Source organism: Rheinheimera sp. 4Y26 (assembly GCF_025245835.1).
Lineage (GTDB): Bacteria > Pseudomonadota > Gammaproteobacteria > Enterobacterales > Alteromonadaceae > Pararheinheimera.
The window spans coordinates 1-57,671 of the sequence record NZ_JAOBWS010000003.1 but is presented as its reverse complement, the minus strand read 5'-3'; the positions used below and the strand labels follow the sequence as shown (position 1 = coordinate 57,671).

At 45.1% G+C, this 57,671-nt stretch carries 46 protein-coding genes and 1 tRNA gene (1 of these 47 running past the window's edge); 20 read left to right on the top strand and 27 right to left on the bottom strand.

Annotation, left to right across the window (positions count from 1 at the left end; genetic code table 11):
- The 5 genes in view from N3Z11_RS05580 to N3Z11_RS05560 are tightly spaced (at most 13 nt apart) and all read left to right on the top strand, a layout consistent with a single transcriptional unit that may run on beyond the window.
- Positions 1–1,174, top strand: partial view of a MotA/TolQ/ExbB proton channel family protein gene (locus N3Z11_RS05580; RefSeq protein ID WP_260656170.1) — the 3' portion only. It extends 191 nt beyond the left edge of the window; only the last 1,174 of its 1,365 coding nucleotides appear in the window; its start codon lies beyond the left edge, outside the window; its stop codon occupies positions 1,172–1,174.
- Positions 1,174–1,698, top strand: coding sequence for a MotA/TolQ/ExbB proton channel family protein (locus N3Z11_RS05575; protein WP_260656169.1), 525 nt, complete (start codon positions 1,174–1,176; stop codon positions 1,696–1,698). Before N3Z11_RS05580 ends, N3Z11_RS05575 begins: the two co-directional genes overlap by 1 nt.
- 13 nt (positions 1,699–1,711) lie before the next feature.
- A complete protein-coding gene (locus N3Z11_RS05570) occupies positions 1,712–2,113 on the top strand; it encodes an ExbD/TolR family protein (RefSeq protein ID WP_260656168.1) in 402 nt (133 codons plus the stop codon).
- 1 nt (position 2,114) lies between these two features.
- On the top strand, positions 2,115–2,735 hold the full coding sequence (locus N3Z11_RS05565; RefSeq protein WP_260656167.1) for an energy transducer TonB: 621 nt from the start codon (positions 2,115–2,117) through the stop codon (positions 2,733–2,735).
- Between the two features lie 2 nt (positions 2,736–2,737).
- Entirely contained in the window at positions 2,738–3,994 is a 1,257-nt protein-coding gene (locus N3Z11_RS05560; protein ID WP_260656166.1) for a tetratricopeptide repeat protein, read from the top strand.
- Positions 3,995–4,189: 195 nt separating this feature from the next.
- Here N3Z11_RS05560 and prsR read toward each other — a convergent pair whose 3' ends face one another.
- From prsR to N3Z11_RS05545, 3 genes are read right to left on the bottom strand one after another with little or no spacing between them, the layout of a single operon-like run.
- Positions 4,190–5,584, bottom strand: coding sequence for a PEP-CTERM-box response regulator transcription factor (gene prsR, locus N3Z11_RS05555; protein ID WP_260656165.1), 1,395 nt, complete (start codon positions 5,582–5,584; stop codon positions 4,190–4,192).
- Positions 5,585–5,609: 25 nt separating this feature from the next.
- Complete coding sequence (gene prsK / locus N3Z11_RS05550; RefSeq protein WP_260656164.1) at positions 5,610–7,646, bottom strand: XrtA/PEP-CTERM system histidine kinase PrsK; 2,037 nt, start codon at positions 7,644–7,646, stop codon at positions 5,610–5,612.
- A complete protein-coding gene (locus tag N3Z11_RS05545) occupies positions 7,639–8,307 on the bottom strand; it encodes a serine protease (RefSeq protein ID WP_260656163.1) in 669 nt (222 codons plus the stop codon). Before N3Z11_RS05545 ends, prsK begins: the two co-directional genes overlap by 8 nt.
- Before the next feature lie 222 nt (positions 8,308–8,529).
- Here N3Z11_RS05545 and N3Z11_RS05540 point away from each other — a divergent pair, with 222 nt between their 5' ends.
- The 4 genes from N3Z11_RS05540 (at position 8,530) to N3Z11_RS05525 (ending at position 12,522) form a co-directional block, all read left to right on the top strand.
- A complete protein-coding gene (locus tag N3Z11_RS05540) occupies positions 8,530–9,396 on the top strand; it encodes a patatin-like phospholipase family protein (protein ID WP_409566855.1) in 867 nt (288 codons plus the stop codon).
- 84 nt (positions 9,397–9,480) lie between these two features.
- Positions 9,481–10,341, top strand: coding sequence for a PEP-CTERM/exosortase system-associated acyltransferase (locus tag N3Z11_RS05535; RefSeq protein ID WP_260656161.1), 861 nt, complete (start codon positions 9,481–9,483; stop codon positions 10,339–10,341).
- A 31-nt stretch (positions 10,342–10,372) separates the two neighbouring features.
- Positions 10,373–11,272: a ThiF family adenylyltransferase gene (locus tag N3Z11_RS05530; protein ID WP_260656160.1), complete on the top strand. Its 900-nt coding sequence runs from the start codon at positions 10,373–10,375 to the stop codon at positions 11,270–11,272.
- Positions 11,273–11,628: 356 nt separating this feature from the next.
- Positions 11,629–12,522: a PEP-CTERM sorting domain-containing protein gene (locus N3Z11_RS05525; protein WP_260656159.1), complete on the top strand. Its 894-nt coding sequence runs from the start codon at positions 11,629–11,631 to the stop codon at positions 12,520–12,522.
- Positions 12,523–13,351: 829 nt separating this feature from the next.
- Here the strand turns inward: N3Z11_RS05525 and prsT are convergent.
- A complete protein-coding gene (gene prsT / locus N3Z11_RS05520; protein WP_260656158.1) occupies positions 13,352–16,111 on the bottom strand; it encodes an XrtA/PEP-CTERM system TPR-repeat protein PrsT in 2,760 nt (919 codons plus the stop codon).
- 78 nt (positions 16,112–16,189) lie between these two features.
- Positions 16,190–16,426: a phosphopantetheine-binding protein gene (locus N3Z11_RS05515; protein ID WP_260656157.1), complete on the bottom strand. Its 237-nt coding sequence runs from the start codon at positions 16,424–16,426 to the stop codon at positions 16,190–16,192.
- 162 nt (positions 16,427–16,588) lie between these two features.
- Between N3Z11_RS05515 and N3Z11_RS05510 the strand changes: the two genes are divergently transcribed.
- The 6 genes from N3Z11_RS05510 (at position 16,589) to N3Z11_RS05485 (ending at position 25,821) form a co-directional block, all read left to right on the top strand.
- A complete protein-coding gene (locus tag N3Z11_RS05510) occupies positions 16,589–18,190 on the top strand; it encodes an acyl-CoA ligase (AMP-forming), exosortase A system-associated (RefSeq protein ID WP_260656156.1) in 1,602 nt (533 codons plus the stop codon).
- 29 nt (positions 18,191–18,219) lie between these two features.
- Complete coding sequence (locus N3Z11_RS05505) at positions 18,220–19,425, top strand: pyridoxal-dependent decarboxylase, exosortase A system-associated (protein ID WP_260656398.1); 1,206 nt, start codon at positions 18,220–18,222, stop codon at positions 19,423–19,425.
- Positions 19,426–19,601: 176 nt separating this feature from the next.
- A complete protein-coding gene (locus N3Z11_RS05500) occupies positions 19,602–22,052 on the top strand; it encodes a hypothetical protein (RefSeq protein ID WP_260656155.1) in 2,451 nt (816 codons plus the stop codon).
- A 74-nt stretch (positions 22,053–22,126) separates the two neighbouring features.
- Positions 22,127–22,324: a hypothetical protein gene (locus N3Z11_RS05495; protein WP_260656154.1), complete on the top strand. Its 198-nt coding sequence runs from the start codon at positions 22,127–22,129 to the stop codon at positions 22,322–22,324.
- 158 nt (positions 22,325–22,482) lie between these two features.
- Positions 22,483–23,556, top strand: coding sequence for an acyltransferase family protein (locus N3Z11_RS05490; protein WP_260656153.1), 1,074 nt, complete (start codon positions 22,483–22,485; stop codon positions 23,554–23,556).
- A 279-nt stretch (positions 23,557–23,835) separates the two neighbouring features.
- The gene (locus N3Z11_RS05485; protein ID WP_260656152.1) at positions 23,836–25,821 is read left to right on the top strand and encodes an LTA synthase family protein; all 1,986 of its coding nucleotides are present in this window, start codon (positions 23,836–23,838) and stop codon (positions 25,819–25,821) included.
- An 83-nt stretch (positions 25,822–25,904) separates the two neighbouring features.
- Here N3Z11_RS05485 and N3Z11_RS05480 read toward each other — a convergent pair whose 3' ends face one another.
- From N3Z11_RS05480 to N3Z11_RS05380, 21 genes are all read right to left on the bottom strand, one after another.
- Positions 25,905–26,777 carry a hydrolase 1, exosortase A system-associated gene (locus N3Z11_RS05480; RefSeq protein WP_260656151.1) on the bottom strand — a complete coding sequence of 291 codons (873 nt, stop codon included), beginning with the start codon at positions 26,775–26,777 and terminating at the stop codon, positions 25,905–25,907.
- Positions 26,774–27,184: a hypothetical protein gene (locus N3Z11_RS05475; protein WP_260656150.1), complete on the bottom strand. Its 411-nt coding sequence runs from the start codon at positions 27,182–27,184 to the stop codon at positions 26,774–26,776. Before N3Z11_RS05475 ends, N3Z11_RS05480 begins: the two co-directional genes overlap by 4 nt.
- Positions 27,185–27,581: 397 nt before the next feature.
- Entirely contained in the window at positions 27,582–28,655 is a 1,074-nt protein-coding gene (locus N3Z11_RS05470; protein WP_260656149.1) for a GNAT family N-acetyltransferase, read from the bottom strand.
- Between the two features lies 1 nt (position 28,656).
- Complete coding sequence (locus N3Z11_RS05465) at positions 28,657–29,802, bottom strand: hypothetical protein (protein WP_260656148.1); 1,146 nt, start codon at positions 29,800–29,802, stop codon at positions 28,657–28,659.
- A gap of 8 nt (positions 29,803–29,810) precedes the next feature.
- A complete protein-coding gene (locus tag N3Z11_RS05460; RefSeq protein ID WP_260656147.1) occupies positions 29,811–30,743 on the bottom strand; it encodes a polysaccharide deacetylase family protein in 933 nt (310 codons plus the stop codon).
- Positions 30,743–32,548 carry an asparagine synthetase B family protein gene (locus tag N3Z11_RS05455; protein ID WP_260656146.1) on the bottom strand — a complete coding sequence of 602 codons (1,806 nt, stop codon included), beginning with the start codon at positions 32,546–32,548 and terminating at the stop codon, positions 30,743–30,745. The genes N3Z11_RS05460 and N3Z11_RS05455 overlap by 1 nt, the downstream gene beginning before the upstream one ends.
- A 217-nt stretch (positions 32,549–32,765) precedes the next feature.
- Positions 32,766–33,719, bottom strand: a complete 954-nt coding sequence (locus tag N3Z11_RS05450; protein ID WP_260656145.1) for a glycosyltransferase family 2 protein — start codon at positions 33,717–33,719, stop codon at positions 32,766–32,768.
- Complete coding sequence (locus N3Z11_RS05445) at positions 33,709–34,614, bottom strand: polysaccharide pyruvyl transferase family protein (RefSeq protein WP_260656144.1); 906 nt, start codon at positions 34,612–34,614, stop codon at positions 33,709–33,711. The genes N3Z11_RS05450 and N3Z11_RS05445 overlap by 11 nt, the downstream gene beginning before the upstream one ends.
- 13 nt (positions 34,615–34,627) lie before the next feature.
- The gene (locus N3Z11_RS05440) at positions 34,628–36,061 is read right to left on the bottom strand and encodes a lipopolysaccharide biosynthesis protein (protein ID WP_260656143.1); all 1,434 of its coding nucleotides are present in this window, start codon (positions 36,059–36,061) and stop codon (positions 34,628–34,630) included.
- Between the two features lie 38 nt (positions 36,062–36,099).
- Positions 36,100–36,828, bottom strand: a complete 729-nt coding sequence (locus tag N3Z11_RS05435) for a tetratricopeptide repeat protein (protein ID WP_260656142.1) — start codon at positions 36,826–36,828, stop codon at positions 36,100–36,102.
- Between the two features lie 75 nt (positions 36,829–36,903).
- Positions 36,904–38,214: a putative O-glycosylation ligase, exosortase A system-associated gene (locus N3Z11_RS05430; RefSeq protein WP_260656141.1), complete on the bottom strand. Its 1,311-nt coding sequence runs from the start codon at positions 38,212–38,214 to the stop codon at positions 36,904–36,906.
- Between the two features lie 79 nt (positions 38,215–38,293).
- Positions 38,294–39,655, bottom strand: a complete 1,362-nt coding sequence (locus N3Z11_RS05425) for a phenylacetate--CoA ligase family protein (RefSeq protein ID WP_260656140.1) — start codon at positions 39,653–39,655, stop codon at positions 38,294–38,296.
- On the bottom strand, positions 39,652–40,776 hold the full coding sequence (locus N3Z11_RS05420) for a glycosyltransferase family 4 protein (RefSeq protein ID WP_260656139.1): 1,125 nt from the start codon (positions 40,774–40,776) through the stop codon (positions 39,652–39,654). The genes N3Z11_RS05425 and N3Z11_RS05420 overlap by 4 nt, the downstream gene beginning before the upstream one ends.
- On the bottom strand, positions 40,766–41,974 hold the full coding sequence (locus N3Z11_RS05415) for a TIGR04063 family PEP-CTERM/XrtA system glycosyltransferase (RefSeq protein ID WP_260656138.1): 1,209 nt from the start codon (positions 41,972–41,974) through the stop codon (positions 40,766–40,768). Before N3Z11_RS05415 ends, N3Z11_RS05420 begins: the two co-directional genes overlap by 11 nt.
- Positions 41,975–41,985: 11 nt before the next feature.
- Positions 41,986–43,875 carry an XrtA/PEP-CTERM system amidotransferase gene (locus N3Z11_RS05410; RefSeq protein ID WP_260656137.1) on the bottom strand — a complete coding sequence of 630 codons (1,890 nt, stop codon included), beginning with the start codon at positions 43,873–43,875 and terminating at the stop codon, positions 41,986–41,988.
- Position 43,876: 1 nt separating this feature from the next.
- Complete coding sequence (locus tag N3Z11_RS05405; RefSeq protein WP_260656136.1) at positions 43,877–45,109, bottom strand: TIGR03088 family PEP-CTERM/XrtA system glycosyltransferase; 1,233 nt, start codon at positions 45,107–45,109, stop codon at positions 43,877–43,879.
- On the bottom strand, positions 45,099–46,595 hold the full coding sequence (gene xrtA, locus N3Z11_RS05400; RefSeq protein WP_260656135.1) for an exosortase A: 1,497 nt from the start codon (positions 46,593–46,595) through the stop codon (positions 45,099–45,101). The genes N3Z11_RS05405 and xrtA overlap by 11 nt, the downstream gene beginning before the upstream one ends.
- On the bottom strand, positions 46,592–47,803 hold the full coding sequence (locus N3Z11_RS05395; RefSeq protein ID WP_260656134.1) for a TIGR03087 family PEP-CTERM/XrtA system glycosyltransferase: 1,212 nt from the start codon (positions 47,801–47,803) through the stop codon (positions 46,592–46,594). The genes xrtA and N3Z11_RS05395 overlap by 4 nt, the downstream gene beginning before the upstream one ends.
- A gap of 3 nt (positions 47,804–47,806) precedes the next feature.
- Complete coding sequence (locus N3Z11_RS05390; protein ID WP_260656133.1) at positions 47,807–48,838, bottom strand: FemAB family XrtA/PEP-CTERM system-associated protein; 1,032 nt, start codon at positions 48,836–48,838, stop codon at positions 47,807–47,809.
- A gap of 36 nt (positions 48,839–48,874) precedes the next feature.
- Entirely contained in the window at positions 48,875–49,723 is an 849-nt protein-coding gene (locus N3Z11_RS05385; protein ID WP_260656132.1) for an XrtA system polysaccharide deacetylase, read from the bottom strand.
- 4 nt (positions 49,724–49,727) lie between these two features.
- Positions 49,728–51,134, bottom strand: a complete 1,407-nt coding sequence (locus N3Z11_RS05380; protein WP_260656131.1) for a TIGR03013 family XrtA/PEP-CTERM system glycosyltransferase — start codon at positions 51,132–51,134, stop codon at positions 49,728–49,730.
- A gap of 184 nt (positions 51,135–51,318) precedes the next feature.
- On the opposite strand from N3Z11_RS05380, the gene N3Z11_RS05375 reads away from it, so the two are divergent.
- The 4 genes from N3Z11_RS05375 to N3Z11_RS05360 are packed head-to-tail and all read left to right on the top strand — an operon-like array spanning position 51,319 to position 56,176.
- Positions 51,319–51,948, top strand: coding sequence for an XrtA/PEP-CTERM system exopolysaccharide export protein (locus N3Z11_RS05375; RefSeq protein ID WP_409566853.1), 630 nt, complete (start codon positions 51,319–51,321; stop codon positions 51,946–51,948).
- A gap of 22 nt (positions 51,949–51,970) precedes the next feature.
- On the top strand, positions 51,971–53,563 hold the full coding sequence (locus N3Z11_RS05370; protein WP_260656130.1) for an XrtA system polysaccharide chain length determinant: 1,593 nt from the start codon (positions 51,971–51,973) through the stop codon (positions 53,561–53,563).
- The gene (locus N3Z11_RS05365) at positions 53,560–54,537 is read left to right on the top strand and encodes an XrtA-associated tyrosine autokinase (protein WP_260656129.1); all 978 of its coding nucleotides are present in this window, start codon (positions 53,560–53,562) and stop codon (positions 54,535–54,537) included. The genes N3Z11_RS05370 and N3Z11_RS05365 overlap by 4 nt, the downstream gene beginning before the upstream one ends.
- Positions 54,518–56,176 carry a hypothetical protein gene (locus tag N3Z11_RS05360; RefSeq protein ID WP_260656128.1) on the top strand — a complete coding sequence of 553 codons (1,659 nt, stop codon included), beginning with the start codon at positions 54,518–54,520 and terminating at the stop codon, positions 56,174–56,176. The genes N3Z11_RS05365 and N3Z11_RS05360 overlap by 20 nt, the downstream gene beginning before the upstream one ends.
- A 61-nt stretch (positions 56,177–56,237) precedes the next feature.
- Here N3Z11_RS05360 and N3Z11_RS05355 read toward each other — a convergent pair whose 3' ends face one another.
- Positions 56,238–57,281, bottom strand: a complete 1,044-nt coding sequence (locus tag N3Z11_RS05355) for an XrtA/PEP-CTERM system-associated ATPase (RefSeq protein WP_260656127.1) — start codon at positions 57,279–57,281, stop codon at positions 56,238–56,240.
- Positions 57,282–57,595: 314 nt separating this feature from the next.
- Here N3Z11_RS05355 and N3Z11_RS05350 point away from each other — a divergent pair.
- Positions 57,596–57,671: transfer RNA gene (locus N3Z11_RS05350), tRNA-Ala, on the top strand.

The window sequence follows — 57,671 nt, the reverse complement described above, 5'->3', positions numbered from 1 at the left end:
AGCTCTGTTAAACAAAGCAAAAGCTGCTTTTGCTGCAGAAGAAGCCCGTGGCAAATCTTTAACTCAGCAGTTTGCTGACAATGAAGGCAAACTAGCCGCTAAAGAACAAGAGTTGCAAACAGCTCAGGGTACTTTAGGTGAGATGTTCGGTATCGTTCGTGGTTCAGCCACTGAAACTATCGGTGCTATCGCAACTTCAAACATCAGTGCTCAGTACAAAGGCCGTGAAGAATTACTGCAGAAATTATCTGTAGCAAAAGAGCTGCCAACAATCAATGAGTTAGAAGAGCTGTGGATTGCTCTGCAAACTGAAATGACTGAGTCTGCTAAAGTTTCTAAGTTCTCAGGCGAAGTTGTTTCTTTAGACGGTAACAAAGCAACAGCTAATGTTGTTCGTGTTGGTTCATTTAACCTGATTTCTGACAACGGTTATCTGGTTTATAACGCTGACACTAAAGAAATGCAGCCGCTGGCAAAACAACCAGACTCACACATCCTGTCTGCATCTCAGAACTTCGCTTCGGCGCCAGCTGGCCAGGTTACTCCGGTTTATGTGGACCCAACTGGTGGTGCTTTATTACGTCTGAAGACACAAGAAGCTACATTGTCTGAACAGTTCCACCAAGGTGGCGTGCCAGGTTATGTAATCACTGCATTACTGATTATCGGTCTGTTAATCAGTGCTGTTCGCTACTTAGCTCTGACATCAGCTTCTTCAAAAATCAATGCTCAGCTGAAGAACCTGTCAAATCCAAATACAAACAACCCGCTGGGTCGTATCCTGAAGGTTTACCACGACAACAAGTCTGCTGACGTTGAAAACTTAGAGCTGAAACTTGACGAAGCTATCATGCGTGAAACTCCGTCTATCGAAAAAGGTATCGGCATTATCAAACTGATCGCTGCGGTAGGTCCATTACTGGGTCTGTTAGGTACAGTTATCGGTATGATCGGTGCGTTCCAGGTAATTACTCTGTACGGAACTGGCGACCCGAAAATCATGGCTGGTCAGATTTCAATGGCGTTAGTAACAACTGTACAAGGTCTGTTATGTGCTCTGCCGTTGCTGTTTATCCACTCTATGTTACAAACTAAATCAAACTCAGTCCTGCACATTCTGGATGAGCAAAGCGCTGGTATCATCGCTGCTCATGCGGAGAAGGAGAAAGCGTAATGCATAGCCTGATAGAGCTTTGGGAATCTGTCAGGGATTTTATCGCTACCGGCGGCGATGTTCTTTATGTTGTCGCCTTTGTGCTCTTTGTGATGTGGGTTTTAATCATTGAGCGCTTTTGGTTTATCACTCGTGAATATCCGGTATTGCGTGACAGAATCATCGCAGACTGGAATGCACGAAGTGATACAACCTCATGGTATGCGCATAAAATTCGTGATGCGTGGGTTTCAGAGGCGTCGACCAAACTGAATGAAAGGGTAAATGTAATCAAAACTTTGGTTGCAGTATGTCCGATGGTTGGTTTGTTAGGCACCGTAACCGGTATGATCGCCGTATTCGAAATTATGGCGGTGCAAGGTACCGGTAACCCAAGACTGATGGCGGCAGGTATTTCTATGGCAACAATCCCGACTATGGCCGGTATGGTTGCAGCATTATCTGGCGTATTTGTAACGTCCAAATTGGAAGGTAAAGTCAAGTCAGCAGTTCATGAATTGACTGACAGCTTGCCGCATCATTGATAGAGAGTAATTTATGGCACGTAGAACTAAACGTGAAGCCGAAGAGGCAGCAATTGACTTAACGCCAATGCTGGACGTTGTATTCATCATGCTGATCTTCTTCATTGTAACTACATCGTTCGTGAAAGAAGCTGGTATTGACGTAAACCGTCCGAAAGCAACAAAACAACAATCGAAACCATCTGCAACTATTTTCGTTGCAATCCGTGCGAACGGTGAAATTTGGTTAGATAAACGTGCTGTTGATGTAGAACGTGTTGGCGCTACTATCGAAAAGCTGCTTGCTGAATCACCAACAGACACTGTCATCATCCAGGCTGACAAAGAAGCGAAGCATGGTGTTGTGGTTTCTGTAATGGATCAGATCAAGATAGCTGGTATCGATAAAATCTCGATCGCAGCGGAGAATAAGTAATATGGCAAGGTTATTACTTTCACTTATTATTGGTGCGGTAATAACGTTTTTCCTGTACGTATTGATGGCATTCCTTGTAGGTGGGGATGGTACATTCACCAATGCTAAAAAGGATAATATCGTTATTGAGATAAACTCGCAGCCGCCTGAGTCAAAAGCTCAGACGCGGACGCGGGTGCCGCCACCGCCGCCGCCGCCGCCGCCAGAGCCGCCGAAGCAGCAAATCGTATCTGAATCAAATACGAACGATTCAAGCAGCATTGGCTTTAATGCTCCTACTGTAGATGTTGGTGGTGTCAGCACTGGTTTAGGTGATCCGTCAGCAGCGATGATGCGTGATGGTGATGCAACACCAATAGTACGTATTGAACCCAAATATCCGGTTCAGGCTGCTCGTGATGGCATTAACGGTTGGGTACAGTTACGTTTTTCAATTATGGAAGACGGTAGTGTTGATGAAATCGAAGTTATCGATGCTCAACCTAAACGTGTATTTGACCGTGAAGCTATACGTGCGCTGAAGCGTTGGAAATATTCACCGAAGATTGAAAACGGTAAAGCTTTGAAGCAGACAGGCCAAAAAGTACAACTTGATTTCAATCTTGATCAAGCTGGGGGTTAATCATGAAATTGAATAAACTGACGTCAGCTTTGGTTGTATTTGCAACGATTGGTGCGATTTCATTGCCTATCAACTCAGCTTATGCAGCGCCGGATCCGGCAAAAATAGCTGAACGAAAAGCAAGGAAATCTCAAGCCGTTGGTGAAAAAGTTGGTAAAGCAATAGGTAAAGCTTATGAGCTCTACAGTGCAGACCAAATTTCTGAAGCCATCGCGGTATTGAGTGGTATTGAACCAACAGCTGCCTTCGATAAAGCATATTTATATAAGTTTTTAGGCACGTTGTACGCGGAAAAAGACCCTGCAAAATCGCTGAAAATGCTGACAGACGCCGCAAAACTTGACGTACTAAGCTTTAACGACCAGGCACAGCTTTACCGTACTATTGCCGACCTGAACTTAGGTGCAAAGAAATATCAGGAAGCATTAAACAACTATAACAAATGGATGGATTTCACTGGTGAAACCAACCCAGATGTTTATATGCGTATTGCCAACTGTTATTACGAAATGAAGCAATACAACAAAGTTATTGCTCCGGCAGATGCTGCTATTGCTCTGATGAAGACTCCGAAAAAGGATCCTTACATCATGAAGCTGGGTGCATACTATGAAAACAAGCAGATCAAAAAAGCGATCGAAGTGCTTGAGACCATGGTTGTTGTATTCCCGGATGATAAGCAGTGGTGGGTGCAGTTAGGTAATTTTTATAACCTGGATGAACAATACGGTAAGGCTCTTGCCGCTGTAGATCTGGCTTATAAGCAAGGTTATCTGAAGACTGAGAATGAAATTAAGTTGTTGGCTAACCTGTACAACAACAATAACATTCCACACCGTGCCGCAGCATTGCTTGAAAAGCATATGAAAGCTGGGTTAGTGAAGAAAGATCGTAGCGTACTGAGTAGTATCGCGAGTTCTTACAATTCATCCCGTGACTTTGATAAAGCCGCTTTTTACTACGGTGAAATAGCTAAGATGGAAAACGACGGTGAATTTTACCGTCGCCAAGGTCTGTCTTATCTAATGGCTGGTAAACAACCAGAGGCTATTACAGCACTGCAGAAAGCTCTGGAAGTTGGTGTGAAAGATAAGGGTAAGGTGCATACCGCTCTGATCGAAGCATATTTCTACCAGGCCAAGCTGAAAGAAGCTTACCGTCATGTTGAGTTGGCTCGTGCCAACGGACAAGAGAAAGTTGCCAACAGCTGGGGTCCTTACATCAGAGAAAGGGCCAGTAAAAAGGGCATTACTCTGTAAGATGCTTAATAATAAAAACCCGCTTCGGCGGGTTTTTTTATGTTCGACTTTGTACCAGCTAAGGTGGAGGTGGTGATTAGCATCATGCTGGCTTCAATGTATGTAGAACAAATAAAAGGTTATGTAGTGGCATTCCCATACAACATCTGACAATGCCACGTTCTGGAGTGAATAAAGCGGTAATTTCCGCCGGCCTCAAAGCTCTTCGGTATTTGGTAACGAAGTATCACTATCACCGAGCGAACTACGCAGGTCCAGCATCTTGTACTTATCAATCAGCGCATACAAAGTAGGGCGGGTTACACCAAGCAAATCAGCAGTTTTAGACAAGTTACCGTTGGATAAGTTGTAGGCATGACGTATAGCCTGTGTTTCAGCTTGCTCACGCACTTTTCTTAAAGTTAAAGGGGCGAATTTGCCATCAACATCTGCCTGCAAGCCTAGATCTTCAGCACTGATAAATTTGTTGTCAGCCATAATGACAGCGGATTTTAATTTATTCTGTAATTCACGAATATTGCCGGGCCAGCGATGGCCTAACATGGCGTTAATGGCATCTTCTGTAAAACCTTGAATATTAGTATTAAATTCGTTATTGAACTTCTGCAATAGCGATTTTGCAATAACGATAATGTCCTGTCCTCTGCTACGCAGTGGCGGGATGTTTAAGGTGATTTCACTGACACGGTAGAACAAGTCTTCACGGAAACTTTGCTCCGCAACCATTTCCGCCAGATTACGGTGTGTTGCACAAATGACACGAACATCAACTTCAATTTCGTTGCGCCCGCCTACACGTTCAATAACCCGCTCCTGTAAAAAGCGTAACATTTTGGCTTGAAGTGCAAGTGGCATATCGCCAATTTCATCGAGCATCAAGGTGCCGCCATTGGCGGTTTCGATTTTGCCTAGTGTAGTTTTGTGTGCACCGGTAAAAGCGCCTTTTTCATAACCAAAGAGTTCACTTTCCAGCAGGTTATCCGGGATTGAAGCACAGTTGATGGCAACAAAAGGTTTGCTAGCTCTGGGGCTTTGTTTGTGAATAGAACGGGCAAACACTTCTTTGCCGGTGCCACTTTCACCTAGTAACAAAGTGGTAATTTCGGTAGGTGCAATTTTTTCAACCATCCGGCAGGCTTTTTGAATGGCTTCACTGTTGCCGATAATATCCTGACTTTTGTAGTTTGCCGCTTTCAGTGCCCGGTTTTCTGCTTCCAGTTCAGCAAGGCGAAATGCACGGCCAACAATGATATTTAAAACATCAACATCAATAGGTTTTTGATAATAATCGTAAGCGCCAAGTGCAACAGCCTGTAGCGCATGTTCTGTATCGGTGCTGCCGGTAATTACAATAACTTTTGTATCCGGATTGTGCTGCAGAATTTCAGTCAGGCAGGCCAGACCTTCTGAAGCATTGGTTGGATCCGGTGGCAACCCCAAATCCAGTGTAACCACGGCAGGTTCGTAGCGACGCACTTGTTGCAGTGCAGATACACGGTCATCGGCAAATACAACTTCGTAGTCAGTTAAACTCCATTTTAATTGTTTTTGAATACCCAGGTCGTCATCAATAGCTAACAATGTTTTCATATCACGTTCCGTGTAAAAATTTCGCTTAGTTTAATGGAAGCCGGATGGTAAAGGTAGAGCCAATCGTAAGCTTACTTTGTACCATTAAGCGCCCGCCATTTTGTACAATAAAACTTTGCGCATCGTAGGCACCTATGCCCATACCGGCGTTTCCTTTTGTGGTATCAAAGGGTTTAAAAAGCCGCTCCCGGATAAACTCCTCACTCATGCCACAGCCGGTATCCGAGATTTCCAGTTGCATAAACTGATCATGACAATCAAGCGTCAGGGTAACAGATCCCAGGTCCGGCGTTGCCTGTTGTGCATTATCAACCAAATGGAAGATCACGTTTGAAAAGCGCTCCGAGTCAATCAGCAGTTCGCAATCACGTATGATCTGTAATGTTGGTACCGGTGTGTGGGCCTGGCAACGTTGTGCGAGCAGGGTGCCTAGCATGGCACCTACTTTCACCCGGGCTAAGCGCTCAGTGCCGGCTTGTTTGTTGGTCAGTTGCGACAACATATTGTGCAGACGTTGTTGCATTGCTTCTATGGTGGTAAAAGCGTCGTCAATAAATTCAGGATTATGGCGATGCCGCTCAGCATTTTTCAACAACATATCTATCTGAGCTTTAATGTTTTTTAAATCATGAACTACAAAAGCTGACATGCGGCTAAACGCAACAAATTGAGCATTTTCAGACAGTTCTTTACTGGCTTCACTCATAAATAAATAACTGCTGATTTGCTCTGAAACCGCGCTCATATAATCGCGCAGTTCCCAGTTCAGTTTCAGTTTTTCATTCACTTCAGGTTTTAACAGACAGCAGCCCCAGAGCCGGCTTTTTTGTTGAATAGGAACCAGTAACAAAGAATTGTTCTGAGTTAATCCGGTTTCTGACAGCAGCTTATTTACATGTTCATCTTGTGTGTCGCTAAAATCCAGCAGCCAGTATTTATGGCTAAATTCGCGCTGATAGCGCTGTATTAATAGCAATAGCTGTGAGTCTGGTTGATACGCAAGTGTATGGGCTAACAGTATTGGAGCGTCATCCTGGGTAAATTTAATTAAAGCGCCATGACTGTACCCAATGGCCTGACACCATGCTTGCAGACATACCTGTGGCGCATTCTGATCAACAATTTCAATCTGTTTTAACTGACGACTTAATTCTACCCATTTCAGTCGATAGTCAAAAGTATTGGCAAAAAAATGCTTTTCAATGAAGACTTTGGACTTACGTCTGATGCTGTTTGAAAATAATAAAACTGACAATACCACACAGCCGCTGACAACAAAAACCACCTGCAGCAGTGTGGTCCAGTCACCACCAAAATAACTCAGATAATAACCAACCACGGCCAATATGCACAGGTAAATGCCGGCGCCTAATACCATTGAACTTTGCAGTACAATATCGCGAGACACATAAACATTAATACCCCACGACTTGATACGTTTAACTGCAACCACCAGAAAGGGCAGCATCATCACATGCACGTACCCACGCGCTTGCCAGGTTTGACGGTTTACTTCGCCCAGTAAGGCCGCTTCAGCCAGCAGGTAAAAATCAAATAACACACTGCCGGCCACAGCGATCACCAGCGGCTTAAACTGCCATTTCTGAATACCGGCCTGGCGATATATTGCTTCAACCATAGCCAACAGAACAACAGTCAGAATAAGTGCCGCTAATAACTGCATTTGCGTGCTTACAAAAAGACCTGCGACAAGCCAGATAACAAAAGTCGCCAGCACAAGACGCAGTTTCGGTTGCCATAGCAGTTGGCTGAGTTTTTGCTCAGAGCGGCTTAAAGCGGCAAATAAAAATAGCGCCAAACTATATTTCTGCAGATTTTCCAGGATAAAGGAGGCGTGGTTACTAAATGGCAGTATTTCTGTGTGGCTGTTGATATAAGCCCAGCCGATACACACCAGGGTATAGATGCTCAGTAGTATTTTTTGCGCATTATTGGTTTTTACGGTGAGTAATAATGCCCAGAATAACAAGTAACCTAAACCCGCGAACCAAAAGCCATAACGGCCAAATTCAAGCGTTACTGGGACAAAAACGTCAGTCATCATTCTGCGCCATCAGCTGTTTTAAATGTTTAACCGGGATGGCAAATGTAATGCCACTGGGATCGCTGAGTGCAGCTTCGCGGCTTGCTTTCACCAACACCATATTAATCACGGCGACTACTTTACCATCGGATTGCCGGTACAGAGCACTGCCGCTATTGCCCGGATAAGCAGTGCCATCGAGCTGGTAGACCGGAAAGGGTTGTTGCAACTGGCGTAATGTTCTGGGGTTAAGTGCAGTCGAGTGATCTGCTGGTATGGCAATAGGCGTGACGGCGCTGATAATTGCCCTGTGGGTGGCCGGGTAGAGTCCAAGAACAGCTGTTATCGGGTAGCCGGTAAACGCTACTTCAGTGCCTTCAGCAATAACGTCTTCGTCAGCCAGGTTCAGATAAGGCAAAGTGGCAGCAATTTCAAGTAAAGCCAGATCGTGCTCCCGGTTCGAACGTATATGCTTAATCTGATGCATCTGTGGTTGACTGCCATGCCCCGATAACACGACGTAGCTTTCGTTTTTGCTGATGTCAGGCAATTTTTCAACCACATGAAAGTTCGTCGCTATTCTGTTACCTGGCGCAACCGCAAAACCACTGCCGATAAGCTTAAGCCTGGGGGCTGAGGTTGGGTTATAAAGGGCGATTGCTACAACAGCTGGTTTCACTTTAGGTATCAGATTGCTTAGTTCTGCCGCAGTTATTTCCGAAGTAAGAAACAGAAAAAATAACAGAATGATCCGTATCATGTTTTGTCCTTTCCAGTTCAGCCAAACAGAGGTTGTAACAGTGTAACTGCAGTGTTCAAGGCTGGAAATGAAATTCGCAACTTTAGTAAATTCGATCATACTAATGCAGATTGTCAGACGGCGTTTGCAACAGAGGACTTCATGGTGTCGTTGTCCACAGACCTCACAACAAAAGAGATTGTTCCTATTTTTTCTGGCGGGGGAACCCGTTTACCCTGCTACATTGGTATTCTAAGTGCTTTAGCTGAGCTTAATTTAGACTTTAAACATGTGGTCGGAGTTTCTGGTGGCAGCATAGTTGCAGCACTGCTTGCTTCTGGTAAGACAATGAAAGAAATGAAAATGTTAGCGCTTGAAACAGATTTTAAACAGTTTCGAGGTTTCTCATTGTTAAACCTTTTGCGTACAGGTGGACTTTCCAGTGGTGACATTTTTGAACAATGGATAGATAATCAGTTGGAAGGTCAAACTTTCAGCGACATGAAACTGGATTTACACGTTCTGGCAACAGATATTAACGGTGGCGGTCCTGTAGTGTTTAACAGGAAAAACACACCGGATTTAAAAGTTTCGGTTGCGGTGCGGTACTCCATGTCTATTCCCTTGCTGTTTTCTTTCAAGACGTTTGAAAATCATGTGATGGCAGATGGGGTTATTCTGGCTGAAGATGCATTGCATCAGGATTGGTCTAACCATGGTGTTCCTGTCATTTGCTTTCGGTTAAAAAGTGAGAGTGAACACAGGCCAGTACCCAAACGCAGATTTTTGCCGCTGGTGTCCTATGTACTGATGTTGATTCAAACTTTTATGAATGCAATGTCGCGTGAGTATGTGCATGCTCAGTATTGGCATAATACGATTGTTATCAATACCGGCAATATTTCATCAGTGAAGTTTGACATGACCAGTGAAGAAAAAGAGCGGCTGTACGAAATTGGCTATATCACGGCGTTTTCAGTGATCCCAATCAAGTTGAAGAGTTATATTTTTGAAACTGCAGTACGATAAATCATAATGTCTGAATGTTTTGTAGTATAAACAGGTTCGGTTAATTTACAGTTGTAACTGAGCTTTCTATAAACGGGGAATTTTATGAAACAGCTGAAGAGCTTAGTGGATAAGCCAATCATCGGTGGTATTGTTAAAAAGGCAATTTCTTCGCTGGCCAGTAATGAAGCAAACTCCATTTCCGAGCATTTTTCGATGTATTTAAAACCACAGATTGCAAAGTCTGATGATCTAAGGCGAGAAGTTTATAAGCTCAGACATCAGGTCTATTGTGAAGAACTTCATTTTGAAGACGTGCGCCAGGGATATGAAGAGTTCGATGAATTTGATCCCAGAGCTATCCACTGTTTCATCCGCCATCTGAGTTCTGATCAGCTGGCTGGTACAGTCAGACTGATTACATCGGCAAGTGCTGACCAGTTATTGCCGATGGAAAAGTTTTGTCTGCACGCAGTGACAGACCCCAAACTTCATCCGAAGAACTTTGCCAGAAACGAAATTTGTGAAATGTCCCGTCTGGCAGTTCCGGCCGCATTCCGTAAACGTCAGATTGATAAATTTGCCGGTGTTGCAACAGGTGCAATTGATGAGACTGTATTTTCAGCAACTGAGCTCAGATGTTTCCCTTATATTGCTATTTGCCTTTATATGGCTGCAGCAGCGATGTCCTACAAAACAAAACGATATCACACCTTTGTGATGATGGAGCCTAGACTGGCCCGTAGCTTAAGTTTTGTAGGTATTAATTTTGTAAAAATCGGCGATACCATAGAATTTCATGGTCAAAGAGCTCCATATTACATAGACTCAAGAACATTAAAAAAATCAATGAGTTCTGGTTATCTGAAGTTGCTAGAAGCAGTAGAGTACGATCTATTCCATACCGAAACGGAAAAAGCTGGGTCTGAAGATGGTTATTTTGGTGCTGTACTGGCGATAGTGTAACTGTGGTGGATAACCAAAATGGAGTGGTCTGGTGGCAGAATATAAATTTGATTACAACGAAGCCTTCTCCAGAAATATCGGCTGGGTCACGGCGGAAGAACAACAAATTTTACGTAATACCAAAGTTGCCATTGGTGGCCTCGGTGGCGTTGGAGGTGATCATGCTATCGTGTGCGCGCGACTAGGCATATCCCGTTTTAATATTTCTGATTTAGACACCTATGACGTGCCAAATTTTAACCGCCAGGCTGGTGCATCTATGCTGACCTTAGGTTTACCTAAAGCTGAAGTGATGGAACAAACGCTGCGCAACATCAACCCTGAAGCACAGATCCGCAACTTCAACAGTGGGATCAGCGAAGCTAATATCGAAGAGTTTTTAGACGGTGTTTCGGTTTACATTGATAGCCTCGATATTTTTGCGCTGGAAATAAGAAGAAAGGTTTTTCAGCGTTGTTACGAAAAAGGCATTCCATGTATTACGGCCGCACCGATGGGGATGGGAACGGCGATGCTGGTATTTATGCCTGGTGAAATGACCTTCGAAGAATATTTTTGCATGCAGGATACCCCTGCAGATGCAAGCGAAGCGCAAAAACAACAGATTTTCAGCGACAACATCATGCGTTTTGTGATTGGAGTTTCACCTTCAGTGCAACAACGTCATTATCTGGTTGAGCGTAGTTCAGTTAACTTCTTTAAAAAGAAAGTTCCGTCAACCTGCATGGGGATCTCTTTAGCCGCAGGTGTGCTTTGCACTAATGTGCTGAAAATTATCCTGAAAAGAGGCGAAGTGATTTGTGCACCAAGAGGTCTGCATTTTGATGCTTACCGCAACAAGCTGATCAAAACCTGGCGCCCATTTGGAAACAATAATCCGTTACAGAAATACATGTTCTGGCGGCTTAAAAAAATTCTGCAAATGAACTGAAACAGTTCCACCTGTGAGCAAAAAACAAAAAAGCCAAACCTAAGTTTGGCTTTTTTGTTTTCTAACCACGCAGACCTTTCCCGCAAATTTAGAACCCATAGTACAGGTTCCTTTTGCTGTGACGCAGATTTGATTGTAGTTGCCGGAAAGGGCAGGTGTTTTGGCGATAGGTTTTAGAAAAAGTTAAATGAAACGCAGGTTCATATTGAGAAAAATACTGTCAGGATTTTTTTCACCTATGTTTTGTATTTTAATTAACCTCAACAAAAACAATGACATACGATATGGCATGCATGTTGCTTTATTTGGCAAGACAGACACAGATACGACGCCCCGGATTTACAGGAGAGTAAAATATGAAATTTAAAGCTTTAGCCCTCGTAGGTGCATTATTAGCAGCTCCAGTGGTAGCTCAGCCAATCTACATCGATATCGGCGCAGATTATGGTGGGAATGCAAACTATGTTGATGGAACAACCACTACAGGTTGGTTAGAAGAACTCCAGTTTAACTATAACTCTTGGTCAAAAGTGTTCGATTCGAACAACAACCTCACTATCGACGCCGGTGATGTCATTACTTCATCTGGTGGTTTGTTAGGCTCAGGTTTTAACAACTTTGCCGCTCAATATGGTAACAACTCTATCAGCTCATTCTTGCCTCAGGAGTTTGGCGCTTTTGGCCCAAGCAACAATGGCTATAAAAGTGGTTGGGAGTTGAGCTTTGGTTTTAATAACCTGACTGGTGTAATTGATGGTTTTGGTGGCGTGAATTGGGTAAGCGGTACAATTTCTTTTTATGCTACAACCAATATCTCGGCGTGCGCCATTGGCAATAACATTAATTGCTTCACTCGTCTCTTTGATATGAACGTAACCAATGGTGGCAACATTCCAAGCGCTACTATCCTGAACGGTTACCTGACAAACTTTAACTCTGCACAAAGCATCAATGGTGTTATTGCAGGTGACATTTTTAACACAATGTTTGGTGGTAGCAATCAGTCATTCCGTGACATCCACGATACGTTAGCACTGTCTGGTCAACAACAAAACTTCCAGTTTTTAGTTGACCAAAACGTAGCTGCGTTACCAGCAGTGACAGGCTATGACGCACTGACTAAAACTTTCACTTTAGCCCGTGCTTTGCACGATGGTTCACTGGCATTTAATGTTCCAGAGCCAACGTCAATCGCTATCTTAGGTTTAGGTTTACTGGGCTTAGGTTTAAGCCGCAGAAAACAAGCTTAATAAGCTAAAGAATAAAAAAACCGGCGTCAGCCGGTTTTTTTATTGTCATTGAAGTGTCACAAATAACCGCCACGCGAAGGGGGAGTATTTATTGGTGGATATAATTGCTGCAAAATCAGTTTAATAAGCCAATAGTCACTCTTTGTATATTTTGCCTTTGATAGAATCATGCAATATCAATTTGTAGATTGATGCATAAAGCATGTTTTGAGGCTGGCAGGCATAGTTAGCTTGTAAAAATACTGTTCTCTTTGTTTGTTGTGCATAATAAGGCAAAGAAATAACTTCAGACAATATCCCGTAGATTGAGTCTTTCCCTAAAATATATACTTTTTAGTGTTTCAAGTGAACTTTGTGAAACAAACAAGGTTACAATTCGCAAAATTAAATAAATGTATCGGGTTATGGCAGCTGTCGTGGCGCTGATCTTACGTAAAACAGAAACTAAGTTGTGAAGAGGTAAAGCATACTGCAGCTGCTTTTGTGCTGATATTGCGCAAAAAGCTCACAGACAGTGCGGTATCAGATATATTGTTGTGTTATCAGATGTGGTCTGCAGCTCATTTTTATATTATTGCTGACCTTTACCCCAAATTTAAGACCTGAATGATTAGGCAATAAAAATAGCTTATCAGCATCGCCTTGGCAGGCCAGACGAAAGCTAAAACCACCCAGCTTAAGCTGCGACTTAGGCGCAATTTATCGCAGGCAAAGACGTCGTTCTTTCAGGTGTTCGATGTGAATCGGGTCATTGGGATATTTAGTTATCAATAAAAAAGCTGCCGGTCACAGGCAGCTTTTTGTATCAGTCCGGAGTCAGGCGTTTAGATTATTTCGCCTCAGCTTCCAGTTCAGCTTTACGTTTGAGCTGCGTTTCATCTGCATTTTCAATACTGCTTAACTGTGCCAGTGCTTTGTTTTTTTGACCATTTTTAATCAGTGCTTCGGCATGGTGTAGTTTCACATCGACACTGTTGGGACGAATTTCCAGTGATGTTTCAAAAGCCGCTTGCGCCTCAGTTAATTTGCCTTGTTTTAATAAAATTTTCCCTTGGGTGTCCAGCACATCCGGATGACGTGGTGCCAGCTTTAGTGCTTTTTCAATGTGCACAGCCGCTTCATCTGTATTGCCTTGTTCCGCTAACAGCCAGGCGTAGTTGTTTAACACTACGTAGTCATTGGCATTTTTGCTGAGCAGTTGCTGATAAGTTTTTAACGACTCCTCCGGTTTTTCGGCCAGCATATAGTTGGCGTATAACCCCTGTAGCGTCGGGTTCTCTCCATGAGTGTCCATATGCTGTTTAACCATAGCGGCCGCGGCTGCCAGAGATTTTTGTGAGGCGGTCAGCTCCGCCAATGCAGCTAATGCCGCTGGGTTTGGTTCTTGCTGGTAACTTTGCTCAAATGCAACCATTGCCTTGCTGGTTTCACCTGCTTGAGTCAGCAGCCGGCCTTTGAGATACAACACATTGGGTTTGTTATTTTCTTCTTCACCCAGTAAGGCAATAGTCGCTAAAGCGCCTTTATAATCTTTCATATCAGCCTGGTAAGAAGCTTTACTTCTGAGTAGTACCGGATTACCAGGTTTTGTCTTTAGATGTTTATCTACAATCTCAATGGCACGGGCCATTTCACCGTTTTGCGCCAGAGCATTGGCGTATGAGAGTTCCGCATCAACAGAGTCAGGATTCTGTTGCACCCATTCACGCGCAACCGTCAGTACCTGTTGTTTGTTTTTCAGTTCTGCATGCGCATTTAACAGTAAAGCCCAGTACATCGGCGGCTTGTCTGTAAACTTGGCGGCAGCATCAGTCAGAGTCGCTACAGTGGCCGCTGCGTTTTGCTCAGCCAGATAAATGGCTGCAGCAGTCAAACGAATACCGTTGTTATCCGGATTAGCTTTCAGCATTTGCTCGGCGCGCGCCACGGCTTTGCCTGCTTCATTTTGCGATTTGCTCACCGCATAATATTGCGACAGGACAGGTACATAGGTTGGGTCCGCCTGCATAGCTTTTTCCAGCAACAGAGCGGACTTGGCCAAATCTTTTTCTTTGATAGCAACCATTGCCTGCAGCATCAGCGTAAATGGGTTATTTGCATTGATGGCTTCGGCTTTTGCCAGCATTTCGGTTGCGCTCTGATTGTTGTTCTGCAGTAAATCGACATAACCTTTGAGGTTGTAGGCCAAAAGGGCAGACTTTTCATCTTTCAGCCATTGATCAGCAAGAGCGCGGGCTTTATCAAATTGACCTAAACGGATATAGGTTTGCGCCAGAATAATTCTGGTTTTGTCCTGTGTTGGATCCGCTTTGAGAATATCTTCCAGCTCCGAAACCCCTTGTTCCCGCAAGCTTTCTACGCCCAACTTCACAGTGGCCATAATGGTGCGGGTGGCGTTATCGGTTGGTTTGGTTTGATCATATTTTTCAATCAGTTGCTGCGCAGCTGTTAAGGAACCTTGTTTCAGCAGCTGATAAGAGGTTGCCGCAATCATTTTATAATCGGCATTGGTAATATCTTTTTTAATTAAAGAAGCGCTGACTTCGTCGGCGCGGCCAGCTTCCAGCAATAAGCTGGCATACAACGTTTCTAATTCAGGATTGGCCGACAATAAATTTTTAATGGCATCCAGATGCGCCAGCGCCTGACCCGGTAAGTCGAGATTAATCGCACTTAACGCAGCCAATAATCTGGTGCTGCTGTCTTTCATGCCGGCATTAATAGCGCGTTCGGCATGGTCTTTGGCCTGGTTATATTCTTTTTTCTCGTACAGACTCACCGCTTTTAAGTAGTTAGCCAGTGGCTGATTTGGGTAACCTTTGAGGATGAGATTCAGCTCAGTATCGGCTTCATCAAACTTTTCCAGCTCAACCAAGCTTTGGCTTAACATCAGCCTTGCGATAAAATCACGCGGCATCAGGGTGTTATATAACCGGAAACTTTCTACAGCAGGTGCGTGTTGACCGAGCGACTGTTGCAGTCGTGCTTTAACAAGCAGTGCTTCGCTGTACAGTGGGCTGGATTCTGTTACCTGAGCAATCAGCGTTAAGGCAACATCCAGTTTTTCAGCGGCAATTTGCAAATAACTTTGAGCGATGGCGGCAACATCGGCATTACGCTGTTGTTGTGCCAGTTCATCAAACAAGCTGAGTGCCTGATCTTTATTGCCAGATTCCAGTTCAACCAGCGCACGGTATAAATTCAGGTAGTCGTGCTGAGATTCACTGATATCTTTGTCGTTGGCAAAAAGCTCAAGAATAGGTTTGTTGTCTTTGGCGGCGTAATAACTTTTAAACAGCGGTACAGCCACAACTTCTTTGCTGGCGCCCAACGACAAAGCACGATCCAGCTCTTTGGCTGCAGCCAGCACATCACCGGTTTTCAGATGCACTTTGCCAAGCGCCAGCCGGTATTCTTTGTTTTCCGGGTCTTGTTGCACCGCAGATTTTAATTCAATCATGGCGGAAGGGTAGTTATTGTTTTGCAAGAACTTTTGCGCGTCGGCGTAATGCTCCGCACTGTCTTTTTTACTGCATCCACTAAGCAGAGCCAGCATAACGGCGGTGGCGAGCAGGCTGGTTTTTTTCATAAAACTACACTCCGGGTTAACTCAGCTTTGCTGAGTGATTATCCTTAAATCTACGGGAATTGTGTCAAGGCCTGGCTTTCAGGCTTGTTTGGTTTCAATAAATGCCAACAGTGAGCCAAAAGTTTCAAAAACTTCAGCGGAAATTTCATCATCATCCACATGAATACCTAACTGTTCTTCCAATGCTGTGATCACACCAATCACGGCCATAGAATCAAATTCGGCTATAGCACCCAATAAGCCGGTGTCAGTCTGATAATTTTTATTAATTTGCAAAACAGAATTGAGAATATCGGTAAGTAACTGATGTGTCATGGGTCGATCCTTGATTACGGCGTTAATATCAACAAATCACTGACATAAGCTGCTTTTACATCGAACAAATGAAATCTGTCGGTAAAATACTGTCGGCTTTCTGTTTAAAGTGATTTATTATTGCACACAAAGGGATTAAATGTGAATTGTCTTCAGGGTCATATGATTAGTAACCTCCATGATATAGTGCTTCAAGGCGCTTTGCAGTTTCCGGCGCGAACTGCGTTAAAATTTAAAAAAGAATCAGTCACTTATTCTGAGTTTGCAGAAATAACTGCAGCAGCAGCAGGCCGTTTTATTCAGGCTGGCCTGAGCCGGCACCAGCGCCTTGCGGTTTATTTGCCCAAACAATTTGAAACCGTCAGCAGCTTTTTTGCCACTTCACGCTGTGGTGGCGTTTTTGTGCCGGTAAATCCAGCTTTGAAGCCATTGCAGGTGCAACACATTTTACAAGACTGTAACGTACGGATTTTAGTCACCAGCAAAGACCGTTTTGAGGTGTTGGCAGACTCTTTAGCCTTATGTGAAGACCTGCACACTGTATTACTGGTGGATGTAGCGGCGGATTTTGTGCAGCAGCAGGGCCATTTGCATATTGCAGCTTTTCATCAAAATGATGCAGCACAAGCTGAACTGAACGAGCGTGTGGCGCCCACAGATGCCGACATGGCCGCCATTTTGTATACCTCAGGCAGCACTGGTAAACCCAAAGGGGTGGTGTTAACGCACCGCAATATGATAGTGGGGGCGCTAAGTGTGTCCAGCTATCTTGAAAACAAACCAGAAGATGTGATTCTGGCATTATTGCCACTGAGTTTTGATTATGGTTTAAGCCAGATCACCACTGCGTTTTTAACCGGTGCCACTGTGGTGCTGCTGGACTTTTTCCTGGTGCAGGATGTGGTGCGGGCGATAGAACAACATCAGGTGACGGGCCTTGCCGCTGTGCCGCCGCTCTGGGCGCAGCTTGCCAAAGCCAAATGGCCAGAAGGTTCTGCAGATTCAGTGCGTTATATCACCAACTCCGGTGGTGCTATGCCTGATGCATTGCTAACCCAGTTGCAGGGTATTTTTAAAAATGCGGCGCCATATCTGATGTACGGTTTAACCGAAGCATTCCGTTCCACTTATTTACCACCGGCTGATTTACCCCGTAAAAGAGGTTCGATGGGCAAAGCTATTCCGAATGCCGAAATTGTGGTGGTACGGGAAGACGGTTCTTTATGTGGCCCGAATGAGCCGGGTGAGCTGGTGCACCGTGGGCCTTTGGTGAGTTTAGGTTATTGGAACTCACCGGAAAAAACTGCGGAACGTTTTAAATTTGACCCGGTTATGCCAAAAGGGGCGCTGCTGGCGCCAATGGCGGTGTGGTCGGGCGATACGGTGAAATACGATGAAGAAGGCTTTTTGTATTTTGTCGGCCGACGCGATGAAATGATCAAAACCCTGGGTAACAGGGTCAGCCCCACTGAAGTGGAAGAAGCCGTTTATGCGCTGGACCCGGCCATTGTTGATGTGGCCGCGCTGGGCATTCCGCACCCGGAGCTGGATCAGGCCATTGTGGTGTTGGTGGCGATGCAACATCAGCAGCAGGTCGATACCAATGCCTGGTTGTTACAACTGAAAAAAGCGCTGCCCTCGTTTATGGTGCCCAAAGTGTTACTGCAAAAAGACAGCTTGCCGAAAAATGCCAATGGCAAAATTGACCGCAAATTACTCTCTGGTGAATACCAGCATTATTTTTCTGAAGGACAAAATCTGTGAATGCGCCAGCCGTGCCCCAACATGAAGTGATGAACCAATTTGCTGTACAAGGGCAGCAGCTGCTGCTTGGCGGCATGAGCATGACACAAATCAGTCAGGCGCTTGGTAAAGAGGTGTTTTACGCCTATGACCGCGACGTGATTACCGCTCAGGTGCATAAGTTTCGCCAGTTTATGCCGTCACGTATTCATTTACATTATGCGGTGAAAGCCAATCCTTATTGGCCTGTGGTGAACCATTTGCGTGCCTTGGTTGATGGTTTTGATGTGGCTTCGCAAAAAGAAATGCTGCTGGCCATTCAAACCGGTATGCCGGCCAAAGACATCAGCTTTGCGGGCCCGGGTAAAGGCGACGCTGAGCTGCGATCTGCCATCGAACTTGGCGTGACTTTGCATGTGGAGTCTGTGGGCGAACTCAATCGTATTCATGCGCTTGGCCTTGCTGCAGGCAAAACACCGCAGGTGGCGCTTAGAGTCAACCCATCTTTTGAGCTGAAATCGTCCGGTATGAAGATGGCCGGTGGCGCCAAACCTTTTGGTATTGATGAAGAGCAGGTTTTTGATTTACTGGCAGATTTTTCCGCTTATGCGGTGAAACTGCGTGGTTTTCATATTTTTTGTGGTTCCCAAAACTTAAAAGCTGAATCACTAATTGAAGCCCATCAGCTCACTTTTGCGCTGGCTGCCAAACTCACTGCGGCTTGTCCTTATAAACCAGAAGTGATTAACCTTGGCGGTGGTTTAGGTATTCCATATTTTGCCGGTGAGAAAAGGCTGGATATTGCCGCTGTTGGTGCTTCATTAACAGCGCTCACTGAACAATATAAGCAGCAACTGGACGGTATTGAACTGGTGATTGAGCTTGGCCGTTTTCTGGTGGCTGAAGCAGGATTATATGCCTGTAAAGTGCTGGATAAAAAACAGTCGCGTGGCACCACTTATCTGGTGTGTAACGGTGGTCTGCATCATCATTTATCCAACTCCGGCAATTTTGGTCAGGTTATCCGCAAAAACTATCCGGTGGCCATCGCCAACCGGATGGGGCAACAGGACACCGAGCAGGTCACAGTGGTTGGCCCGCTTTGTACACCGCTGGATATTCTGGCTGACAGAATGGAGCTGCCCAAAGCCGAAGTAGGCGACTGGGTGGTGGTGTATCAGTCTGGCGCTTATGGCGCAACGGCCAGTCCTCAGGATTTTCTTGGACACCCGGCAGTGGCGGAAATACTGCTTTAAATAGCTAATTTACGTTTAGTGAATGGCAGAGAGCATATAGGTAGCATGCTGCCATCACAGATAGTGCCAGGCTCTTGAAAACTAACAGGTGTTATTATCAGTCGTAACGATGTTACATTTTTAACAACGAAGCGATTGGCAAAAGTGTTATTCACCAACGACACGGAAGATGACGGATGTCTTTTCAGCGCTCAACATCGAACGAAGGTCAAGATATAAAAACAGAACGCCAGGCTACCCCCTGGTTTCTCTGGTTGTCTGTAATTGCAGGATGTAGCGTTGTATCTATCGCATTGTTGTCACTGCATCCGCTCGTTGGGCTTTGGCTTGTTGCGATTTATGCCGCAACTGCAATGTTTTGCTACGTTAAACCTTTTTATGCTTTAGCTACTGTTTTGGCCGTTTTTCCATGGTTTAGCTTCGCCCCATGGACCGGTTGGTTAGTTGTCGAAGAATTTGACATTTTAGTGCTTGTTTTTGCCGCAGCTGTTTGTCTGAGACAATTTTTGCAGCCACTTCACGTTTTTCCATGCCCTGATAGAGCAGATTATCGATTTAACAGCAAAGGTGTTTTGTTGTTGTTGGCATTTTTCATGATTGGCGGTTACAGCTTTTGGTATGGATTGACTCAAGCTGGTGATTTCAGCTGGCGCTTCTTTACAAATTATCAAACCGCTGAAAACGCATTGAGAACCGGCAAGTCACTGTTACTAGCCTTAGTTTTTGTTGTTGCATGGTATGCACTTGCGCGTTCAGACAAACACAAACTGTATCTGGCCCTTGTTTACGGAATGAGTATCGGGCTGGCGTTTGCAGTTTTTGGTTGTATTTATGAGCGCTATATCTTTACCGGGCTAAGTAATATGTCAACAGACTATCGTACTACAGCGTGGTTTTGGGAGATGCACCTTGGTGGTGCTGCACTGGATGGATACCTCGCGGTGACTATCCCGTTTGCCTTAGCTTTGTGGCCAATCACAAAAGCACATTGGGCGAGAGGGCTATTGATACTTTTTTATACACTTATTCTGTATGCCGTTATTACTACATTTTCACGTGCTGTCTATGCGGCGGTTCCGCTTGCAGTTTGTGTGATGCTGGCCGCGATGCAACATCAAACTCAGGTTATGGCCTGGCGTTCAATAAAAGTACGCGTGTTAGTCGCTTTTACAGTGTTAGCAGCTGTAGGCACGTTTTACGTATTCCCGGAAGGCGGCTACCGTGCCTCACTTGCTTATGTCGCAGTCATAATCCTGATTTATTGGTCATGGCCATTTTTAAGCGGTATCACGTACCGAAGCTGGTTTAGTTCGATGGTGCTTGGGTTGGCTTTGTTATGGCCGTTATTAAGTTTCGCAGCTATCGATAAATTGCCATATATCGCTTTTTTCTTATCCTCGAGCTTTGCATTTATGTTGCTGTTTTGGGCGTATTTTCGCGAAAAGCCAAAACATTTTAGTGTGGTTTTACTCCTTATCGTTATTACACTGAACTTTATTCCAAGTATCAGTTTTTATTGGAATAAATCGCATGAATACGGCCAGTCACTGGCTATGTCAATTGTACTTTATGCAGTGTTTACCCTATTTTATCTGCTGTGTAAGAAGGTTCATTTATTTAAAGTTCAGCTCAATGTAGTGGAGGTTGGAGCCGGCTCTGCGTTATTACTTATTACAACCCTGGTTTTTGCGATGTTTATGAGTAGTAGTTATATTGACCAACGTTTTTCTTCAGTTGATCGAGATCTATTTGGTCGATTTGACCATTGGCAGCAAGCCAGTGACATCCAACAGAAGATGGGCGGATTGTGGACGGGCAGTGGCACAGGCCGTTTTGTCAACGCGACTTATTGGCATGGCCCTGAGAAAGAGCGGATTAGTAGTTTTCAATTAGTTCAGGACAAAGGCGATAATGTGCTGTTCATGCATACAGGAAACCATATGCATGGTTACGGCGAAGTACTCCGTATCACACAACAAGTCTTTACGCCTGCAGGACGGCCGACACTCACATTCAGAGCAAAATCGACAAAAGATACATCTCTTAGCGCTGAGTTATGTGAAAAACAGTTACTGTATCATGGCAGTTGTATCAGCGGTTCTACCAAAATTGATGTTGATACCGACTGGAAAAACTATCAGATTAAGTTAAACAGGGGTGACCTGCATACATCAGATTGGGGGCAGGTGCGGCATTTAATGTTTATGTTGTATGTCGGTAAACCAGATACCAAAATTTTGCTCGATGATGTGCAGTTGGTCGATGAGCACGGACGTTCAATGATTAAAAATGGCCAGTTTAGCCAAGACATGGCGTTTTGGTTTTTTACCAGTGATCGTAACCATATGCCATACCATTTGAAAAACTTGCTGATGCACGTGTTTTTTGAGCAAGGAGTTATTGGTCTTGCTGTAACGCTACTACTCACAGGTTATGTGTTAGCCCGCACTTTATTCGGACGCAGCCAACAGCACCCTTTAGCGCCAGCAATAGCGGCTTCCATAGCTGGCCTGATGGTGATAGGTTTTTTTGATAGTGTTGTTGATGGCGCCAGAATGGCATGGGTGTTTCAAACGTTGTTATTTTTGGGTGCTTCGTTAAATCTAACAAGATTAAAAACTCAATAATAGAAATATGCAGAGTAAAGCGAGTGACACTGACGATTTGCAATCAATAAGTAATTCCTGGAATAACTTGTGATGTGGCGTTGGTACCTTATATTTACAAATACAATCAAAGCTTTAGTGCTTTGCAGTTTTTATTAAGTCCGGACAGAAATAACTATGTGCCAATACAACAATTGGCCATAAATTATTATCTGGCAGTTGCCGCTTTTATATTTGCGCTAAGCTGGTTTGGCCGGCTGGATGATCAAAAGCAGGCTACTCATACCAGTTGATGTTTTCTTGTTCTATTTTTGTGCTTATGTGACAAAGGTCTTTTTTGTTGGTTGTGTTCGCTCACTGGTAGTTCACTGTTGTACAGCTTTGTCGTCTTGCGTTGTGAAACATGGGCATATTTAAAGATGCTGTTTAACTGCTTGAAGGATAATACAGAATGAAACCAGGTGAGCTGACATTAAAGGATGTGCAGATATTTAAGTGTTTTGCCATTCTGATGATAGCATTACACAATTTTTTGCATTCGTTTCCAACCCCAAGCCAAAATGAATTTACTTATCAACGGGTCTTTTTTGATCAGTTTATAGAGATTTTTTATAAAACCCCGGAGATGATTGTTCAGGGGCTGTTTTCTTATCTGGGGCATTTTGGTGTTCAGGTTTTTATTATTATCAGTGCTTATGGTTTAACGTTAAGTCATTACAACGCAAAGCAATATTACGGCCGTTTTGTTGTTTCCAGAATGAAAAAAATATACCCGGCATTTTTGCTGGCTATTCTCGCCTGGTTATGTTTAAGAGTTTTATGGTTATTGCTGCAAGATGACTTCAGTGTAGCCAGGCTGGAGCTACCGGCCATCGCACTAAAACTGTTGTTGTTATCGTCTTTTATTCCGGGGTATGAACTGGAACCCGTTGGTCCCTGGTGGTTTATCCCCTTTATCTTTCAGTTTTATCTGTTGTTTCCTTTACTGAGCAGTCTGCATCAACGTTATGGCAACCTTGCGCTGCTGGCTATTTCGGCGGTCGGAATTCTGGCGGGGTATTCGGCAGATCTGGTGCCTTTTGGTATCTATTACACAGTGTTGCCGCATCTACCCGTGATCTGTTTTGGCATCTACCTTGCCTGTAATCCACAGTTTGAACTAAGCAAAGGCCTGTTGCTTTGTTGTTTGATACTGTTTGTGTTAGGTAACTTTTTTGAAGCTTTTTTTGTGTTTACCCATATCACTGCCGGACTGCTGTTTTTAGCATTATTTGTTTATCTTAAAAATTGCCTGACTCAAGGCAGTTTTATTGAAAAATCAGTACTTTTTATCGGTCAAATATCATTGCAAATTTTCTTGGTGAATGGGTTTTGCCGAACCCCAATGTTTGAGTGGGCATTGGCTGACGGGCGCTGGTTTATGATTTATTTTTACACTGTTATCTTTTTAAGCATTACCTTCGTCTTGTCGGTATTTCTGTATTATTTTGAATATTACTTTCTGAGAATAATAAAGAGAAAATAAGATATTAACCGGTTGTAACTATGTCGGGTTTTTCATTTATTAGCCCTGGCGAACTGTCATTTCAACACTACTGGTTTATATTTATGAGCGATAGTTTTATCTGCCGGCATCTTTATGGCCGGTGTCATTTGTTATATCCAAGCGGATAGGTTGTATTTTAAATAGAAACAGCTTTTTAGCCTGTTGTTCTGGTTATATCCTGTAGTAATAATCTTAAGCTGCTAATCCTTTAGCAAAGCTGTCATCATCCGGCTTGTCGGTTAAGGATGTTGCCTGATTATGAATAGAATAAAGTCCTGGTTCTTTTCACATATTGACGATGTAATCATTATTACTACCCTGTTGTTTGTTTCTGCTTTAGAGATATTTTTAATCAATCGCAAGTTTGGTGTTTTCACCGGCGGTTTTGGTAGTTCTATTGTTGTTGACAACCTGGGGGAGCAACTTTGGTTTGTACTGGGCTATTTGCTGGCGCAAGGTTTGTTCGCCATCTTGCTGTGGAGTTTTGCCCGTTTTATCACCAGACGGCTGCCCCGTTGGACCACCGCTGTTATTTTCAGTTTGTTGATGCTACAAACCACAATTCTGCTGCTGACGGTTAAGTTTCAGCTGCATAGTTATTTTAGTGATGCGCTAAGTTTTACTTTGGTGAAAAATCTTGGTGGCGGTAGTGTTGTTGATGCGCTGCTGTTTGTTTTTAATGAAGTTGCCGTCGGTTTGTTTGTTATTGTCATCATGCTGCTGATCAATCTGCTGTGCTGGCGTTGGCTAAAACAACGCTTGCATAGTGGTGCCAAAAGACAGGAGCGGGGGTTGTTATTGCCTGTTGTTGCAATCAGTGCCTCCTTTATTGTTTGTGCTTTTATGGTACCCAGAGTGGCTGGCGACACCCAGCATGGTTTGAGTAAAACACTGGCTTATCAGACTGGCTCGGTATTGCTGAATGCGGCAACAGATTTTGATGCGGACGGATATGGCCTGTTTCATCACCTGTATGATAAAGCGCCCTTTGATGGTGATAGTTATCCTTATTCCATTGCGCTTCACGCCGATAACAGTATCAGTATTGGTGGTTTTAACGCTAAGTTGCAGTTGGAAAAGTTAACTCCGCTTGCGGTAAACAACAAATTTTCAGCTGCACCTCCCCATGTGGTTGTGGTTGTTATTGAAAGTACCCGCAGTGATGTGATTGGCAAGCGGCTCCATGGCAAACCTGTGGCGCCTCATCTGGAAGCCCTGGTACAGGGGGGGAGTCTGGCGTCTCCGAACTTTAGTCATGTTGGTTTTACTACTTATTCGTTAAAATCATTGTTTAGCGGAGAGTTATTACCCGACATGCTATCTCCGTCTTTATTTGATGATTTCAAGAAAAATGGCTACAAAATTGGCGTTTTTTCCGGTCAGCCGGAAAGTTTTGGTGATATTTCTGCCACGGTGCGGATGAAACAGAATGCCGATATTTATGTTGATGCCGAAACCTTAAAAGACAAACGTGCTTTCAGTTTTGCCGCCAAAGGTTCTTTGCTGGTTGACGAACAACATCTGTTAAAAGCATTTGACAGTCACTTCAGTGAGGCGCGGCAGTGGCAACAACCGGTGTTTTTATATTTTAATTTTCAGTCACCGCATTTTCCGTATCATCACCCTGATGTGGCGCTTAACCTGATTAAAAAGCCGATAAAACGCGATGATATTTCAATTAAAAACAAAGATTTGGTTGCTGAGACTTATTGGAACGTTGTTGCGCATTCAGACCAACAGTTAGGCGCCTTGGTGGCAAAACTGAAACAGTTGGGGGTGTGGCAAAACACCCTGTTGTTTGTCACTTCAGATCATGGTGAAGAATTGTATGACGAAGGGTTTTTAGGACATGGACATGTGATTAATTACCATCAGAATGCAACATTTCTGGTGTCTAACAAAGCGAATAGCCTGCCACCAGGGCCGGTCAGCTTAAGTGATTTTCGCAGTATTGTTTTAGGTCTGGTTAATGGCACCCCACAGCAACAAGTGGCAGCGCCTCCATTTATGTATGTGGGGGGCTTGGCAAGACCCAATCAAATTGGTTTGGCTGGACAACAAGGTACTTTAACCACCTTAAAGTTTGAATCCAGAATGGTGTGTTTTGTCGAGCAGCAGCGCTGTAGTTCTTATGACACACTGGAAGGTGACGATGCCCACAGAGCAACACTATTGCTGCAGCGCTGGGCATCTGAGCTGGTGCAACGGCAACAACAAAACAGCCTGGATATTGTCAAAAGGTGAAGCAAAGCCGCGGCTGTTAAGAAACTTTTGAAGTCACCCGGTGAAAAACAGCATCAATCAGATGCTGTTTTTTTATCTGCTATTTAAACTTTTGTCTGGTTTAACACAAAAGTACAACTTATCTGCTGCACCTGTTGCCGCCAGACTTCTGTTGAAAAAGTGTGGTTAGCACCGGGCAAATGATGGTGCTCTGCCTGTTGCAGTAACTGTTGCCACTCTGGCTGTTGCTGGCATAAATCCAGAAACTCCTGTGCTGTTAAGTCTTCACCGCTGGTGATCACACACACCTTTGCCTGCAGCTTCGACCAGCTTTGCTGCATATGCAGCACGTAATTTTGCTCGTTACTTGCTTCAGGAGTATTGCTGACACTGACCGCTTTGCTGTTGGCCTGTTGCAGGTTTTGCCATAACGACTTCACGCTTTGCAGCACTTTAAAGTTGCCGGAGAATAATTTTTGCCAGAACTCTTTGTTGGTTAAACGCTTCAGGTAATAGTGTTTCACCATGGTTTTGGCATAACTTTGTTGCTGGCGCACCCAGGGGTTTAATAACACCAGTCCGGTCACTCTTGGATCTGGTTGTTGCCTCAGAGCCAGTAAAATTGCGCTGGCGCCATCACATAAGCCCCAGAGCACCACAGAAGTTAACTGGGGTTGCAGGCTAAAAAATTGATTGATAGCAGCATGAATATCAGCGCTTTGCTGATAAAAAGGCGTTGGCTCGCCTGAGCTGTCACCCATGCCGCTGACGTCAAACCGAAAAGCCGGAATGTTTTGCGCTGCAGCTGCGCGGCATATTTTGACAAACTGCCGGTGGCTGCCAATTCGGTATTGTGGGCCACCAACCACAATGAGTAACCCGGTGCTGCCAGCGGCAGGGCTTAAAATGCCCACCAAAGTTTGTTGCTGCTGTGTTGTTTGCGAAAGGCTCTGAAATTGAATGGCTTGTTCTGTCATGCTGTTTTGCCTGTTAAAAATTCGACACTACGGGCAATCAGCTCCGGGCTTTGCACCAGCTCTGTGGCATTCCACCAGGCCGGCCCCTGCAGCTGCGCAAACTCTGCGGCAAAATATTGCGACAACAAGCCCATACCTTTTTCACAAACCGGACTGATATTGGGCAACATGGAGGTTTCCAGCCACAACAACGGCGTTTGTTGATAAAGTGCGGGTAGGGCAGTTACATCTTTGAGTGCATAAATACTGCTGACAAAATTTTGTGTAATAGGGTAACCGGCAATTTCCACTACCTCACCTGTACTCAATTGATATTCCAGCTCTTTTTGTGTTGTTTTATTGCCTGTTGCCATTTGTTCGGCAATTTTTAAGCGGAAAAACTGCTGTAAAAAAGTGCTGCTTTGCAAATAAGGTTGCCATAACAGTATTTTATTTACCGGTAGTGGTAGGGCTTCTGTTGCCAATAAATCAATTAGTTGTAGGGCGCCATAGCGAATTGCAATTAATGAAACTGTTCGAAATCCTTCCTCTGCTAAAAAATCGAATGCTGATTTGTAATTCGCTCGCCACTGCTGGGCAGTTGCTTCTGATAGATCACCTTCGCTGTCACCTGTGCCAAACACATCAATATGGAAACAGCTAATCCCCTGTTGGTAAAGCATTATTTTTGTTTTATTCAGGAGATGCCTGGTTTTATTCGACTCTTCGGCAAAAGCACTAACAAAAAGCACAACATCACAACGATTAGCTGTTTGGTAGTAGTGGGTAAAGCAGCTGTGGCCATCAATTTGTTTAAATTGTGTGCTAATCATGACGAAACGCTTTCCGAAGTATCAGTTTCATGAAGGTTTTTAATTTCTGGAGCAGGGACAATAATTTGCCGCTTAAGGTGTTTATATTGAACATTTCGACGTTATAAATCGGAGATTTTTCGTTCATCCAAAGTTCTTTAAAAGGATCGCTGCCTAACAAAAAGTCTATTTTGCGTATTTGATTGTTAGCTGCATGTTGAATCATTTCGTAGGTAAGGATGCTGCCGGGTGATAAAGGGTCAAATTTCTTGTCTTGTGCAAGCTTAAAAATGCTTGCAACACCTGCATTAAAAATCCAAAGCTGAGCTGCCGTCGGTATATCGTCGATATAAACAAAACCAATATAAACATCAGCATTTTTATAGTGTTCTGTCATCAACCAGTTGATAAAATTGCAGTTTGGTTCCGAACATTTCCAGCTGTTTGCATAAACAGCCCAGTAGTCTTCTCTGTCCTTTGCATCAATATTGCTTTTAATCACCACGGTATAAGCACGTTTTTTCAGCTGCTTATATTTCCGGCTTATTGTGTTCTTGATTATCGAAGGGCGTTGCTGCCAATAGGCCTGGAAGTTGTCAAATTCGACAGAATAGTTTTTGGTGTGTTCGATAAAGTACAATGCGCCGGAAAATTTATCAGATGCAGACTGAATAGTTTCTAGTTGTGAGCTGCTCATCTCAGGCAAATAAAGTCTATTCCATTGTAGCCTGTTGTCATGTAGTAAATGGATGAAAAGCGACCATGCTGTTTCTTCATTCAGTACACTACTGTCGAAGAAGATAAACTGTGCTGGTGTATAAAAATTTGAGATCAGAGAAATACGTCCGTTTTTTGAAAACAGCGGCACAGCCAGGATTGCTGCATTGCCTTGCTTTACAAATAACATCAAAAAATTGTCGTTTTGAAGGTTTTTTGTTTCGACTTCAAAGCGGGTAATATTCTGAAACCAGCTGAGTGCGCCAAACACCTCATGTTTTTTATGTGATTCCAGCCAAAAAATTTGGCTGGAATTCAGTCTATTCAGCGGGACAATATGAACATCACAATCTGCCACATTTACCAGCATGTCAGGCTCTCTGCAACAATACTCGTTTAGCGAGTGCTGCCAGTGCGTAAACGAATGGTTTTAAATCCCTTTTGTCAAAATAAGTGAATGTTGGCTTTTTCTGATAAGGAGTCAGCGTTTTTTGTTTCCAGCACAATTCCAAAAACGAAAGTGGTTCACGTTCGTTATCAAACCAAATGGTAGGGGTGATGGTTGTATACCTGGGTACCTGTTCCCCAATTGCAAGCATAAACTCCTGATAAGGCTGATTTACTCCGGCTGCAATAATAATTTGCACTAAGAACTCAGTGCGGCCCACTGTAGGTTCAATAACCCAGTATTCACCATGTTGATCTTTTTTAAGTTCAAGAGCTATAGGGCCGTTTAATGCAAAAGGCTCAACAAACTGCGTGGCTAACTGTGCAACTTTGGCGTCATCATAAAGTTCAGCAATCGTTGCCTGGCCTCTTTCCGGTGGATATGAACGTAGTTTTCTGCCGGTGTTTATCTGAATCACTTCGCCATTTTGCAAGAGCATCTCGGCAAAATAGATACTTGAGTCCGAGCCTGCAATAAACTCCTGAGCGAGGATAGGCAGATCCTTTTGGAACCTGAGCAACGCCTCTTTTAGAGCAGATGGGTTTTTTATCATTTCTGTTTTGAATGATGAAAGTGGCTTTGCAGGTTTAATAATTAATGGGTATCTGAATTCATCAAGGGCAGAAAGATTTTCAGCTGCCGATGAAATAAGATAAGAGCGCGGGTAATTTAAGCCGCTGTTAGCAGAAGCAGCTTCAAGCTCCTCTTTCTTTTGCAGTTTTAGAATGTTTTCGTGGCAATTGGCCCAGCTGACTAAATAATGCTGACAGATTTCCTGAATATGACTACCTACAAACTTCACATGATTATCATTGGTTGGCATCAATACTATATCCTTCCACTGACTTAACGTGTTACGTATAGTGATCAGCGCATTTTTAAGATAGGTATCTTCGAAACTATCAACCTGAAAAACTTTTTCAACGCAGTTTGTTTGTACTCCTGGCAGAGACATATTTTTTTCAACTGCATAAACAACTACATTTTCCTTATGAAGTGCCCGAGCCATCGCAAGGCCATGACTACAAAGCCCAATGATTAATACCGCAGCATTTTTCTTTGCTTGCATGTTCTTTCCTATGACATTAGTTGTTTTATCAAACGAAGATGAAATTTCAGCGGATGTTGATCCCAGGGCGTAAACCGCTTTAAACGCAGCGGAGATGTTGCGGCTGTGGAATAACCCCAGTTGGTCATCACGGCTGACTTAAAACCAGCTGCTGCCACCCATTGCACTGCCACATCATCAAAATCACGGCCTTCCACGCCATTGGGGTAGGCAAAATGCTCAATTGGCTTGTGCAGAATTTGTTCAAGCAAAGTTTTGCTTTGCTCAATTTCTGCCTGTTGGGCTTTGGCATCCAGACTTTTTAAAATAGGGTGGTTATGGGTATGAGCGCCAATAGTGACCCCCAAAGCGGACAGCTGTTGCAGCTGACTGTCGTTCATCATACGTGGCGCGTATTCATCCGCCTGATTAAGCCTGTACAGCTCATCCACAGCCTGCAGCCGTTCGGCCACTGGCAAATATTTCAGTTTTTTTAATAACTGTTGCGCCGCGGTTATCCGGCTTGGCCAGTCGCCAAGCTGAATTTCAGCTTCGCTGGTTTTAAGCACAAAGCGGTTTGGGTCGGCGCATAAATCCTGAATGCGGTCATTCCACATATTGTCGCCATTTCGAAACGCTGTCGCCACATACACAGTGGCTGGAATGTTATATCTGGCCAGAATAGGTTGTGCCACTGTCAGGTTATTCAGGTAACCATCATCAAAAGTGACACAAACCGCGTTGGCAGGCAGTGTACCTGAAGCCAAACGCTGCACGGCTTCGTCAAGCGACAGCGGCGTAAAATAACGCGCCAATAGCTGCATTTGCCAGTCAAATTCTGCAGCCGTTGGTTCACTGGGGCGGATTGGGTCCCGTGTTGGTACTACCTGATGGTAAATCAGAATAGAAAGCTTGCCGCGACCAAGCAGCTGACCTGCCACTTTTAAAAAGGCGTGCAGCATCAGTGTGTGGCTCCCAGCTGTTCCAGCCACAACTCGAGGATCACCATGATCCAAATCAGCTCGCCGTAATAACCTGAATGCCCACTCTGGTAAATTTTCAAGGCTTCATCAATAAACTCAGCTTTGACAATGTGGCGCCCTTTGAGCTGGTTCAGGCTTTGTACGGTAAGTGCCTGTAGCGCTGGCTGTTCTTTCATCCAAACGCCAAAAGGCAAACCAAAACCGTGTTTGCTTTTAGCCAGGGTTTCATCCGGCAAAAAACCACGGAAACTGTTTTTATAAAAATCACGCAGTTTTTTACCTGGCAGCTTCAGTGCAGTTGGCACTTCACAGCTAAAATCCACCACTTCTTTTTCAAACAGCGGATAACGCACTTCAACGCCGGCTTTGTGGCACATAGAGCTAACTTTGACAAAGTCATTGTCGGCTAAGGTAAATTTCCAGTCGAGGTACATCATTCGTTCAACCGGATCGGCAGACTTGCAGGAGCCATAACGGTCACGTTTGGCCTGTGCCGGTGCATTAGCGTCAACCTTTGCTAAAAACTCAGCGCAGAACATATCTTCTAAGGCAAAACGGTTTAAAAAGTTGTAGCTGTCGAGCCGGTCGGGTAGTGGCACATTGGCCTGGTCGACATAACTTTTGGCTTTATTTACCACCGGTAATTTGGCCAGCGGCGTTTTTAATAACAACTCGAGCGGTGAGCGGATAAAACCAGGTACCTCTTGATACACTTCAAACACTTTTTGTTTTGCGTAACGTTCGTTACCGGCAAATATTTCATCACCACCATCACCAGCCAACATCACTTTTACACCATGCTGTTTGGCGATTTTGGCGCAGATAAAAGCCGCCATGGCCGATGAGTTACCAAAAGGTTCGTCAAAATAACCGGCAACTTCGACAAAGTTTTCAACTATTTCATTAGGTTGCAGATAGTGCACATGGTGGTTACTGCCAAAGTGTTTGGCGGTAATTAAGGCATACTCGGTTTCATCGTAGCCTTTGGCGTCAAACCCAATGGAAAAAGTACGGGCGCCTGGCTGGTTTTTACATAAATAACCACTGACCGTTGAGCTGTCGAGGCCACCACTTAAAAACGCGGCGTTGTTTGGTGCCACATTACGTTGTACTGCTTTGCTGATGGCATCACGGCATTGTTGCTGCAATTGCGCTTCAGTCAGTGCAGTTACCGGATAATCCGGTGTATACAGTTCTTGTTGTTGCTGTTTACCATTGGCAGCAAGGTGCAGTTCAGTGGCAGGTTCCAGTTTCAGCGTTTGTTTAAAAATAGTAGTGGCCGATGGAATACAGTGAAAAAAGAAGTAGTTAAAAATGGCCTGCGGATTTAGCGGCGCTTTGGTGGCCGCAGGGTGTTTTAAATGGTCGCTGACCCATAGGTGTTGTGTCTGCTGTTGCTGCACATCTGTCGCGGCAGGAATATGGTAATAAAGTGGCAGTGAAGCAACGTGGTCGTTCAGCAATAACAGAGAGCCATCGCGTTTATTCAGCAGCACCAGGCTAAAGAAGCCCGCCAGTTGGCTGTAATAGTCAGCCGGTTTTGCCAGCAATAATTGCAGCAGCCACTCTAAATTGCTGCTTTGTGGGTAATCTTCACCATAAGGCCGTACCCGTCCCAATACCAATAAAATAGCGTCAGCAGTTTCATATTGCTGTAACGGGTTTTTATGGTAAAAGCTGAATGTCTGGTGCCAGGATTCGGTTGTCAGCGTGAATTCAACAACTTGGCCGGCGAGGGCAGGACTGCTGAAGTTTTCAGTCGGGTTAAGGCTTTGGATCCACATACAAACTTAGTCTTCCCTTCAAAGTTTTTATTGCCGCTAAGTTACCTTTTTTCCGCCATCTTGCATAGCCGCAGGCCTGAATAAACAAAACCTTAGCTGTTTTGTATTGAGGGCACCCCATGGTCTTTCGCGAAGTAAAAACAGACTGATTTTTGTGCATTCGTTTAATCAAAAGAAGTTTGATAGTTTGATTTCTGCTAACAAAAAAGTATAAGGCTCATTTTTTAAATTTGATAACGTGTTTATATCCAAAATCAGACATGCAAATGCATAAATAAATAATTGATTTAATGATAAAATTTTTGTTTTTTAAACAACCAATAAAAGATTGTTTTGCTTTATCTCTGTGACCGGCCCAAAAACTCTGATAACCATACATAAAATGGCGTTCAGCCAAATATTGTTGGTATAAATCTTCTGTCAGGCAGTTGCCATCCGGGCTGCAGAAACCATATTTTTCAACTGCTGTTTGCAATACCAATAAACTGAAATTTTTTGCATGCACTTTGTTGGTGGTACTTTGCAGATTGGCACGGTATAACGCATACACAGTTTTGAGTTTGGCTATTTTGCCAATACGCGACAAACGCAGCCAATAATCATGATCTTCCCCAACCCTGAGCTCTTCGTTAAAAAAACCTACCGTATCCACAATTTGTTTTTTGATCACAATGCTAATGGTATGAATAACTGAGCTTTGTAACAAAGGCAGATATAACCATCCTGTTCTTTCTGGTTGTAACTCGAGCCGCTGTTCAGGGGATGGTTGGTTAAATGATGCTGGATCATTACCATCCCATACCGACCAGCTGCAAAAACAGGCAATAAAATCCGGATTTGTTTGCAAAAACTCCAGCTGGGCACTGAGTTTACCCGGCAACCATAAGTCGTCGCTATCAAGAAAAGCGATATAGTCACCAGTGGCATGACGAATACCGTTATTACGAGCCGCCGCCGGGCCCTGATTGGGCTGAACAATAACCCTGATACGATCACCATAACTGGCAAGCACTTCCAGGCTATTATCTTTTGAGCCGTCATCTACCACAATCAGTTCAATATTGGGGTAGTCCTGCTGTAATACACTGTCAACGGCCTGACGTACAAAAGCGCCGTTGTTGTAGCAGGGCATAATTACGCTGACTTTGGGGCACAACACATTAGCCTGCATAACGGCTCCGCAGCTCTGTGGCTTTTGCCAATAAACGCTCGGTATTTTGTTTTAACCTGTCATCATCACTTAAAAACATCTGCTGTTTTGCCGCCAACTGTTGTAAAGCTGATGCGCAGCTATCGACAACTTGTTGACTGGAGCGTGCAATTGGCGCTTCTTGCCAGTGGTTTTGCCACAATGGCGTGTTGTGCAGCAGGCGTTTAATTTTATGTTTGACAGTGTCTTTGAAACCAAAAAGTTCATCACCCCGGTACACCGCCGGCAAAAAGTTAAATTCAGCTGTGACTGCAACTGAATCTAACCAGTCTTGCCATTTAAATTCGGAAATATGCGGATAAGCTTTTGCTGGCGTCCAGGGAACACGAAAAGCATCGGCCAGTATGGCGCCGTGCATGGCTTCGGTGATCAGATGTTTACTTTGTTTGATCTCTTTAAATACCTGCAAAAATGGTTGCCTTGGGTCAATAAAATGAACACCGGCCTGAGTGCACAGATATTGCCAGTCGCCAAGCAAAGCACTGTGGCAATGTGGCATATAAGAAGTTTGGTAACGTTTTTCCAATGACTCATTAAAAAACAACGGTGTCAACATAGCCGCATCGGTAATGGCGGTTTCAGCACTCAGACCCAGTGCTTTAGCAGTCCGAGGTCCACGTACACAACTGAATGTCCAGTTGTCATTGATGGCCGGCAGTTGACCATAACCGTGACCAGAACCAAATACCGTGACCTTATTGGCGGTTGGAATACGGTGGTTTAATAAAGTGCCGACACCAACCAGCAGGTCTTGTTCATTGTCGTCCAGCAGCTCCGGGAATAACTGGCCAAATAACCATGGATTTAAATCGTCACCAAAATTTCCATGCGGATCTTTAAAATAATACAGTTTCATAGCTATCCATAAATCAAAGTCTGAACTTTGCAGCTTCCAGTAGTTGAGCGCGGTTAAATACCCAGGATAATAAAAGGTAAAGCACGGCACCGGCAAAAGATTTTAGCAACAACAACACTAGCTTATGCCAGTCGGCAGGCAGGTAAACTGACAACCAATACAGCGCCCCTAAGGTTAAAGCTGCAACCAAAGCTGGGCGCAGCATTGTTGCAATTAACATAAAAAAAGGAATATCTGCTCTGCGGGTAGATAAATTCAGCGCAAAAGCCAGAATTAGCGGTGTGGCAATCAACCAGGCCAAAGCCAGGCCTTGTAAACCATAAGGGGCAGCAAAATAAAATAACAAAGCCACCACCACACAAGAAAAGCTGACATGTTGCAAGCCCGTTTGCGGGTGACCAAGTGCTTTTAATAGCGGTGAAAATAAATTACTGACAATCCGAAATGGCACTGTCAGCAGAATTATTTGTAAAGCTATAACAGCTGGTAGCCATTGTTTACCAAGTAAAAGCTCCACGAGTTCTGGTGCTACAGCACTAAAAATAGAAAACAGCGGGAAAACAGCAAAACAAATCAGCCGAAGCATATAACTAAAAATGCGGCGGCACTCGGTCGGATTGTGTTTGATATTGGCGTACATCGGATAAGCAACTTCGTTCACCAGTGGCATAATTTTGACCATAGGCAGCAAGGCCAGATGCATGGCAAGTGCATAATAGCCCAAAGTCTGGCTGTCAATTTGATTAGCAATCACCAGAATATCCACTTTCATAAACAAACCAAACAGCAAACTGGTGGCGGCCACTGTCAGGCCAAACTTCAGAGGCGACCACATGCCGGTGAGTTCAAAAGCGGGTAGGTAGAACTTTTTCAAAATAAGGTTGTAACCCAAAGTTCTGAGCAGAATATTCAGCAGGCTGGAGATAATCAGTGACCAAAACCCAAAACCACCATAGGCCAATACCAATGACAGCAATGCAGTGCTAACCGCCGCATAAAGGTCTATTTTGCCACGGGATTTAAAATCCATATTTTTAGCAAGAATGCTGGATGACAACACCAGCCAGGGGGTGAACATAAACACCAATGCACTTAAACGCAATACCAGCGTGAGGTCGGGTTGATTGTAATACCGCGCTAAATAAGGCGCTGAGATTAACAGCAGTGAACACATCACACTGGTGAGCAGCAATAACAAACTCAGCACTTTTTTATTAAATTGCTCGTCTGCATCGGTGCGCTGGATCACGACATCACCCAAACCTGCGGAGCAAAATAACATCACTAACATAAAAATAATTTCAGTTAATGCCACTATGCCGTAGTCAGCAGGGGTCAGGTAGCGGATCACAATCAGCGAAATCAGCCAGGTTGCGACCTGCGACATACCCCGTAGATACAAGGTCCACTTAAATGCCTGACGGGCTGTGTTTAATGACGATGACATAAAACTTCCATAAAAGGTCTGACAACAATCGGAAAAACTTAAATCTGATGACCTTTTTCTTTTAACATCCGCCGCAGACCCGGCAAGGGGTAGCCTCTGGCATAAGCCACTTTGGCATGTTGTTTCGCCTTTTCATAATCATTGGTTTTAAAATAATAAATACCAATAAAATAATTTAAGTCGGCAGAAGTTTGTTTATGTTTCTCATCTGCTGAGTTTAAGATAGCAATTGCTTCCTGAGTTTTGCCTTTTTTATCGTGTTGACGGGCAAGCTCAATGTAAGCAGGCAAATAGCTAGGGAGCTCTTTTAACAGAGTCTTTAATGTGGCGCTGCTTTTATCAAATGAACCCACAGAGAACTGAGCTCTAGCCAAATTTAACTTTATTTCTCCATAAAACGGATTGTGCTGAGGTACTTTACGAGCAGTAAAACTAATTTCATTAAGTGCTTTTTTATAAAGGGCGGCCTTTTTTCTTTCATCAAGAGTTTGTTGCGCACGCTTCAAAATGACGAGACCAGCACAATAGTGCCAGGCTCCACCTACTTTTTCGGCGTCAATAAAAGCTTGCTTCTTTTCAGTGGCCGAAAATTTGTCTGCATAACCTAATGATCGCCCAATAACAGAGCTACCGTAAAATAACTGACATGACCTGTGCAGCTGGTTGAATTCGGATTCAGTTATCACTACATCAAAAGCCCGGCTGGAAAATGAGGCAATACAACAAAAAATGCCAAAAATGCTTAGGTAAATTGTTGAATAACTCATGTTGATTTGCCTGTTTATAAACTAAAAAAGAACACCAAAACGCAATTCGGGCGCTTTGACAAGATTGAACAACGGTTAGCTTTTGGCAACATCAGCCGTTGTTGCTGTGGTATTGGCAAGGATAATATTACATACCACCACCAAACCAAATACAGCGTAAATCAAATCAAAATAAGCCAGGCTGACGTTCATCCCGGTAATACAATATCCAATAATTGATACGTTCAGTGCACTACAAAAATTCTCCAGCCAGCCTAAGCCCAGTTGTTTTGCTTTGCGCTGATTAGCCCTATTGGTTAAAAAACATTTGCTCAGAATAATGATAAATAAAAACAAACCAATAAAACCGTGATCGCCAAGCACCTGAAAATAAATATTATGGGCAGCTTTGGGGGCCAAATCAGCTGGGATAGGGGGGGTTTCCAGTGGACCAAAGTTTGGGGTAAAGGGGGCATAATAACGCCATAAAATTGGGTCCGTCACAGCTTTGTAACCAGCTCCGGTCAGAGGATCATCCAGTGCAATTAACGTTGATATTTTCCATGCCCAGAGTCTGCCAATAAAAGAGCTGTCTTCGGTCGCTGCAGTACTGACTGTGTTCTGCCGTTCACGCCATTCTTCCGGGGTTTGGCTATATAAAAAAGGTAAAAAGGTGAAGGCCAAAATGGCCCAAATCACTTTTTTATCGCTTTTTAACCAAGCGGCAAATGCAATAATACTTAAACCAATAAAGCCACCGCGTGAATAAGTGCCGACTACTGCAACTATATTCAGAATAGCCAGGATCCATAAGCCTTTTTTCACGAAAGTATTTTCAGTGACATAAATCAGAAAGAAAACCAGAGGCAAGCACATATTAATAGCAACAGCCAAGTCGTTACGATCAATAATAATACCAGCTCGGCCAACTATCTGGTGGCCTCCTCCGGATAGTAAAAATTTGACGGCTTCCATTCCGGCATAAGATGAAATTGACAATACAATACACCAGACAAAAGTAATCAACTGATGCTTAGTTCGAAGAATGAGTGCGGTAAAAACAAATAATAAAGCTGTTTTGAAATGTTCAATATATTCTGCATTTACGTCAGAAGCATGAATGGTATTTTGTGCCATTGTCGAAATAAAACACATCAATAAAAATAAAATAATAAAAAAACCAACACTACCGATGGAAAACTTCTTCTCTTTAAATACAATCAGATAAGACATTAAAGTAACAAGAACGATCGTAAAATTCATCCGTAAGCTGGTAGAAAAACCAAAGGCCCATTTGGTGGGGGCTGTTAGGGCTATCCAAATCCAGGCGGAAACGCCGATATAGGGTTTTTTAAAGGAATAATAAATGGCCATAAAAAAGAAGGCGACCAGCAGAATATCGCGCATTAGTTGTCATCCTTATTCGCTGACCAGCGAAACAGGTAAATCACGGCGACAACAACGGCCAGTAAATACAGCTGGTCAATCATAACGGCACAACCTTGCTAATAACATAACGGTATTTGCCAGACTTTTCTGGTGCTATTTCAGCAACATACTCAATATCGATATGTACGTCCTGGCCTAAACGTTGTTTAAATTGCTGCTGAATGACAGCTTCAGTTTCAGCTGGCAGCTTGTTGTTGGCAGTGACAATTTGCACCTGGCTATGCAGCAGGCTGTGCTGGGTAATTTTAAAACCGTCGATGGCCGGAATGTCGCGCAGAATATAAATCAGCGCCAGACCGTGCATCATGGTGCCATTGGCTGCCACCACAAAATCGGTCGAGCGGCCTTCAAGTTGTTCCAGCAAAGGCAAGCCACGGCCACAACTGCAACTTTGGGTGGATAAAGCCGCAATATCGCCGGTGCGGTAGCGCACAAAAGGGAACTCGGAGGTGGCGAGGTGAGTGACCACAATTTCCCCCTGAACACCTTTTTCGACCGGTTTGCCTTCGCGGTCAACAATTTCTACCACTATGTCTTCCGCGCTGATATGCATGCCACCTGCCGGGCATTGGTGGGCAATAAAACCGGCATCGCGGCCGCCGTAACCATTGGCAACGGGGGCATTAAATACCTGCTCAATCAGTTCACGCTGGTAGGGGTAAAGGCGTTCTGATGTAACAAACACAACCTGAATGCCAAGACCGGTTAAATCAATCTGATGTTTAACGGCGTTTTGTGCAATCAGGTGAAACACTGAAGGGTAACCAAACAGCATTGTTGGTTTGGTGTCTTGTATTTGTTTAATAAAATCAAGGAGCTTTGCTTCGGTTAAATCAAAGGCCGGAATAAGGGTGGAGCGAAATAGTTTATCGCGCCAGATTTTAATCTTGTCTTGTTTGGTGAGTTCAATAGGGGAGCCCCAGGCCACAATTTCTTTATCACCTATATCTACATTCCACCAGCGGGTGGCGCGCCATTTTGCCGCCACATCATGAGAAACACGCTCGTTCCCCAGCAAAAATACCAATGGCTGGCCGCTGGAGCCGCCGGTATTAAAGCGTTTCAGCGGGCCGGCATTGTCGGCTTTAAAGTGCTCAAAATGGTTGCGGATCACATCTTTGGTTAAAAATGGCAGTTTAGTTAAGTCAGCAGCAGTGCGGATGTCATCCGGTGTTAACGAAAGTTTTTTAAACAGTTCGCGATAATAGGGCACATGCTGGTAAATGCTTTGAATAAACGCCTGTAATCTTTGTGACTGAATGCTGGCAATGTCACTGCTGCTTTGCCACTGGCTTTGTTCCAGGCGCTTAAACTCTTTCACGGTGTGGTGTTTTTTTAACCATTCGTGAAGGGGGAACAATAGCCCGGCTACCAGCTTTGTATATAAAGAAGTGCTCATTGTGAACCTGCCTGATTGCGGGAGCTGATGGCTGTCTGGTATGTATGAAGCAGTGCCTGGCTGACACTTGACCAGGCAAAACGGGCAGTTTTTGCCAGGCCATTTTCTACCAGCTGTTGACGCAGCCTGCTGTTGGTTAAGACTTCGACGGCGTGTTGGCTAAAAAGTGTTGCATCACCGGGTGGCAATAGCACTGCATCCACACCGTCAGAGACTAAATCCGGAATACCACCGACATTACTGGTTAATACCGGTATGCCACAAGCCAGCGCTTCGATAACCGAATTAGGGCTGTTATCCACCAAACTGGTATTGAGCATTAAATCTGCACTGCGATACAGCTCAGCCATCTGGTCAGCATCGAGCCGGCCGAGAAAATGCACTGAATCGCTGATTTTTAATTCCTGGCAAAGAGCTTTGAGTGCATGTTCTTCCGGGCCAGAACCTGCCACCGATAATGTTGCCTGAGGTAAGCTGGTTTTGAGCAGGGCAAAAGCACGAACTGCGGTGGCAATGTCGTAAATAGCTTCAAGATTACGCGTCACAATAAGATGAGGTTTTGCCGGGATCACTCTGAGTTTGGCATTTAAATCAGCGGCCGGATAAAAGCGTTTTTGTTCCAGCACATTGGGTATCACAACTGCATCAGTGGCAAATTCAGCAAACACACGGCGTAAATAGGCCGAAGGCACCACTACAGCACTACAACGGCGCACCGAGGGGCCAACCACAGACCAGGCACCTTCGAAAAACTGTTTGGCATGGCCACCACGATAATTCATCACCATAGGTTTTTTGCGCCAATGGGCAATCCAGATAGCCGGAGCTGCAAATAGATGCCAGGACCAGCCAGAGTTAGCCATTAAATGGCAGACATCGTTATTGCCGATATTGCGGTATAAAGCCAACAGATAAGGAACAAGACGAAATACAGCTCTAAGCCCTGGTACTTTGCCGATAAACACCGGTTGATAAGGCGCGTTCACCGCAACCATGTTCACAACCGCACCTTCCTGCTCCAGTAATAATTTCAGCTGGCGTGTTTGATTGGCCATACCACCGGCAGGCGGAGGTATGGGGCCAATTAAACAAATGCGCAGGCCAGCGAGCTCATTTTGCATGGCAGAGTCTCTGATAGATGTTCAGATAAGGGCTACAGGATTGTTGCCAGTTCCGCACATTTTCCACAAAGTTGCGGCCATTTTGCCGAATTTGCGGCCATTGTTCGGTGGCATTTAACAGCTCGACAGCCGCATTGCTTAACGCGGTCACATCGTCACTTTGAAATAACCAACCGGTTTTACCATGTTCAATCAGTTCATGGTGTCCACCGACATTAGATGCCAGCAGCACCTTGCCTTGCGCCATCGCCTCCAGCGGCTTTAATGGGGTGACCAGTTCAGTCAGGCGCATGGATTTACGCGGATAAACCAGTAAATCCACCAGACTGTAATAACTGTTCACCACGCTGTGTGGCACCCGGCCAGGCATGATCACATGCTGCTCCAGCCCAAGCTCACGAATTTGTTGCTCCAGCGCCTGTTGTTGCGGGCCACCACCGACCAGCAATAACACAGCGTCCGGCACCTGCTTTAAAATGGCTGGCATAGCCGCCACCAGTAAATCCAGCCCTTCGTAAGCGTAAAAAGACCCGAGAAACCCCAGCACTTTTTTACCTTGCAGGCCAAGCTTTTCTGCCAGCTGCTGGTCTTTTTGGTTAATCAGCTGAAACTGTTCAACATTGACTGCATTGGGAATAGGCGTAATTTTATCGGCAGCTATGCCACGGCTGAGCATATCTTTGCGTAAACCTTCACAAATGGTGGTGACAGCGTCGGCACCTTTGAGCACATAGGTTTCCATGGCTTTGGTCAGGCGATAGCGTAAGTCACCTTCTTTACAGGTGCCGTGATCAACTGCAGCATCTTCCCAAAAAGCCCGTACTTCATACACTACCGGAATGCCGGCGGCTTTACCGGCTAACAGCGCGGCCATACCGTTTAATGCAGGGGAGTGCGCATGAATTACATCAGGTTTTTCCAGCGCTATCACTTCCAGCAAGCGTTTTTTCATCGCCGGAATAAGGATAAGCTGGTTCAGCACAGGGATTTTGCTGAGGAAGCCGTCAGGCGCTTCGGTGCGGTAAAAAGTGAGTCCGTCGACAGTTTCTTTTGCCTGTTGACATGCACCTTGTTTCGGGCTCGTGACATGACAGGTTTGAAAACCCATATTGGCTTGTTGCTGCAAAATAGCGCGCGAGCGGAAGGTATAGCCACTGTGCAGCGGAATTGAATGGTCGAATAAGTGCAGAATTTTCATCGGGATATGCCTTATTCCAACCTTAAAAAGCCATCAAACATCATCAGGGTCCAGAGTGATGCACTGTTGTCTTTTAAACCGCTGATATGATCTTTGACTAAACGTTTTAATTGGGCTGGGTCAAAAATGCCACAGCTGAGCATACGTTCAGACAAGACAGAGTCTTGCAGTTTTTGTTGCAGCGGACCACGGAACCAGTCGGCCAATGGCACTGAAAAGCCCATTTTTTTCCGGTACAACACATCATGCGGCAGATGAGGTTCCATCAGTTTTTTCAGACTGAATTTACCAACACCGTTTTGCAGATTGGCGCCTGATTCAAGCTTAAAGGCCCACTCGATAAACTTGTGATCTAAAAAGGGCACCCTTACTTCCAGCGAATGTGCCATCGAAGCACGGTCGACTTTGGTTAAAATATCGCCCACTAAATAAGTCTTTAAATCAAGGTATTGCACTGTTTTTAACGGATCTAACGCTTGTGTGTTTTTCTGATAACGACGGAATACCTGCAGCGAATTGTACCCATTGAGTTTTTGTTTAAACTCCTTCGAAAACAGCTTTTCACGTTCGTCAGCACGCAAAATAGAGATAGAGTTGTGATAACCCTCAACCGAGTCCATCGCCATCGACTGAAAAGTGGTTTTGGCACGCAGGAATTTCGGCGCCCAGTCGAGTTTTGGATACAACTTGCCAAGCGGCGCAAAAACGGCTTTACGCAGGCCAAGTGGTAGCAGGTTACGCACTTTATCTTCATGTAAATGCATATTGTAACGACGGTAACCGGCAAACACTTCGTCACCACCATCACCGGAAAGCGCAACAGTTACTTTTTTGCGTGCCATTTGGCAAACCCGGTAGGTGGGCATGGCTGAGCTGTCGGCATAAGGCTCGTCATACAGCGACGGCAGCATATCAATCAGCTCGAAATCATTTTGACTGACCACCTGCACACTGTGATTGGTGTGGTAACGGTCTGCCACCATCTGGGCAAATTCGGTTTCGTTAAAAGTGGGCACGTCAAAACCAATGGCACAGGTGTTTACCGGCTCGCTTTGTAACTGCGACATCATGGCAACTACGGCAGATGAATCGACACCGCCGGACAAAAAGGCGCCAAGAGGTACGTCTGCCACCATGCGAATGCCAACAGCTTCTTTAAACCGCGTTACCAGTTCGTTTTGGGCTTCTGTTGAGGTGACATCTTTGGACCACTCGGTTGGAATATCCCAATATTGCTCCGGCTCAGGCAGGCTGGTCATGCCTGGTGTTAACAACATGCGATAGCCTGGTTCAAGCTTAAAACAATGCTGATAAATGGTATAAGGTTCAGGTACATAACCAAAACTGAAATAGTCTTCAATAGCGGTATGGCGCAGCGTGCGGTCAAATTTCGGATGCTGTTTTAAGACTTTTAATTCAGAGCCAAAAATAAACTCATTGCCTGGCAATAAACTGTAAAACATCGGTTTTACGCCCAGCCGGTCGCGGGCCAAAAACAGGCTTTGGGTTTTTGCATCCCAGATACCAATGGCAAACATACCGCGCAGATGATGCACACAATCCACACCCCACTCACGCCAGGCGTGCAGAATAGTTTCGGTGTCGCCCTGACTGATAAACTGATAACCCTTGGCCTGCAGCTCAGTACGCAGCTCTTTAAAGTTATAAATTTCGCCATTAAATACCACACAGACGCTGTTATCCGGTGTACGCATCGGTTGCGGGCTGCCATCAAGGTCGATAATAGATAAACGGCGGTGTGCCAGGCCAACACCGGGCGCAAAAAAATAATCGCCGGCGTCCGGCCCCCGATGCAACTGGCTGTCGTTCATCTGCCTTAAGGTGTCGGCATCGGGTTGTTGTTGGCTAGTCGGAAAATAAATGCCAGCGATTCCACACATGTTAAATAAGATCCTTGTTACTGACTGACTGATAAAGCTGATGGTAGCGTTGCACCATGCTATCGAGACTAAAGTTGTTTTGGCAGTGCTTTTTCACCAAAACGCTGTCTTCTTGATACCGCTCAGGGTGTTTTATATACAGTGCCATACAATCGGCAAGTTGTTCCACATTGTTACTTTCAAACAAATGACTGTCTTGATGCTCAGGCAACAATAATTCCGGATTGCCACCAACTCTGGAGGCGATAACCGGCAAGCCGCTGGCCATAGCTTCAAGAATGGTATTAGAGATGCCTTCGGCTAACGAAGGCAACACAAACACCTGCATTTGACTCAGCATCAAGGGAACATTATTGCTGTTGCCGGCAAAAATCACCGCATGCTGCAGATTGGCAGCCATGGCTCTTTGTTCAAGACTCTCCCTGAGCGCACCGTCGCCAACCAGCAATAAACGAAGTGCTGCGGCTTTTTCCTGGTAACGTTGGCAGAGCAAAATAAAGGCTTCGAGTAATAATTGTTGGTTTTTCACTGCAGCCATGCGGCCGACAGTGCCAAACACAAATTGCGACTTTTCAAAGCGCCAGGGCAGTGTCTGTGCATTGTTTAGATCAGGATTTTGCTCAAGGTTGTTTTTATCAAAATTGTTTTTATCAAAGCGGCTCAGGTCAACACCATTACAAATGCGTTGTACACGCTTCTGCGGAACACCAATCACTGCCGTTAAATAATGTTCTGCTTCGGATGACAGGGCGACAAACTGATGCACAAAACCTTTTAACAACCGACGCAACTTCTGATAACGCCTGTTGGTGCCACCGATATCGCTGACGTCCCAGCCATGTTCACCATGCACCCGTAGCGGAATGCGCAACAGCGCAGCGATAAGCTGGCCTTCCATGGTACTGAGGTTGCGACTATGAAAAACATCGGGTTTTAACTGCCGTAATAGTTTGGCTAAACGCCAGAATAGCGCCAGATCAGTACCATCCTGTTTGGCTATATCAAAAATGGCGACGTTGGGGCTGTGGATGCGGGCGAAAAAAGCCGGATCATAACCTTTCTGGCAAATAATGCTGTGGCGGTATAAACCCTGAGGTAAATGGTTGATGAGATTGACCACACCATTTTCCAGGCCACCTGTGTGAAAACCCCACACATAATGCACTATATGCAACGGCTGAGCGCAGTTGTTCGCGGCGGCAGTCTGCGCAGATTGCAGAGCATTATCCGCCATGGGCTGTTTCCCATTGCTGTAACCTTTGTACCGCCTGCTGCAGTTTTTGATCGTCTAAGTTGAGTTCTGCATTCACCGACACCGCATTAAACTGGCCGACGGCAGAGCTACCACTTAGTAACGCAACAGTCTGTGCCAGTTTTACCCGCCAGCTGCTGACCGTTGTCTGGTCGCCGACCTGATACCAATACAGCAGGGTACGGCTATTGCCACCCAGACTTTTCAGGGTGATCACTTCAGCTTCTAAGCCGTTATGTTGCCAGGGGCGCCGGGCTGTAATGGTCCAGTGTTTAGCTTTAAACAGTTTGTTACTCCAGCTCACCAGTTCGCCTTGCTGCTGGCGGTGGGCATACTCAGCGCGGAAAAACTCAAAGCCGTCAGCGGTTTTTAATAAACTCTGTTTTTGGCTGGCCACAAACTCAATCCCCCAGTCTGAATCGGCGGCTGGCATTGCATCAGATGCCAGAAGTGCAGCAGAAGGGGTTGCAGGCACTGTTGCCAATGGCAGACTCTGGCGCCACAGCATAAAACCGGCAAAAAGTGCGGCCAGATAGCAAAACTGCAACAGCGTAAAACCCTGGGCAATGCCACTGATTTGTGTTGCCGCTGTCTGATGCTCAATTGGCTTGTCAGTGGCGGGCACTGTTGTCGTTTGCTCTGTGCTCTCTGTTGGGTAATCGCTGAATTTACCGCCGAGCCAAAACATGATCAGCAGTACCAGACCAAACACCAGCCAGCCGTAGACATAATGGTCATCACCAAAGCCATAGGCCATATTGGTTTGTTCGGCGATGTAGATCAGCAAAAAGGCACGCAGGCCATTGGCCAGCACCGAAAATAATATCAGCGCCACTAAAAATAACAGTTGCCGCCAGAGACTCTGATAGGTGAGATGGGCATACAAAGTACCAATGGCGAGCGAGGTAATTAAAAAGCGCAGACCTGAGCAGGCGACAGCCACTTCAAAGTGGCCAACCGGTGTGGTCAGGTATAAACCTTCACGAAATACCGGAATTGACGCAAGATGTAAAAACCAGACCGATAAATCGGCGGTGATATTCTGCAATATGGGGTGTAACTCTTCGCCGAACGGCAGCATAAAAATCAGATAAAACACGGCAAACTGGTGATGTTTAGCCAAGCGCAAGCCCATCCAGCCAACCAGAATCAATTGCAGGCAAACAATGGCCGCCAGCTGGGCCAAAGCTCCGGTATCTGACGCAAATCCGATCAGCCACAAAAACAGCAGTGGGAGCAGCAAAATAAGCGGACGCCAGTCGGCTTTGGGCAGCTCAGTGCTGCCCGCCTGACCACGGTGCAATAACCACAAAACAATCAGTGGAATAAAGTAGGCGTGACTATAGGTATCAGAACCCTGCCAGACAGATTCCAGCTGCACCAGGGTTGGCCAGAACAGCAAAACCCATAGCATCAGCGCAGCGGCAAGCAAACCCCATGATGTCTTGCTGATGGCAGATAGCTTCATGCTTCAGTAACCAGCTGTTGCAATGGTGCCAATGTGGCTTGCCAGGTAAAGTTTTCGATAACCCATTGCCTTGCCCCTATGTCATCAACCGGATTTTGTAATAAATCCATACAGTAACAGATAAAGGTTTCTGCACTGTCTGTCTGACGCAGCCAGGGCGATTGTGGTGCGTTAATGCCTTCCATCGCCATGTCTGTTGCTACCACTGCTTTATTCAGCGACATGGCTTCAAGCACTTTGTTTTGAATACCACGGGCGATGCGAAGCGGAGCCACCACAAACAGCGCATGCTGAATATAAGGCCGGACATCTTTGACCCGCCCTGTCACAACAATATTGTGTTTTAGTGCTAATGCTTTTACTTCTGCAGTAGGATTACCGCCGGCAATAATAAAATGCAAGTCCGGCTGTGCCTCAACTAACGCAGGCCAGACTTCATCGGCAAACCAGCGCACAGCATCCACATTTGCCCAATAGTCCATCGCGCCGGTAAATACCAGGTAACGTCTGTTTAACGGAACTTCGGTTGCTGTGACTGTAGCTGCCTGTTCAGGTGCAAAAAAATCAACATCAACACCATTCAGCAGATGGGTAATTTTGTCACTGCAAGCGGACGGCATCAAAGAGCGGAATAACGCCGCTTCATCCGGGGATACAAACACACTGTGGTTAAAGCGTTCACAGTATTTTTGTTCGGCCTGTTGCAGCTTGTGATGTTCACGCTGATACACCCATTTCATCAGTCCCTGATGTGCTTGTGCATACTGTCGCCATTTATCCGAATCCACATCCACAAAATCGATCACCCGATGCAAATGGCTATATTCTGGTTTATCAACAAATTGCGCCATTGCCGATGAGAAAATAAATACCTTTGTTATTTGATGCTTTTTAATAGTTTCATCAACCCAAAGTTGCATTCTGGCATCAAAATAATAGGGTTCGGTAATTGCCTTGCTGGTTAAAAATGAGGTTAAACCTTTCAGCTTGGCAAGCGTTTTATGTTGTGGCAGGCATTTATATTCAGTGCACCAGGTTGTTAACCTGTCCTGATATTGCCAGTCGTATTCGTCATCGACAAAACACCCCAGATACACCTCAAAGTGTTCCGCCAGAGCTTTAAGCACATTAAAAGAACGGATCTTATCGCCTTTATTCGGCGGATAAGGAATGCGGTGGCACAGATAAAGGATCTTCGGTTTTGCCATTTTTTACCCCAGATAATGCGCAAGTTTGGGGCCCAGCCAGCGGCTAACGGCCAACGGCAGCTTTTGCCACATCTTAATAAACAACTGGTATTTTGGGTTGTTTGGGCTGAGGTTGGAAAGTTCGGTCGCATTAATCAGCTTAAACTGATAATGCAATAACTGATGTTGCATGCCCCAATGCTTTTTATAACTGTAAGCGCCGGAGTCCAGTTTGCTGCGGCCAAAATCATAAAAAGTACAGTTTTTATCGTTTTTAGCATGACACATCAGCTGGTAATACATCAGGTCATTACTTTTCAGCTCGCGTGCCACAGGTTTACCGCCACCGTAGTAGGGCAGCACCTGATTTTTATAATAAAAATTAAAAACCGATGACACAGCTTCATTGCCGTTTCTGATGGTCAGAATTTCGGTTTGGGTAGGGAACACCTGCTGTAGTGCGTCTATCAGCTGCTTACTGAACACCGGCGTACCGAGGTTGCGCAGGCTTTCGGAATATATAGCGTAAAAGTCCTGATTATCGCTGTCGAGTTGCCAGCTCATTTGTGTTTGCAGGGCTTTGCGAATAAGCGCCCGTTGATTCTTTTTAATACCAGCCAGAATGGCCGCATCATCTTCTGCCAGCTCACAGCCAAAAGTGGCGTGTTGACTGCGGGTTAACCAGTCGTTGTCCTGGGCATCGCGGTAGCGAAGTTCAACGTGATCAACGCCCAGCTCACGGCCAATCTCAACGGCCTTTTGTTCCAGCGCACGTCGTACTTCAGGCGCGCCAACAGCGCCGCCATACACACAGAAGGGAGTTGAAACCAGGGCATTACCAAAAAGTTTGCTTTTTACCCAGGCGAGCGGCAGCACACCCACAATCTGGTCTTGCTCGGTGGCGTATAAATAGTAGGTTGGGTGGCCCATGCTTTGCTGCAACACCAGTTGCCAGCCACAAAGATGAAAAAAAGTACCGTCCTGGTGTTGGTCAACAAAGGCATCCCATGCTGTGCGCTTCGGATCATCCAAGGCTAAAGTGTTGATCTGATACATCTAAATCCTTTAGTTGTGTTTTTTATTGAATTTATTTCAGCGCTTTAGTGTGTCCTGATACACCTGACCCAGACTGCCCCATTGAAAGTCTGTCAGCAGGCGATCCAGTTTATCTTCCATTTTGTCCAGATTGACATAATGCCGGAACCTGGATTTGCGACCAGCGCCAGCGACTCTGGGCTGTGCAGGGTCTATTTCCCAGGGGTGGAAATAGAACATATAAGGCATTTCGTCGTTATGTAAAAACTTACTGATAAGCCTTTTGCTGAGCCAATAAGGCATTAAGCGGAAATAACCGCCACCGGCAATCGGCAATTGCCGACCATACATGGTCAGAGTTGGCATCGGGATTTCCCAAATCCCTTCCGGGCGCAGGTAAGGCTGCTGTGGCCAGTCCGGCACCCCATATAAATCGTGTTTTACCGGATAAGTGCTGGAACTGTATAAATGACCGGCCTGCTTAAGAATGTCAAAAGCCCATTCACTTTGTTTATTAATCGAAAAACTGGGAGCACGATAGCCAATCACAGCATCGCCTGTCAGTTGTTCCAGGATATCTTTGGCTTTGACAATATCAGCGGTGAATTCTGCCTGGCTTTGCTGATGCACCCGGGTATGGGCATAACCATGACTTGCCACTTCATGACCACGGCGTTTTACCTCTTTGACCAGCTCCGGAAAACGTTCTGCGACCCAACCGAGGAAAAAGAAGGTGGCTTTGGCACCATTACGGTCAAACTGATCCAGCAGCAGCCGCGTGTTGCGATCAACCCTTGGCTGCATGCTATGCCAGTCGGCAGGTTTAATATTGTTTTCAAAAGCGGCAACATGGAAATAGTCTTCTACGTCCACCGTTAAGGCGTTTAATTTTGGCAACAATGTCATCGATTTAACGCCCTTTGCCAAAAAGTACAATCTCGACGGTACGGATGAGAATAACCAGATCAAGCAGCAGGGTACGGTGTTTGATGTAATACAAATCAAACTTCAGTTTTTCCTGTGCATCTTCAGTGGTGGAGCCATAAGGATATTTAAGCTGCGCCCAGCCGGTTAAGCCTGGCTTTACGTTGTGGCGCTGGTTGTAATACGGAATTTCTTTGACCAGCTTTTCGACAAACTCCGGACGTTCCGGTCTTGGGCCAACAAAGCCCATGTCACCCACAATAATGTTAAACAGCTGTGGCAGCTCGTCGATGCGGTATTTGCGGATAAAACCACCAATTTTGGTGACACGGTCGTCATTGACAGTGGCCCATTTGGCGCCATTTTTTTCCGCGTCCGCTCTCATACTGCGAAACTTCAGAATATGAAACGGCTTGCCATCAATGCCAATACGGATTTGTTTGTATAACACAGGGGTGCCGGTGCGGCGGCCATCATCTAGGTAAATGGCAAGGGCGGTGATCAGCATCAGCGGCCAAACAACCAGTAATACACAAATTGCCAGCAAGGCGTTTAAGCGGTGATCCAGACTGGTTTTAAAACGATGATTCATTTCAAAACCATTGGAGTAAATAACCCAGCTTGGATAAATAAGGTTTACTGCTATCTGACCGGTTTCCTGCTCAATAAAGTCGAGGATTTCGATAACATCTATGCCTCTGGTTTTACATTTGAATAAATGTTCAACAGGCAACATATTGCGTCTTTCATCACAGGCGATGACTAATTGTTCAATTTCATGCTCGCAGGCATATTCGTACAAATCATTTTTGTAATCAAAATGTATCGTTCTTGCTTCCGGAATGTGACCAGGCTGGTCGCCATCAATGAATACAAAACCATGTACTTCGAAGTTTCTTTTATCGACGTTACGACGCATACGTCGTTCAATAATTGAAGCCCGTTCACCTGAACCTAATATCATCACCTTACGGCGACTGATTTTGGTAATGTCATGATACTGGAACAACATGCGAAAAGAGGTGAGGGTAACCATGGACAATAAAGAAGCGGTCAGGCTGTAAGTCAGGCCTAAGTGCAAAGAAGGCACTATGCTGAAAATTACAACTTCCAGCAAAATACCGGCCAGAATCAAGGTGATAACAACGCGTTTAAAAACACCGCCTGTGTCTTCACGCAGTTTTTGATCATAAAGGCCAACAGAAAGTGCACACAACATCACACTGCCGGTGAAAAGGACAGCGTTAATGGCAGCCAGTTCCTGGTCAACCGGCTGAAAAAAAGAGTAGATGTACGAGGCGAGCAGGCTGGAAACGAGTAATAACAACATTTCCCCGAGTAAAAACAACTTATCAGCCAGCGTATTTTTTCCGAAACGAACAGCCTTATTCATTCACACTTCTTCCTGAGTCTGAAACAACAATTTCAGTTTTAAAATTTGTCCACTTGACTAAGTGAATTTGCTGGAGAAGTATACGCTTGTGTGAATAAAACTGAAATTAATTTTTTATGTCTGCAGCCACATCGTTGTAAAATTCGGTTATATTACAAACGCATTAGCAATAAGGACGCAATATATGAATGCAAAGTTAGTTTTGGCTCAAATCTTCGCCATTGGTGCGATGCTGGTGCTGCAGGGGTGTAGCAGTAATCAGTTAGCACCTGCCACTGTTCACAATTCTATGACCACTGCGGTCACCGACTACAAATACCTGATTGGCCCCAATGACACTGTTAACATCTTCGTCTGGCGCAACCCGGAGTTGTCGGGCTCTTTTATCGTGCGTCCGGATGGTCAAATCACCACATCTTTAGTTGAAGACATTGCCGTTGCCGGTAAAACGCCAACCCAGTTGGCGCGCGAAATGGAAACCATCTTGTCTAAGTTTATCCGCGACCCTGTGGTAACAGTATCAGTGAATGGTTTTGTCGGGCCGTACAGCGAGCAGGTTCGTGTGATTGGTGCTGCTGCTCAGCCGCAGGCTTATCCTTACCGCCAATATATGACATTGCTTGATTTAATGATCGCTTCAGGCGGTTTAACTGAGTTTGCCAGTGGCAACAGTGCCAAACTGGTACGTACCGTGAATGGTAAACAGGTCAGTTATGAAGTGAAACTCGACGATTTGATCCGCGAAGGTGATATTTCTGCCAACGTAGATATGTTGCCTGGTGACATCGTAATTATTCCGGAAGCCTGGTTCTGATAGTAGTCGCTGGAGTAGTTCGATGAAGGAATTAAACCTTGCAATAGAGATGTTGCTTATCTATTTACAGGGAGTTTGGTTAAGACGCCGCTATATTGTGATCACCGCCTGGGTGATTTGTCCAATTGGCTGGTTGGTGGTGTTTAATATGCCACCTACTTATGAAGCCAACACCAAGTTATATGTAGAAACCCGCTCTATTCTGGACCCTGCGCTGCAGGGCCTGACTATCAGAACCAATCCGGATGAAGAAATTCAACTGATGGCCAGAACCTTGTTAAGCCGGCCAAATCTGGAAAAAATTGCGATGGCAACAGATTTGGATGTGACAGTTTCTGACCGTCAATCCTACGAAAATCTGATTGATGGACTGCAGAAGAACATTAAGTTGTCATCTGCCGGCCGGGAAAACATTTACGTGATTTCTTATGCCAATGCGTCACCGCAACTGGCAAAACGGCTGGTGCAGGAAACATTAAATATTTTTGTTGAAAGCAGAGTGGGTAACGCCGCTGCTGATAACAAAAAGACTGCAGAGTTTCTCGATAGTCAGATTAAAGAATATGAAAGCCGGCTGGAAGCAGCTGAAGCGCGTTTATCTGAGTTCAAGAAAAACGAGCTGTTAACAGGTCCTACTGCTGATACTGGCTTTTACGCCCGTATTGAAGCGGAAAAACAACGGCTGGAAGAAGCACAACTGCAAATGCGTGAGCTTGAAGGGCAGCTCTCTTCAGCCCGCCGTCAGCTGGAAGGTGAGGATCCGGTGATGTTTGACTACAGCACTGGGGCACCGGCCGGATTCAGTTCACAATATGATGAACGGATCCGCGCGCTGCAAAACCAGATGGACGCTCTGCTTATTCGTTACACAGAAGCGCACCCTGATGTAGTTGAAACAAAAAAACTGATTGAAACTTTGCAGGAACTTCGGAACGCTGATATCGCACAGTTGGAACAAGCTGCGGCAACGTCACCCGGAACCAGCAGCAGTCTGAGTCAGAATCAGGTGTATCAGGAATTGAAGCTGAATGTAGCGCGGCTGGAAAATGAAATGGCATCAGTCAGTGTACGGGTGCGCAATTATTCGGAAAAACTGGCTCAGCTTGAATCTCAACGCAACACAATACCGGACATTGAAGCGAAATTCACCGGCTTAAACCGTGATTATGAAATTACCAAAGCCAAATACGAAGAGTTGTTGAGCAGACGCGAAGCGATTGATTTATCTCAAAAAGCCGATGAATCACAGCAGGACGTTCAGTTCAAAATTATTGAACCACCTCATGTTCCGATGAAGCCGTCCGGGCCACCGCGGGTACTGTTTTACACCCTGGTGCTATTGGGCGGTATTGCGGCCGGCGTCTTTATGGCTTTTGCCCGCAGTCAATTGCAACCTGTGGTGACCAGTGCTTTACAGCTGAAGACTATTTCCGATTTCCCGGTATTTGGTTTGGTGTCACATACACAAAAAGCGGCTTTATTGCGGCAGAATAAAAAACATTTGGTGTATTTCCTTGGTTTAAGCGGCATGTTGTTATTCAGCTATTGTCTGTTGATAACCAATGAAATGGTTTTTGGTTTTACCGCCAAACAATTATTGGGACGGTTGTTATGAGCACAATAGAAAAAGCTCTGGATAAACTGGGGGCGATGAACCCGGCAACAGCCGAACCTGTGGCTGAAAAGGCCACAACAGTTGATACTGCCGCGCCTGAGAACACAGTACAGGAGACTGCATCAGGTGCGACTGCATCTGTTGCAGCAAGCTCAGAATCAAAGGCTGCACAGCCGGCGGCCACTGTGGCTGATAGCGCTGTGGCTGATAGCGGAGCTTTGGCTGATAGTGCCACTGCGCCAAAACTGATGCTGAATATCGACCTTGCCAGCCTCAGCGAGCGTAACTTTGTGTCCATGGCCACAGAGCGCCGGCTCATTTACGAAGAATTCCGGGTGATCAAACGAAAGCTTATCAATAACGCTTTTGGCAGTTTAAGCAAAACCTTACACCACCCGAATCTGATACTGGTAACCAGCAGCAGGCCGGGGGAAGGCAAAACTTTTACCTCTGTGAATCTGGCGCTCAGTATTGCGCTGGAGCAGGATAAAACCGTACTGCTGGTGGATGCCGATGTGCTACGCCCGAATGTGTCGCGTACGCTGGAGATTTCAACCCAGCTTGGTTTAACCGACTATCTGAGTTCAAATGATGTTGATGTCTCTGACATTATGTACAGTACCAATGTTGAGCGTCTGAAGATTATTACCGCAGGTAAACCCCATCATTTATCCACTGAACTGTTGGCCAGTGACAAGATGATGGAACTGGTGCAGGAGTTTGCATCCCGTTATCCGGATCGGATCGTGATTTTTGATGCACCGCCTCTGCTTGGTGTCAACGAAACTTGTGTAATGGCTGGTATGTGTGGTCAGGCCGTTGTGGTGCTGGAAGAAAACAAAACCAAACTGAATGAGCTGGATAAAGCATTGAGTTTATTGCCAAAAGAGCTGGCCGTTGGTTTTGTGATCAATAAGGCATATTACAGTCGTGATAAAGGATATGGCTACGGTTATGGATATTATGCGGAATAACAAAGTGCGTTCTGTCAGGATAGGTGGGGTATTGTCCCTGCCTTTACTGATGTTGAGCACACCAGTGTTCAGTGCAGTGGATGTGATCCCGAGCCTGACACTGGAAACACATGCATACCGGCTTAAAGCTGCAGATAACGGCACAGACCGGGGCCTGGCTCAAACTCTGGCCCCCGGTGTGAGTCTGACTTACGATAATTCCTGGTTGCAATCAGCATTTAATGTTGAACAAAAAGCGGTCATTTATCGGGATGAACAACGGAAAAACGAAAGTTATACCGATTTTCGTCTGACCAACAGAGCCAGCTTGCTGAGCGATCAATTGTCTTTGCGGCTTGGCGCCGGCCAGTCTTATCGTGCTGCAACATCCAATGTATCGCGCTATGTGGACGAAATTACCGCCGGCGGCGATATGGCCAAAGTGCAGACCAGAGATGTTGGTGTTGGTTACAGGTTTGACCCTTATATCTGGCTGAATGGTTTTGTTGACGTGAATGCCAGCAAAGCCAGTACAGACAAAAGTGTTTCTGTGCTGTTTGATGATGACCCTTTTGCTGACACCGGCATCGATAACGAAATGCTCAGTGGCAGTGCTGAAATTAAGTCGCGTAGCCGTGCCAGTAAGTTTTTTTACGGTTTTCGGGCTAATGGTCTGAAAACCAGCCGTGAACTGGGTGAAGATCTTTACAACAGACGCGGCAATGGTGTGATTGGGGTACCATTCTTCTGGCGTGTTGCCATGATAGCCCAGGGCAGTTTTGAAAGTAACAGTGGCCTTGTGTCAACCAACCCGCAATTTGCTAATTACCGTAGCTTTCAGAGTGTCGGTGGCGGCTTTGAGTGGAATATCTCAGATAGATCCTGGTGGAATATCACTTACAACAAAATTAATAACTTTCTTGGTGAAAGTGAGTACCTTGGTACTCAGTTTAACTTTCAGCCATCAAGGCGCACAAAGTTAAGCGGCAGCCTGGATAAAAGGTTTTTTGGCCGCAGTGCTGAGCTTTCAGGCAGTTATAACTTAAAACGTTTAACGATGGCGGTGCAGGTATCTGATACTGTGAATTCGTTGCTGGCCTTAAATGCCGCTGATGCTGAGTTTGGTTTGTTTGTATGTCCGCCAGGGGTAACGCCCGGTTTAGCCAGTTGTTTTCAGCCACCCACTGCACAATACCGGCCTCAACCTGGTGAACGTTATTATAATATCCAGCTGCCGGGTGAAGACTTAAACGACGCTTTGGTGGTCAGACGTTCTGTGAATTACAACCTGGGGTATGCTTTTAGCCGGTTAAAGTTGCAGCTACAACTGGGTGAACGTCGGGATATTTATCTGGAGCAGGATGCTGAACTGCAGGATAGAACGGCGTCATTGAATGCAAGTTGGCAATTATCCAAACGCAACAGCCTGACAGCCACCTCGTCTTATTCAAAACTTAAATTTGATGGTGATGATGGTCTGGGCAATAGGTTTGGCAATAGACAAGGCACACAAGCCAGTAACTCACTGAGTTTTAACCGCGAGATTAATCCACAGCTGACAGCCGGATTGACAGCACGCCACACAGAAATTGATTACCAGGGACGAGAACTGGATTATCAGGAAAACAGATTGTCTTTTGATATTAAATTTAATTTCTGACACCGCAGATAAAAAACAAAAAGGCAGCTAAGGCTGCCTTTTTGTTTTTTATCTCATCGGCTTAGTTGTTGTCTTTATCCAGTTTTTTCATCACTTGCTGATGCTGCTGGTTTAATAATATATCCAGCTCTTTGGCCATCTTAATTTTATGCTCCAGTGAACTATCGAGCAGACCCGACAATTCACTCAGCATGGCATGGTAAGGGTTTTGCGGCTGCGAAGCTGTGTTTGCCTCAGTGTTCATCGACGCTGCCGCAGCTGGTGTTGTGGGAAGTAGTTGCTGTGGCGCCTGCTGCGCAACTTCACCACGGATCTCCTGAATCACATCCTGTACATCCTGTGCTGTCAGAAGGTTTTTATCTTCTAAAAAGCCAAAGAGTAATACTCTGTCCATCAGGTTATTGATTTTGCGAGGTATACCCTGGCTAAACTGATGAATAAGCGCATAACAAGCACTATCCAGCAGCGGACGACTGACACCGGCCTGAGCGATACGATATTCAATATAGGCCTGGCAGTCTTCGGGCGTTAACGCTGATAAATTTGATGAAGCAATAATACGTTGCCTGAATTGTTCCATCTGGGGGGACTGAATAATGGCGTTCAGCTCATTTTGCCCAAGCAAAAAACTTTGCAGCAAAGGTTTACCGGCCAGCTGAAAATTGGACAACATACGAAGCTCTTCCACCGATTCCAGTGGCAGGTTCTGCGCTTCATCTACTATCAACAAAGCTCTTTTATTCTGCTGATGTAATTGAGTTAAGTAGTTAGAAATGGCTTCCAGATAAGCTGCTTTATTATTGTCTTTAACGCTCAGCTGAAATACTGACGCTATCATGCGCAATAAGTCGTCCGGGCTGAGTTTAGAGCTGACAATTTGCCGGGCAATAATACGCTGATGGTCTAATTTACCCAGCAGCTGATTAGCAATAGTGGTTTTCCCTGTGCCAACGTCGCCGGTGATCACAATAAAACCTTCACCCTGACTTAAACCATATTGCAGGTAGGCGAGGGCACGTTTATGCAACTTGCTGGCAAAAAACCATTGCGGATTTGGCGTGAGTTGAAATGGCCGGTCGTTAAATCCGTAATAAGCTTCGTACATCAGTGACTATCCCTAAGGTTGCGGCAACTTAACAAACTGTGCAGCACATTTACACAGTGAAAAACAGTTGGATCATATCACAGCGGGGGCAAAAATCCGGCAAATTTGTCGCTGACAACAATGCTTGATTTGTGCAGAAAAATGCACCGATGCTACTGTTTTTGCGCGCATTTTCGCCTTCATGTTTAAAAAATGCCCGAACAGATTCAGCTTTGGAAAAAAGTATTGACACATATAGGTATGCCTCATAGAATGCGCCTCGTCTTGTGATGCAACGCAGTTAAGCGATTAAGTGTGTGCTAACAATATGGTGTGGGGCTATAGCTCAGCTGGGAGAGCGCTTGCATGGCATGCAAGAGGTCAGCGGTTCGATCCCGCTTAGCTCCACCA

Excerpts from the sequence above, each read along its gene's own strand:
- N3Z11_RS05575 (WP_260656169.1), top strand. The coding sequence starts at position 1,174 with ATGCATAGCCTGATAGAGCTTTGGGAATCTGTCAGGGATTTTATCGCT.
- N3Z11_RS05570 (WP_260656168.1), top strand. The coding sequence starts at position 1,712 with ATGGCACGTAGAACTAAACGTGAAGCCGAAGAGGCAGCAATTGACTTA.
- N3Z11_RS05565 (WP_260656167.1), top strand. The coding sequence starts at position 2,115 with ATGGCAAGGTTATTACTTTCACTTATTATTGGTGCGGTAATAACGTTT.
- N3Z11_RS05560 (WP_260656166.1), top strand. The coding sequence starts at position 2,738 with ATGAAATTGAATAAACTGACGTCAGCTTTGGTTGTATTTGCAACGATT.
- prsR (WP_260656165.1), bottom strand. The coding sequence starts at position 5,584 with ATGAAAACATTGTTAGCTATTGATGACGACCTGGGTATTCAAAAACAA.
- prsK (WP_260656164.1), bottom strand. The coding sequence starts at position 7,646 with ATGACTGACGTTTTTGTCCCAGTAACGCTTGAATTTGGCCGTTATGGC.
- N3Z11_RS05540 (WP_409566855.1), top strand. The coding sequence starts at position 8,530 with ATGGTGTCGTTGTCCACAGACCTCACAACAAAAGAGATTGTTCCTATT.
- N3Z11_RS05535 (WP_260656161.1), top strand. The coding sequence starts at position 9,481 with ATGAAACAGCTGAAGAGCTTAGTGGATAAGCCAATCATCGGTGGTATT.
- N3Z11_RS05525 (WP_260656159.1), top strand. The coding sequence starts at position 11,629 with ATGAAATTTAAAGCTTTAGCCCTCGTAGGTGCATTATTAGCAGCTCCA.
- prsT (WP_260656158.1), bottom strand. The coding sequence starts at position 16,111 with ATGAAAAAAACCAGCCTGCTCGCCACCGCCGTTATGCTGGCTCTGCTT.
- N3Z11_RS05515 (WP_260656157.1), bottom strand. The coding sequence starts at position 16,426 with ATGACACATCAGTTACTTACCGATATTCTCAATTCTGTTTTGCAAATT.
- N3Z11_RS05510 (WP_260656156.1), top strand. The coding sequence starts at position 16,589 with ATGATTAGTAACCTCCATGATATAGTGCTTCAAGGCGCTTTGCAGTTT.
- N3Z11_RS05505 (WP_260656398.1), top strand. The coding sequence starts at position 18,220 with ATGAACCAATTTGCTGTACAAGGGCAGCAGCTGCTGCTTGGCGGCATG.
- N3Z11_RS05500 (WP_260656155.1), top strand. The coding sequence starts at position 19,602 with ATGTCTTTTCAGCGCTCAACATCGAACGAAGGTCAAGATATAAAAACA.
- N3Z11_RS05490 (WP_260656153.1), top strand. The coding sequence starts at position 22,483 with ATGAAACCAGGTGAGCTGACATTAAAGGATGTGCAGATATTTAAGTGT.
- N3Z11_RS05485 (WP_260656152.1), top strand. The coding sequence starts at position 23,836 with ATGAATAGAATAAAGTCCTGGTTCTTTTCACATATTGACGATGTAATC.
- N3Z11_RS05480 (WP_260656151.1), bottom strand. The coding sequence starts at position 26,777 with ATGACAGAACAAGCCATTCAATTTCAGAGCCTTTCGCAAACAACACAG.
- N3Z11_RS05470 (WP_260656149.1), bottom strand. The coding sequence starts at position 28,655 with ATGCTGGTAAATGTGGCAGATTGTGATGTTCATATTGTCCCGCTGAAT.
- N3Z11_RS05465 (WP_260656148.1), bottom strand. The coding sequence starts at position 29,802 with ATGCAAGCAAAGAAAAATGCTGCGGTATTAATCATTGGGCTTTGTAGT.
- N3Z11_RS05460 (WP_260656147.1), bottom strand. The coding sequence starts at position 30,743 with ATGCTGCACGCCTTTTTAAAAGTGGCAGGTCAGCTGCTTGGTCGCGGC.
- N3Z11_RS05455 (WP_260656146.1), bottom strand. The coding sequence starts at position 32,548 with ATGTGGATCCAAAGCCTTAACCCGACTGAAAACTTCAGCAGTCCTGCC.
- N3Z11_RS05450 (WP_260656145.1), bottom strand. The coding sequence starts at position 33,719 with ATGCAGGCTAATGTGTTGTGCCCCAAAGTCAGCGTAATTATGCCCTGC.
- N3Z11_RS05445 (WP_260656144.1), bottom strand. The coding sequence starts at position 34,614 with ATGAAACTGTATTATTTTAAAGATCCGCATGGAAATTTTGGTGACGAT.
- N3Z11_RS05440 (WP_260656143.1), bottom strand. The coding sequence starts at position 36,061 with ATGTCATCGTCATTAAACACAGCCCGTCAGGCATTTAAGTGGACCTTG.
- N3Z11_RS05435 (WP_260656142.1), bottom strand. The coding sequence starts at position 36,828 with ATGAGTTATTCAACAATTTACCTAAGCATTTTTGGCATTTTTTGTTGT.
- N3Z11_RS05430 (WP_260656141.1), bottom strand. The coding sequence starts at position 38,214 with ATGCGCGATATTCTGCTGGTCGCCTTCTTTTTTATGGCCATTTATTAT.
- N3Z11_RS05425 (WP_260656140.1), bottom strand. The coding sequence starts at position 39,655 with ATGAGCACTTCTTTATATACAAAGCTGGTAGCCGGGCTATTGTTCCCC.
- N3Z11_RS05420 (WP_260656139.1), bottom strand. The coding sequence starts at position 40,776 with ATGCAAAATGAGCTCGCTGGCCTGCGCATTTGTTTAATTGGCCCCATA.
- N3Z11_RS05415 (WP_260656138.1), bottom strand. The coding sequence starts at position 41,974 with ATGAAAATTCTGCACTTATTCGACCATTCAATTCCGCTGCACAGTGGC.
- N3Z11_RS05410 (WP_260656137.1), bottom strand. The coding sequence starts at position 43,875 with ATGTGTGGAATCGCTGGCATTTATTTTCCGACTAGCCAACAACAACCC.
- N3Z11_RS05405 (WP_260656136.1), bottom strand. The coding sequence starts at position 45,109 with ATGGCGGATAATGCTCTGCAATCTGCGCAGACTGCCGCCGCGAACAAC.
- xrtA (WP_260656135.1), bottom strand. The coding sequence starts at position 46,595 with ATGAAGCTATCTGCCATCAGCAAGACATCATGGGGTTTGCTTGCCGCT.
- N3Z11_RS05395 (WP_260656134.1), bottom strand. The coding sequence starts at position 47,803 with ATGGCAAAACCGAAGATCCTTTATCTGTGCCACCGCATTCCTTATCCG.
- N3Z11_RS05390 (WP_260656133.1), bottom strand. The coding sequence starts at position 48,838 with ATGTATCAGATCAACACTTTAGCCTTGGATGATCCGAAGCGCACAGCA.
- N3Z11_RS05385 (WP_260656132.1), bottom strand. The coding sequence starts at position 49,723 with ATGACATTGTTGCCAAAATTAAACGCCTTAACGGTGGACGTAGAAGAC.
- N3Z11_RS05380 (WP_260656131.1), bottom strand. The coding sequence starts at position 51,134 with ATGAATAAGGCTGTTCGTTTCGGAAAAAATACGCTGGCTGATAAGTTG.
- N3Z11_RS05375 (WP_409566853.1), top strand. The coding sequence starts at position 51,319 with ATGAATGCAAAGTTAGTTTTGGCTCAAATCTTCGCCATTGGTGCGATG.
- N3Z11_RS05370 (WP_260656130.1), top strand. The coding sequence starts at position 51,971 with ATGAAGGAATTAAACCTTGCAATAGAGATGTTGCTTATCTATTTACAG.
- N3Z11_RS05365 (WP_260656129.1), top strand. The coding sequence starts at position 53,560 with ATGAGCACAATAGAAAAAGCTCTGGATAAACTGGGGGCGATGAACCCG.
- N3Z11_RS05360 (WP_260656128.1), top strand. The coding sequence starts at position 54,518 with ATGGATATTATGCGGAATAACAAAGTGCGTTCTGTCAGGATAGGTGGG.
- N3Z11_RS05355 (WP_260656127.1), bottom strand. The coding sequence starts at position 57,281 with ATGTACGAAGCTTATTACGGATTTAACGACCGGCCATTTCAACTCACG.